This window comes from Nitratireductor basaltis (assembly GCF_000733725.1).
Taxonomy (GTDB): domain Bacteria; phylum Pseudomonadota; class Alphaproteobacteria; order Rhizobiales; family Rhizobiaceae; genus Chelativorans; species Chelativorans basaltis.
The window spans coordinates 1,250,036-1,307,290 of record NZ_JMQM01000001.1; the positions used below are offsets into that span (position 1 = coordinate 1,250,036).

Sequence of the window (57,255 nt, forward strand, 5' to 3'; positions counted from 1 at the left end):
GGAACTTGGCGTTGTCGATGGTCATGAAATAAACCACCGATGGCTGTTCGTCGCCTGCACTCTTGATGCAAATCGCGCCAGCCGTCTGAGCCATGGCTTCAACAATCAACACGCCGGGCATGACAGGCTGTCCGGGAAAATGTCCCATGAAGTGCGGCTCGTTGAAAGTAACGTTCTTGATGCCGACGGCTGAGTTGTCGGCGTCGATATTCTCGATCCGGTCGACCAGAAGGAAAGGATAGCGGTGCGGAAGCGCCTCAAGAAGTCCCAGGATATCGAGGCTGTTAAGCTTTTCACTCGCGTCAGTCATTGCGCTTCTTTCCCTTGTTCTTTTCCTCAACAAGACCGCGTAACGCGGCGATCTCACGGAATGCCTGGCGCATGGGCTGTGCAGGCGAACCTGCCCAGCGCTCGCCGGCTGGAATATCGTTCATCACACCGCTGGAAGCGGCCAGCTGGACGCGGTCGCCAATCGTGATGTGATCAGCAATGCCGACGCGGCCGCCCAGCATCACATAATCGCCGATCACGACCGAGCCGGACAGACCGCAATGGCCGGCGATCACGCATCCCCGACCGATGCGCACATTATGCGCGACCTGCACGAGATTATCGATCTTGGTACCCTCGCCGATGATCGTATCGGACAAGGCACCGCGATCAACCGTCGTATTGGCACCGATCTCGACATCATCCTGGATGACAACGCGCCCGATCTGCGGGTTCTTCTCGAGGCCTTTCGGTCCGGGCAAAAAGCCGAACCCGTCCTGGCCGACCTGCACGCCGCCATGGAGTATGACGCGATCCCCCAGAAGTGCGTGCTGCACACTCGTATTGGGTCCGATGAAACAGTCGCGTCCGATGCGTGTGCCGGGACCGACGACGGCGTTCGGCGCAACCACCGTGCCAGAACCGATCTGCACATTCGCACCGAGGACTGCGCCGGCTTCGACCGTTGCGCCCTGCTCCACGACCGCGGAATCGGCAATGACGGCGCGGGGCGAGATGCCGATCTCACCAGTCATGGGATGCGGACGGACCGCTTGCGGATAGAGAAGACGCCCAACAGCGGCGAATACCATCTGCGGCTTGTCGGTGACGAGCACGGCAACGCCACTGGGTACGGACGCCACATGCTGCTGGCTGCACAGGATTGCTGCCGCATTCAGGGACTGGAGGTCGGGGTTCTTGCGCTTCGGATCGATGAAAACCAACGCGCCCTCGCCGCCTTCAGCGACAGGTGCGAGATGCGTGATCACGTTTGGCGCAGAGCGATCATCTGCGAGTTGCGCGCCCGTAAGCGCTGCAATTTCGCCCGCCTGATAGTGGCGGGCGGGGCTGAAAAACACCGGATCGTTCATAAATGCCTTTCGCCCGGGCGCTTCTCGCCCCCGGGCTTGGACTTGTTTCGCGCGACTAGAACCGGGTGGAGATACCGAAGTTCCAGTTCTGAATACGGTCGGTGTCTTCCTTGACCACCGGCTCGGCATAATCCACGCGCAGCGGACCGAATGGCGAAGCCCAGATCAAGCTGGCACCGACGGAAGCACGCCATGCCATGTCCGTTCCACCAACATCCGCGCTGGTGTAGTCGCTGCCGTAAAGCGTTGCCGCATCAGCAAATACCGCACCACGCAGACCGAAGCTTTCAGGAATGATCGGCATCGGGAACTGCGCTTCCACCGTACCGTGGAAATAGGTGGTGCCGCCGAGATAGTCACGGCCGCCGCTGGATGTCGTCTCGTATGGACCGATACCGTTGTATTTGAAGCCACGGATCATGCGGTCATTGCTGTTGAACTGGTCGAAGATGCGTAGTTTCTCGTCCCCGATCGCTGCGATGTGACCACCACCAACGGTAACGAGACCGACCAGATCGAGCTCGTCGGAGAGCATCTGGTAGTAGTTGGCGCGACCGGTAACCTTCACAAATTTCGCGTCACCGCCAAGGCCCGCAACTTCTGTCGTGATATTGGCATAAATGCCTTCACGCGGGCTCTGCAGATTGTCGATCGTGTTGTAGACGAGCGAACCGCTGACGGAAGACTTCTTCCAGGTACCCTGCCCGATGGCTTGATCTACGGCGGTGGAAACATCCGCGCTGTCGTAGTCATCGCCACGCGTATACTCTTCCTGAGAGTAGTTGTATGCGAGCTGTGCGGTCAGCGCCTCGGTGATCGGGAGGCCGAAGCGAACCGTCGCACCGGTGGTCTCGCGATCATAGATGTCCTGATCCGACGAGTTGGAGAAGGTCCGCGTGTTGCGGAATACATCGAAACCAGCGGCAATCCGGCGACCGAGGAAATAAGGCTCGGTGAAGGAGAAGCTGTAGTCGCGAGAATCCTCGCCACCCGAAGCCGAGAGCTTGATGAACTGGCCGCGGCCTAGGAAGTTGCGCTCGGTGACCGAACCCTGCAGCGAGAACCCGCCGCCGGAAGAATCACCGGTGGTGTAGCCTGCACCGATTGAGAATTCACCGGTGGACTTCTCGACAACATCGACCACCAGAACAACCTGGTCAGGCTGGGAGCCCGGAACGGTCGCGATATTGACAACCTGGAAGTAGTTCAGGCGCTCGAGACGCTTCTTGGCGCGCTGCACGAGAACCTGGTTGAAGGCATCACCTTCCGACAGGTCGAACTCGCGGCGGATAACGTAGTCGCGCGTGCGGTTGTTGCCGCGGATCTCGATGCGCTCGATATAGGCGCGCGTGCCTTCGTCCACGGAATAGACAACCGAGATCGTCCGATTCTCGAAGTCGCGGCTGCCGCGGGGCGTCACTTCCGCGAAGGCATAGCCAAGGCCGGCCACTTCTTCGGTAAGTGCGATAATGCTGTTCTCCACATCCTCGGCACTGTAGGTGCCGCCGGCACGCGTCTGGATCACGCGCTGAAGGGTCTGGGTGTCAACACCGGGAATCGTCGTCTCGATCGCGACGTCGGAGAAGGTGTAACGCTGCCCTTCCTCGATCGTGAAGGTAACGTTGTACTCGTTGTCGGCACCGAGATTGCCCGAGGAGGAGATGATGCGGAAATCCGCATAGCCGCGATTGTAATAGAAGCGGCGCAGAGCTTCCTCATCCGCGCGCAGACGGTTCTCGTCATAGATATCGTCGCGCATCAGGAACGAAAGGAAGTTGGACTGCTTGGTCGAAACCACGTCACGCAGACGGCGATCGCTGAAGGCATTGTTGCCAACAAAGCTGATCGAACCGATCTTGGTGCGGCCGCCTTCCTGAACCTCATAGACCACATTGACGCGGCCATCAGCCAGTTCCTGGACGCGCGGCGTCACAGTCGCCTCATCGCGGCCAATCTTGCTGTAGGCATCGCGGATCGCCTGGGCATCGGCTTCCATGGCCGTGTTCGAGAAGGCAGCGCGCGGACGCAGCTGAACGGCCTGCTCGAGGTTGCGGTCCTTGATCTTCTTGTTGCCCTGGAACAGCACCTGGTTGACGATGGCGTATTCATCAACGGTCACGACAAGCGTGGAGCCCTGCTGCGTCACGGAGACGTCAGCAAAAAGGCCGGTGTTGAAAAGCTGCTTCACAGCCTCGCTCAGATCAGCCTGGGTGAAGGACTGTCCGGGCGTGATGCCTACGTAGTTGCGAATGGTCTCGGCATCGACGCGCCGATTCCCGCGCACCTCGATCCGGCTTACTGTTGCGGCGTCCGCAACGGATACCGCCGCAAGCTGCACAGCAACCGCGCCAGACATGACCATTCCGGCCGAGAGCGCTACCGCCGATACGGCGCACATGAAACTGGAAGCTGCCTTCATTGGGCCTTAAAACCTTCTATTCTCGTTATCCCCGGGCGAGAAATCCGGACAAGCGGGCAATGTGCCTACGGTAATAGCCGGATTTTCCATACACGCAAGGGATCTGGTTAATTTGCGTTTACGAAACTCAGCTTCGTGACCGTAGAGCCACGCTAATCTCCCGCCTTGGTAAACACTCTCACAACAATCACAACCCTGGAGCAAGCTAGGCCTGCCTGATTCCCGCAGCAACATACTCGCTTGGCTCTAGCAACCAAAGAGGTCGTTCCAGAAAACAAACCCCATAAATGCGAGCACGACCAGCATGCCAACGCGATAAAACTGCTCCATGACCTGCTCCGACACCGGTCGGCGCATCACGGCCTCCAAGCCGTAGAACATCAGGTGCCCGCCATCAAGCGGTGGAATGGGCAAAAGATTGAGAATGCCGATACCAACGGACAGCAGCGCGACCAACTGTATCAGCCATTCGAAGCCGAGCGTCGCAGCCTTGCCAGCCATGTCAGCAATCTTGACCGGCCCTCCCAGCTGGCAGCGGTCCTCGCGCCCCGTCACAAGGCGTTTCATGAACTGACCGGTGCGCAACATGATGAAACCGGTTTCCGCGACGCCTTCCTTCAGCGCCTCGAGGGGGCCGAATTCCACGCGGCGGAACTGTCCCAGCTCCTCATTGTTGACGACGCCGATCACGCCGATCTTGACCGTGTTGCCAAGCGCGTCCTTCTGCTCAACGATTTCCGGCGTTGCAGTAACCTCTACCTCTTCGCCCTCACGCACCAGCGTTATGCGCAACGGATCACCTGCCCTGCCCGAGACGAGCCGCTGCACATCGGAAAATGTTTCGACGCGTGTCCCCTCCACTGCGAAGAAGCGATCGCCAGGCTGGATGCCGGCTTCAGCTGCAGGACTGTCGGGGCGCACTTCGGCCACCATGGGTTCGGAAACGAATTTCCCGAACATGGCAAACATCACGGTGAAGACGGCAATCGTCAGGAGGAAATTGAATAAAGGACCGGCGAAAACCGTTGCCGCGCGTTTCCAGACAGGTTGCGTATGGAAGGCGACCTTGCGCTCTTCCTCGCTCAGATTGTCGTCTGCCGCATCGGGACGGCTTGTCACTGACATGTCGCCCGCAAACTTCACGTATCCGCCCAGCGGGATAGCCGAGAGCTTCCATCGCGTGCCGCGACGATCATTGAAGCCGAAAAGTTCCGGCCCGAAACCAATGGAGAAAGCCCGCACGCCGATACCGCACCAGCGCCCCACAAGATAGTGACCCATCTCGTGGACGAAGACGACTATGGTCAGCACGAAAAGAAATGGCAGGATCGTGCCAAGCATGAAGTTCATCAACCACATGAGTGAAGCGGTAATTTCGGCCAAACCAGTTTCCTGTCACCAACTCGATTTTCAGAACCGGCTCCTGAGTCGAGCCGGGAGGGGTACCACCTACTGACCCAACAGGCCGTCGGGCAGCGTACCCGCGAAGCCTGCCAGCGCCAGTGCCGCGTAGAGCAGCAAGGCAGCAGCAATCAATCCATCAACACGATCCATCACGCCACCATGACCGGGAATCAGCCTTCCTGAATCCTTGACGCCGGTGCGCCGCTTCAGAGCCGATTCGAACAGGTCGCCGGCCTGTGACATGATGGAAAGCGCCACCGCCAGTATTGCTGCGAATATCAGAGCGGAACCGGATATGCCCATTACCTGAATGAGCGCCACGCCTGCCACCGCAGCTCCAACGGTTCCACCCACCGCCCCGCTCCAGGTCTTTCCGGGCGAGATGCTTGGTGCAAGCTTCGGTCCGCCAATCGCACGCCCGACGAAATAGGCCACGATGTCCGTCGCCCAGACCACGGCGTAAAGATAAAGCACGATGATGAGGCCATCCATCGTGTCATTGCGCAGTGTCGCGATTGCCAGCGCAGGCAAGGCCGCATAGGCAACCCCATAGGCGTTCCAGAACCGGACATTGCTGCCCATGGCGTGCAACCCAACCAGAAGGCTTGCAAGTGCAATGCCGATCACGACCACCCAGTCAGGCAGGCCGATCACCAGTGGTGCCAGGGAAGCCACCAGTGCACCCCAGCCGATCAGTCGGTTGTCACGTGGCAATGTCGGCTTCATGCCCGTCCATTCATAGTAGACAAGCAGTGCCAACAGCACAGCGAACAGCCGGTAAGTCACACCACCCAGGAAGGTTGCAAACAGCACAATCACTGCCATGACCAGCGCGGAAAGGGCTCTCACGCGCAGATCGCTCTTCGGTTTCGCCATAGGTTGGGCGGCCGGCTCACTGGTCATAATGCTGCTTCCTGTACCCCGACACCGCCGTAACGGCGGTCACGGCCGGCATAGATCTCCAATGCATCTGCCAGATGGTCGTGGCCGAAATCCGGCCAGTTCACCGGCAGGAACACGAATTCCGAATAGGCCGCCTGCCAAAGCAGGAAGTTTGAAAGACGCTGCTCGCCGCTCGTGCGCAAGATCAGGTCCGGGTCAGGAATATCTGCAGTATCAAGCGCGCCCGCCATGCGTTCGGGGGTTATATCGCTCGGGTCCAGTTCGCCCCTGGCAACCTGGCGGGCAAGCTTCTCGGCCGCGCGCGCCAGTTCGTCACGGGACCCGTAATTGAACGCGACGACCAGCGTCATGTTGGTGTTGTCGACCGTCAGGCTTTCGGCCTCCTCAAGAAGGCGCAGGATATCCGGTGCCAGCCCCTCGCGGCGCCCGAGAATGCGGACGCGAACACCGTTTCTGTGGAGATCCGCCAGATCGCGGCGAATGAAATGCTTCAGGAGTCCCATCAGGTCATTGATCTCGGCCTTGGGACGAGACCAGTTTTCAGACGAAAACGCGTAGACCGTCAAATAGGTGATGCCCAAATCACCCGCCGCACGAACGGTGCGGCGCAGCGCTTCGACGCCCGCGCGATGGCCGGCGGAACGGGGCAAACCACGCGCCTTCGCCCAGCGTCCGTTACCGTCCATTATGATTGCCACATGCGCAGGCGTCATGAATGCTCCCTGTATGGTGCGAGTTGCCGCGCCTGCGGCACTACACCTGCATGATTTCCGCTTCCTTGGTCGTCAGCAGCTTGTCGATTTCCTTTATGCGGTCATCGACCATTTTCTGCACGCGGTCGGACTGCTGGCGATGTTCATCCTCACTGATGTCACCATCCTTCTCGGCCTTCTTGAGCTGCTCCATTCCGTCGCGGCGCACATGGCGGGCTGCGACGCGGGCATTCTCGGCATATTGATGTGCAATCTTCACCAGTTCCTTGCGGCGCTCTTCGTTGAGCTCCGGCAAAGGAATACGCAGCGTGTTGCCATCGACAATCGGGTTGAAGCCCAGATTGGACTCGCGGATTGCCTTGTCCACGGCCTGCACCATGGACTGATCCCAAATCGACACCGAAATCATCCGCGGTTCCGGGACGGAGACGGTTCCCACCTGGCTGATCGGCATGGAGGAACCATAGGCCTCGACATGGATCGGGTCGAGCAGATTGGCGGATGCGCGCCCCGTGCGCAGCGATGCCAGATCATGCTTGAATGCATTCACCGCGCCATCCATGCGGCGCGACAAGTCGTTGAAATCTATACCATCAGGCATGTTACTCTCCCCTTAGGCCTTAATGCGGGTCAGCTTGCGCGGCATCTTCTACCACGGTGCAGTGCCCGCCGCCTTTCAGAATGGCTCCGAACCCGCCTTCTTCGTGAATCGAGAAAACGATTATCGGAATGTGGTTCTCGCGTGCAAGGGCGATTGCCGCGGTGTCCATGACTGCAAGACCATCGGCCATCACCTGCTGGTGGCTGATGCGCTCGTAGCGGGTTGCAGCCGGGTCCTTTTTCGGATCAGCCGAATAGACGCCATCCACCTGCGTGCCCTTGAACAAGGCGTCGGCACCGATTTCTGCAGCGCGCAATGCGGCGGCCGAATCGGTGGTGAAGAACGGGTTGCCCGTCCCGCCGGCGAAGATGACGACCTTGCCCTGGTTCATATAGGTGGTTGCCTGGCGCTGTGAAAAGCTTTCGCAAAGCTCTGGCATTGCAATGGCTGACAAGACCACAGCCTCGACGCCGATCTTCACCAGGGAGGTGCGCAGTGCGAGCGAATTGATGACCGTTGCCAACATACCCATATGGTCGCCGGTCACGCGATCGCCGCCCTTGGAGGCAACTGCCACACCCCGGAAAATGTTGCCGCCGCCGATGACGACACCGACTTCCACGCCAAGCGAGCGTGCTTCGGCGATGTCTCTTGCGATGCGGTCGACGACCGAAACGTCAATACCGAAGCCCTGGCTTCCCATCAGCGCCTCGCCCGAGGCTTTCAGTACAACGCGGCGATAGCGTGTGGTCACGATCTGCTCCCTGTCCGGCACGACCCGGCACGAATTGCGCGAACCGGGCTATCATTTCCTTGTCGCCTACACGAAGGGCACCGCGTTGTCACGCGATGCCCTTTGTTTAACTCAGCAATGAGTTGCTTACTTCTTTACGGCCGCAGCCACTTCTGCCGCGAAATCCGATTCTTCCTTCTCGACACCCTCACCGAGAGCGAAGCGAACGAAGCTGACGATCTTTGCCGGAGCGCCGATCTCCTTCTCGGCTTCGGCAAGCGCCTGCTCGACGGTCTGGTCAGGATTGACGACGAAAGCCTGCTTCATGAGCACAACTTCCTCGAAGAACTTGCGCATGCGGCCTTCCACCATCTTCTCGATGATGTTTTCCGGCTTGCCGGACTGGCGTGCCTGGTCGGAGAAGATCTCCTTCTCGCGAGCAACGGCTGCCGGATCGACTTCAGCCTCGGAAAGAGCCAGAGGGTTGATTGCAGCTACATGCATCGCAACCTGACGACCGAATGCGCGAGCAGCATCCGCATTGCCTTCGGTCTCGATGGCAACGAGAACGCCGATCTTGCCAAGGCCGTCTGCAGCAGCGTTGTGGATGTAGCTGGCAACAGCACCCTTCTCCACGGAAAGCTTGGCCGAGCGGCGCAGGGACATGTTCTCACCGATCGTGGCGATTGCGTCCTTGATGGTATCCGAAACGGACTTGCCGGAAGCCGGATAGTCGGCGGCGGCTACCGCATCAACCGAACCATCGGTAGAGAGCGCAACCTGTGCGACGTTCTTCACCAGTTCCTGGAAGGCGTCGTTGCGAGCAACGAAGTCGGTCTCGGAGTTGATCTCGACGACCACGGCGCTGTTGTCATCGGCTGCAACGCCGATCAGGCCTTCAGCTGCCGTACGGCCAGCCTTCTTGTCAGCCTTGGAGATACCCTTCTTGCGCAGCCAGTCGACAGCTGCTTCCAGGTCGCCGCCCGTTTCCGCCAGTGCCGTCTTGCAGTCCATCATGCCTGCGCCAGTCATCTCGCGCAGTTCTTTGACCTGTGCCGCTGAAATGCTCATTGTCGCCTCTTCAATATCAAATTGCGTGAACGGCCGGGCATTGGATGCACCGGCCGCTTGATGAACGGGGGCAATCGAGCCCCCGCACTACCATTTGTGTGAACCTCAAGAGAGGCCCACTATCAGCCGTTTTTCGCCTCTTCGGCAGCCGGAGCTTCTTCAAGAGCAGCTTCGGCCGGAGCCTCTTCCATGGCGCCCATATCCATGCCGAGCGCGCCCTGCTGGCGCTCGATGCCATCGATGGCAGCCTTGGCGATGAGGTCGCAATACAGAGCAATTGCACGCGATGCGTCGTCATTGCCCGGAATCGGGTAGTCGACAATGTCGGGATCGCAGTTGGAGTCGGTGATGGCGACAACCGGGATACCAAGGCGGCGTGCTTCCTGAATGGCAATCGCTTCCTTGTTGGTGTCGATCACGAACATCATGTCGGGCGTGGAGCCCATGTCGCGGATACCGCCGAGAGCACGCTCGAGCTTGTCGCGCTCGCGCTCGAGGTTCAGACGCTCTTTCTTGGTGAAGCCGGAAGCATCGCCTGCCAGCAGTTCGTCAAGACGACGCAGGCGCTGGATGGAGTGCGAAATCGTCTTCCAGTTCGTCATCATGCCGCCAAGCCAGCGGGAGTTGACGTAGTACTGGGCGGAACGACGTGCGGAATCTGCAACGATCTCGGAAGCCTGACGCTTGGTGCCGACGAACAGAACGCGGCCACCCTTGGCGACGGTGTCGGAAACAGCCTTCAGCGCCTGATGCAGCAGCGGAACGGTCTGGCTGAGATCGAGAATGTGAATATTGTTGCGGGCACCAAAGATGTAAGGGCCCATTTTCGGGTTCCAGCGGTGAGTCTGGTGGCCGAAGTGAACGCCGGCCTCGAGGAGCTGGCGCATGCTGAAATCAGGCAATGCCATTTTCTTTTTCCTTTCCGGTTAGCCTCCGCGGATCATCAGGCGGTATTACCGCCACCGGGGGTGTCTGCCGGATTTCTCCCGACAGCTACCAAAATCCGCGTGTGGAATGGGCGCGCATATAGACCGATAAAGGCGCCGATGCAAGCACGCCCGGCATTTTGAGGCTATTTCGCCTCGACTTCGCACTCCCGATCCTCATCGAAGAGCTCGATATCAACGAGGTCGGCTTTCATGGAATAATCGGTGTAGCGGATGAGAAGATCGCGCTGGATGCCGTTCTCATGAAGCTTGAAGCTGACATTGTAATCGCTGACCTGCTCGCCGACGCTGTCATTGTCGAAATAGGCAGCGGTGACGGGGAAGAACTCATCTTCAGCCAGTTTCCCCAGCGCTTTGCGCTCGTCGTCGTCTTCGCCTACCGGGCGGGGCTTGCCAAGCACGACGGTTACATCGACTGCCTCTTCAACATATTCAGTCCCGTCAAAGACCCGGGTCTGATAGAAATTCTCTCCTTCAGCCGCTTTCGCCAGCAACTCCTTCAATTGCGCGATCGGGAAAAGGGCGGGCGCGAATTCGTGCTGCGCCTTCTGGGGGCCGGTATAGTCCACGACGGTCTTGCCCTCGCTCAGCCTGGCGGTGCCTTCAACCACATTCTCGTCATCCTGGTCGATGAAAGATTTCGTCACGAAACGGAAAGTCTCGCCCCTGGCATCCTCGAAGCTGGTAATGCGCTGGTCGATCATACGGGGCCCGTCGGTCATGGCGAAATGCATGACAATTCTCGATTTGACGGTGTAACCGACACACTCGGAGCCCGAAAATTCGAAGACCCACCTCCCCTTCAATGATTCGATATCCGCATCGTCGTTGCTTTCGGAAAGCCTCAGATCGTAGACGGCGCGGTGCGGCTGCAGCGCCTGGCTCGCGGCCGGGGCCGTCCCTGCGAACACAAGCACAAGGCCACCAACAGTCAGAGCTTCAAGGTGCATGCGGCGCATCAGCGGCCTCCCGTAACAAACCAGTTTATGTTATCGCGCTGACACACGCTTCTTCCCCTGTCATGGCAAAACAGAGGCGAAGCCGCAAATGCCGCGAAAGGAAAATTTATGGGCAACGAAATCGACAAGAGGCTGCTTGAACTTGGTGTGGAACTTCCAGAACCAGCTGCTCCTGCCGCGAATTATCTGCCTTTTTGCCAGTCAGGCAAGCTTCTCATCACATCCGGCCAGCTTCCCATGAAGGACGGAAAACTGATGGCAATGGGCCTTATCGGCCAGGAACTGGGGGTCGAAGCCGGCAAGCTTGCGGCGAAATGGTGTGCAGTGAACATTCTCGCCCAGGCGCGGGCCGCACTGGGCTCTCTCGAGAAGATTGAGCGGATCGTCAAGATCACCGTCTTCGTGGCCTCCACCCCCGATTTCACCGAACAGCACCTGATCGCAAATGGCGCGTCGGATTTCTTCGCAGCCGCCCTTGGCGAAAAAGGACGGCATGCGCGCTCGGCAGTTGGCGTTGCCTCACTGCCGCTGAACGCGCCGGTAGAGATCGAAGCCATAATCGAAACGGCCTGATCCGATGGTCCACTCATTGTCATGGTTGACGGAACTGCCCATTGCCCATCGTGGTCTTCATGATGGCAACCGGGAATGTTGGGAGAACAGCCTTGCAGCCTTTCGGGCTGCCATCGCCAACAACTACGCCATCGAATGCGATGTCAGGCTGAGTGCCGACAAGGTGCCTGTCGTTTTCCATGACAGTGATCTGAAGCGGCTTACAGGGGCCTCGGGGAAGCTATCATCGCTCGCTGCCAAGGAGGTGAAAGAGCTGACCCTTGGCGAAACGGACGAGAAAGTGCCCGGCGTTCGCGAACTCCTGGACCTTGTTTGCGGGCGCGTGCCGCTGATCATCGAGCTCAAAGGCGAGCGCGGCAGCGACAACGGCCTTGTTGAAGCAATGGTCGAACTGCTCAGCGACTATGACGGCCCTGCCGCTCTCATGAGCTTCGATCACTGGCTCATCCGAGACATGCAGCGTTATTGCGGTGACATCCCCTTTGGCCTCACCGCAGAAGGCACGAGCGAAGAAGCGTTCGCAGCACATCGCCAGATGCTTGAGACGGGTATCAGCTTCGTCTCGTACAATGTGAACCATCTGCCCAACGAATTCGTTCAGGATATACGCGACAGGCTTGGGCTGCCTGTCATCACCTGGACCGTACGCGACAAGGATGCAGCAGATCTGACATATGCGCATGCGGACCAGATCACCTTCGAGGGATTTCGCCCCTGACCCTAACCCTTCAAGCTGGAGCCGTTTGAAGACATGAAAGATGTCGAATCGGATGCAACCGGCCAGCCGGTGCTGCGGGTCACCGAGGGGATCAAGGGTTTCGCTCCGGCTGACTGGGCGAAACTGTTCTCAACGGCGAAGGCAGGCACCGGGGGTCAATACAATCCATTTGTCAGCCATGCTTTCCTGAGTGCCCTCGAAGACAGTGGCTGTGTCGGTGAGACTTCCGGCTGGATTCCACGTTTTCTTCGGCTCGAGGATGGCGCAGGCGAGCTTCTCGGCGCGACGCCTTCCTACATCAAGTTTCACAGCCAGGGTGAATATGTGTTCGACCACGGTTGGGCGGATGCATTCGAGCGTGCCGGGGGTCAGTATTACCCAAAGCTGCAGGTGAGCATTCCCTTCACACCCGCAACCGGGCCACGTCTGCTGGTCAGGATTGGGGAGCGCGAGCAGGCTGCACGGGCGGCTCTTGCGGAAGGACTGAAGAGCTTCACCGACAGACTCGGCCTGTCCTCCACGCATGCAACCTTCATCACCGCCGAAGAAGCGAAGTTGCTGCAGGCGCATGGCTACCTGTTGCGCCACGATCAGCAGTTTCATTTCTTTTCCCAGGGCTTTCGCGACTATGCAGACTTCCTGGACAGTCTTGCTTCACGAAAGCGCAAGGCATTGAGGAAGGAGCGCCGACAGGCACTCGAGAATGGAATCACAATTCACTGGCTGACGGGATCCGATCTCACCGAGAAGGTATGGGACGACTTCTTTGCCTTCTACCTGGATACCGGAAGCCGGAAGTGGGGACGACCCTATCTCAACCGCGACTTCTTTTCACTGATCGGCCAGCGAATGGCGGACGACGTCCTGCTGGTCATGGCCAGACGCGGAGATCGCTACATTGCCGGCGCACTCAATTTCATCGGGACCGATGCCCTTTATGGTCGAAACTGGGGCTGCATCGAAGATCATCCCTTCCTGCATTTTGAGGTCTGCTACCATCAGGCGATCGACTTCGCGCTGGAGCGTGGCCTCAAACGGGTGGAGGCCGGCGCGCAGGGCCAGCACAAGCTGGCGCGCGGGTATGAGCCCGTCACGACATATTCGGCCCACCATATAGCGCATCCCGGTCTGCGGCAGGCAGTGGCGGGCTATCTGGAACATGAGCGCGATGAAGTGGAAGAGATCAGGGATCTGCTGAAGGCACATACCCCGTTCCGCCGCGGCGCGCGGGAATAGCGTCGCGGCCCCTTGACCGCGCGCGATCCGCGAACCAAACATTCCGCACCACGAAACTGGGGGTGATCATGTCTGCAAGCGCCTATGACGACAGCAATGTCTTCGCAAAGATCCTGCGCGGCGAAATGCCGGCACACAAGATCTATGAGGACGACGAAACCTTCGCCTTCATGGACATCATGCCCCGCGGCGATGGCCACTGCCTCGTCATTCCGAAGGCCCCTGCCCGCAACCTTCTTGACGCGTCGACGGACAGCCTTGCCGCAGTAATGCGCACCACGCAGAAAGTTGCACGCGCTGCCAAGGAGGCCTTCTCGGCCGACGGTCTCACGATCCAGCAGTTCAACGAACCCGCCGGCGGACAAGTCGTCTTTCACCTCCATGTCCACATCATTCCCCGTTTCGAAGGCGTACCGCTGAAGCCCCATACGGGCGAGATGGCAGACCAGGAACTGCTCGCCGAGCAGGCCGAAAAGATCAGGGCGTGTTTGGCATGAGTGAGCCAGTTGGCTGGCGTGAAAATATGGCCAGCGCATTCAGCTATCCCACCATAAACCGGTTCTTCACTTTCGCGCTGTGGTCTACTCCGCCCCTGCTAGGCTCGGTTGCCAGTTTCGTCTGGCACGGCGGCGCTTTGTGGTGCGTCAAGGAAATTGCTGCCGGGCGAAAATCGTTTGCGACAACACGCGCTTTCCGCATCACATCCATACTGCTTCTATTTTACGGCCTGATGCTGGTCGTTTCGTTTCTTGCAAATTCGCCAAGCTTGGAGACAGCCCCAAGGCTTCTTCCAGCAGCAACACCGTTGCTATTCCCCTTCTCATACAGCATTTGGGCAATTTGCGATCGCGATCGCATTGCGCATGCAATATCCATTGCTTCATGCATTGCATGTTTAGGTGCGTTTTCTCTCGCAATTGTCGAGTTTTTCGTATGGCAGACGCGGCCAGAAGGCGGTGCTGGCAATTCGTTGGTGTTTGCTGTTGTCACTGGTGCTGCCGCTTGTGCGTGCCTCGGCTCTCTCGTGACGTTGCATCGGCGTTACAACAGGGTCGTCAACGCGATCATTGCATTCGCGGCGACATGCGGATTTGGCGCGGTCGTCCTTTCTGAATCTCGCTCCCTCTGGGTGGCCTGTCTACTAGCCATCTTGGGGTTGGTCTTACCTTACGTTCGTTTGCTGCCTCGCATTCCGTTGAAGTTCACCATCGGCGCTATCGCACTCCTCGCCGCACTTGGTACCCTTTCGATAGAACCTGTATCGCAACGATTTGGGGCACTGGCTGAGAATTTTCACGCGCTTGAAGTGGACGAAAACTACGATACATCGCTAGGCTTGCGCGTGGCGCTCTTTGACATTGGGATGCAGAAAGTTGCGGGGGCCCCGCTCCTTGGAAGCGGCATCCAGAATACCCGCGACATCATAGCTGCGGAGATGTGGGCACAATACGAGCTCGATCGAGGATTCACACACTTTCACAACGGATTTCTTACGGCGGCCGTTGAAGCGGGTACATTCGGCGCTACCGCCTTGCTCCTGCTTCTTCTCTTCGTTGGAATTGCAGGAATGAAAACACTGTGGGTTCATGGTGAAGGTCCACGGGCTTTAGGCGGCGCGATCCTGGTCTCCATGTTCTGCATCTACGCCTTGGGCGGCTCGTTCAACATGATCCTTGGACAGGACCTCTATGACACGATGTTCATGATCATGCTGATTTCCGGGTGTATTCTTGCTTTTCCCGAACCCAAATCTGTCCCCGACGCATCAAAATCATGAGGTCACGGCCATCATTCCCGCAACCAGAACCGCTTCAGCCACCAAGATCCCCACGATCACGCGTTTGCCCGCGAGGATATAACTCAGGAATCCCGCCACACCGGCCCCTATGCGCAAGAACAGCGGTGTGTTGGCCAGTGCTCCTGTCGGGAAAACAACCAGATTGGCGATGACCGCTGCCACGAGCGCGGTGGCGATGCAGCGGACCATGACGAGCATCTGGGAATCTTCGGAAAGCTTTCCGCCCAGGAACACGCCAAGGTAGCGCCAGGCATCGGTGGCCAGCCAGCCGCCGATGAGGATGAAAAGGAAAGGCCACCACCAGGTCTCGTATGAGTGGAATGTCATGTGCTCCTGCCCTTCCTTCCCAAGAGAAGGTGGATGGCGAAAGCCGCAAGTCCCGCCACCAGGCCGGAAGCGAGCAGGTCAAACCCGGGAACCCAGATATGGAAGACCGGCCCCACCGCCAATCCGAGGATCATCGCATATTTCGAGGCCGCTTCACGTGCCGATCCCCACAGTGATGTCAGGAAATACATCGGCGTAAGGAAAAACAGTGCTGCGGAAACTGCAGGCGGCAGCCTGCCCGCAAGCACGAACACCACACCGACGACCACCATGTTCGTCAATACGAGACTTCCGCCCAGACCGCCGTAGAATGCGGTGCGTCGCTCGCGTGGCACATAGCGGAACTTTTCCATCGCCAGCACCCAGGAGGTGACGGCCACGAAATGCGACAAGAGATAAAGCACCCATTTTCGCGTTCGCGGCGCGCGCATCTCCGGAATGATCGCAACGACCATCGGCGCCAGGCGCACCGAGGAGAGCGCCACGGCGAAGGCGGCGGCGGGCAGGCTGTTGTTGGCGATCACCGCGCCGACCAAGACCACTTTTGCCGGAAGGGCCCAGACCACTCCGGTCATGAACACCGTCTGCGCAAGCGTGAGCCCGGCATCGCGCGCCAGGCCTGCGAAGCCTACGAATGCGCTTGCAAGGATCAAAGCGGGAATCGAAATGGCAGCGCGCGCGCCACGCATCATCCAGAAGGCAGCAGAACGGGATTGATCGAGATTTGCAGTGTTTGGCGAGTCCATTGCCACGGCAAATATCACGTCACGCGGGTGGATGCGACCTGCATATGTCACAGCGCGTTAGCTCAATCGGGCAAACCCCATGAGCCAATCCGCAAAGAAAATGGCGCAGGAGAAATATCCCGCGCCATTCTGGTTTCCATATCGCTCAACGCGCCGGTCTAGCCCTTTCGGGGAAGCTGCGGGACAAGGCTTCTTTTCGGCGGATCCTTCGGTGCAGGCTTGGCGGAAGCCTTGGAGGCCTTCGCTTTCTTGGCCTGCGGCTTGCGTTTCGGCTTGGCGGCACCGGTTTCCCGCTTCGGCTTGACCGGTGCATCGTCCGGGATCGTCTCCAGCTTCAAGGCAGGCAGGCCGGCGTCATCCTCTCCGAGCGCCACGCGCACCGTGCCGCCCTGCTTCAGCTTGCCGAATAGCACTTCTTCCGCCAGCGGCTTCTTGATGTGCTCCTGAATGACACGACCGAGCGGACGGGCGCCCATCTGCTCGTCATAGCCCTTGTCGGCAAGCCATTTGACGGCCTCGTCGGTAAGCTCGAAGGTCACGCGGCGCTCGGCCAGTTGCGCTTCAAGCTGCATGACGAATTTGTGCACGACCTGATGAACGACCGGGATCGGAAGCGCACCGAAGGGTATGACGGCATCCAGACGATTGCGGAACTCGGGCGTGAAGAGGCGGTTGATCGCCTCCATGTCGTCCCCTTCCCGCTTCGACGAACCGAAGCCGATTGCAGGCTTCGCCATGTCGGCAGCACCCGCATTGGTCGTCATGATCAGGATGACATTGCGGAAATCGATGCTCTTGCCGTTGTGATCCGTCAGCTTGCCGTGATCCATGACCTGCAACAGGATGTTGAACAGGTCCGGGTGCGCCTTCTCGATCTCGTCGAGCAGCAACACGCAATGAGGGTGCTGGTCCACGCCATCGGTCAGAAGTCCACCCTGGTCGAAACCGACATAGCCGGGAGGCGCGCCGATGAGCCGGCTGACCGTGTGGCGCTCCATATATTCCGACATGTCGAAACGCAGGAGTTCGACTCCGAGCGAGGCGGCAAGCTGTTTGGCAACTTCCGTCTTGCCGACGCCAGTGGGGCCGGAAAACAGATAGGAGCCAATCGGCTTGTCCGGCTCGCGCAGGCCAGCCCGCGCCAGCTTGATCGAGGAAGCGAGAGCAGAGATCGCATTGTCCTGTCCGTAGACGACGCGCTTGAGCTCTTCCTCAAGCCCGGCCAGAACCTTCTCGTCGTCCGCCGATACGGTTTTCGGCGGGATGCGAGCCATGGTGGCGATGGTGTTCTCGATCTCCTTCACGCTGATCGTCTTGCGACGCTTGGCTTCAGGCAGAAGCTTCTGCGAAGCACCGGTCTCGTCGATCACGTCGATTGCCTTGTCGGGCAATTTGCGGTCGCTGATATAGCGTGCAGAGAGCTCGACTGCGGCCTTCACTGCCTCATTGGTGTATTTCACCTTGTGGAAATCCTCGAAGTAAGGCTTCAGCCCCTTCATGATCTCCACCGCATCTTCAACCGTCGGCTCGTTCACGTCGATTTTCTGGAAGCGGCGCACCAGCGCACGGTCTTTCTCGAAGAACTGGCGGAACTCCTTGTAGGTCGTCGAGCCGATGCAGCGGATCGCACCGGAGGATAGTGCGGGCTTCAACAGGTTGGAGGCATCCATCGCGCCGCCGGATGTCGCGCCAGCGCCGATGACAGTATGGATCTCGTCGATGAAGAGTACCGCGCCCGGATAGTCTTCCAGTTCCTTGACAACCTGCTTCAACCGCTCCTCGAAATCGCCGCGATAGCGGGTTCCGGCCAAAAGCGTGCCCATGTCGAGCGCAAATATGGTGGCGTCGGCCAATACATCGGGGACGTCGCCTTCGACGATGCGTTTGGCAAGCCCTTCCGCGATCGCGGTCTTGCCCACGCCAGGATCACCCACATAAAGCGGATTGTTCTTGGAGCGGCGGCAAAGCACCTGGATCGTGCGGTTGATCTCGCTTTCGCGGCCGATCAGCGGGTCGATGCGGCCCGACCGCGCCTTGTCGTTCAGATTGACGCAATAGGCTGTCAGCGCATCCTGCTGCTTTTTCTTGCCCGTCTCTTCGCCTTCCGTGCCCGGAGCTCCTGTGCCTTCTTCCTCCGCACCGCGCGGTGCGCGGGTTTCGGCGCTGCCGGGCCGCTTGGCGATGCCGTGGCTAATGTAGTTGACCGCATCGTAGCGGGTCATCTGCTGTTCCTGCAGGAAGTAGGCTGCGTGGCTTTCGCGCTCAGCAAAAATTGCCACGAGCACATTGGCTCCCGAAACTTCCTCGCGCCCGGACGACTGGACATGAATGACCGCGCGCTGGATGACGCGCTGGAAGCCCGCGGTCGGCTTTGAGTCCTCATCATAGCCGGTAACGAGATTGTCGAGTTCGCTGTCTATGTATTCGAGAACGGTTCGGCGCAACTCATCAAGGTCCACGTTGCAGGCGCGCATGACGGCCGCCGCGTCAGCGTCCTCGATCAACGCCAGAAGCAGGTGCTCCAGCGTTGCATATTCGTGATGACGCTCATTGGCATAGGTCAATGCCTGATGAAGCGCTCGTTCTAGCCCTTGCGAGAATGCCGGCATTCTAACCTCATTTCTTCTCCATCACGCATTGCAGCGGATGCTGATGCTGACGGGCAAAATCCATGACCTGAGCCACTTTGGTTTCGGCCACTTCGAATGTGAAGACGCCGCACTCGCCTACACCGTGATTGTGGACATGCAGCATAATGCGCGTGGCTGCTTCCCGGTCCTTTTGGAAAAAACGCTCCAGAACATGAATGACGAACTCCATCGGCGTGTAGTCATCATTCAGCAGCAAAACTCTATATAGGCTCGGCTTTTTCGTTTTCGACCGAGTCCGGGTGATTACCGCCGTACCGCGGCCGGCTTTGTCGCCTTCGTCGTCGCTACCGCTCATCCGCACAGCGTCGCCTGGCATGTTCTTCTCGCCGATCGTAACTCTTCCCATAATTCCCGCCACTGCTGATACCGGCAGTGACATGTAAGTAGTCATCATCAGATTTTAAGGCCTTCCTGCGCGCTGACAATATGCATTCGCCTCACCTCCTGCTCAATTTTTTGAAGGAGGCCATCGCATATTGGCCAATTACATCCGTGGGAATTCACCTGCTCCGCCCACAAACCGCCCGAATATTCTGATGTGAGCCTGTTGCGTCAAATAATGATCCAAAGCGGACAAAATTTTTGGCGAATCCCGTTCTCCCTTTGAAGAATTAGATAACCATAAACGGATTGGTAAGAAGCCGTGCCCTACCGTCAGGAGAAATGGGTTCCGGCGTCAGAGAGGGAGGCGTCGGGATCGGGCCAATGTAAATGGGTGCGGTAGTGCGTCGAGCAATTGCAAATTTCACCGAGAAGGTGCGTTCTCTCACAAGGTCAGCCTTGATCGCGGCGATGGCAGGTACTTTGGTGGTCGCTGCGGCCGGTCAGGCCAGTGCCAATCCGAAATATGCCGGTCTTGTCATTGATGCGAAGACGGGTGAGACCCTCTATCAGGACAGCGCGGACGAGCTTCGTTACCCCGCGTCACTGACCAAGATGATGACGATCTACATGGCTTTCGAGGCCATGAAGTCCGGTCGCATCAACAAGAACAGCCGCGTTCCGGTATCGAAAAATGCTGCTGCAGAGCCGCAGACGAATATCGGCCTGCGCGCTGGTTCGGCCATAACCGTGGACCAGGCCATCAGGGCTCTCGTCACGCGCTCCGCAAATGACGCGGCGACGGCGCTTGGCGAGTTCCTTGGCGGTTCGGAAGACGGGTTTGCCCGTATGATGACGGCCAAGGCCCGTCAGCTCGGCATGAAGTCGACGACATTCAAGAATGCCCACGGATTGCCGAATTCCGGTCAGCGCACCACAGCGCGAGACATGGCGCGCCTGGGTATCGCGCTGCGCGAGCATTTCCCACAATATTACGATTACTTCTCCACGCGCAGCTTCACCTATAACGGTCGCCGCTACGGCAATCACAACAACCTTCTTGGCAGCGTTCGCGGTGTGGACGGCATCAAGACCGGTTATATCCGCGCTTCCGGGTTCAATCTCGTGTCTTCGGTCAATACGGATGGTCGCAGCATTGTCGCCGTCGTAATGGGTGGCCGCACCGCGCGGACCCGTGATGCTCACATGCGCGACCTTATTGCCCGCTATCTGCCAAAGGCATCGCGTGGTCGTGACCGTGACCTTATCGCCAAAGGTCCCGCAACACAGGTTGTGGCCTCAGCCATGCTGCCGGGTTCTGCTGTGCCTGTTCCTTCCGACCGTCCGGACGCGGTTCCAGTGATCGCCTATGCGCAGGAGCCGAAGCCGGTCGCTGCTTCAGCATTTGCTTCGGCTGTTGCCAACAAGGCAGAGATCGATCCGGTTTCCACGGCTTCGACCAAGGCCAGCGGATGGGTAATCCAGATTGCTTCCATGCCGACGCATGAAGGCGCCATGCGCCGGCTGGAGGAAACCAAGTCGGCCGCCTCTTCGATCCTGGCGCAAGCAAAGCCATTCACGGAAGTGTTCGAGATGAAGGGCAAGACCTATTATCGCGCGCGCTTCGCAGGCTTTGACGACAAGTCTGCGGCGTGGGGAGCCTGCGAGTCGCTCAAGCGGCAGAAGGTTGCCTGCTACGCGGTCCAGAACTGATCCATCAGTGTCAACGAGTGTTTTGTAAAGCGTAACGGAGTATCGTCAGTGTCTGCCCAGGAGAAAGTCTCGAGCTTCATTGATACGCGCGGCAAGAAAGGGCGAACCGCCCATGTCGGGATGAACGCGCTGCATCAGGCGGCGGTGGGCCTTTCTGATGTCCGCCGTGGAGGCTCCTGGTTCAAGACCAAGGATCTCGTAAGCCTCCTGCTCGGTCATGGGTCCCGCGCCATGCGCGCCTCCCTCCCCGTCGCGGTCGTCCGCGTGAAAGCGTTCGCGCCAGACGGGAAAACGGCCGTCAAGATAAGTCTCTAATAGCTGGAGGCTCTCCTGTTTATTCAGGAGGGCCTCTCTCAATTGCAGCAACTCATCCTCTGTCAGTTCCGACAGGTTTCTGCCTTCAAATTCTCCGGCCAGTACACTGCCTTCCAGATCGCCGGTGTCATGATCCAGCTCCATTTCCAGCCAGCTTGTACGCACGGAAGATTTCTGACCTTGTGAAGGCTTGGCGGCGGCCTGTCTTCTTTGGACGCCGTACCAGGCCAAGGCTCCTGACAAAGCCATTCCTCCCAGACCCGCCCGTCCGGTGAACAGCATCACCACCCCGACAATGCCCAGAAGAATCGGCCCGACAAGGCGGATGGCCCCGGAAATCCTGGCGGGACTTGCCTTCAGGAACAGCATGCCGAACAGCGCCGTGACGAGGAGTGCGCCGAAGAGGTAGAAGGGTACGATCATCCCGGCTTGCGCCCCAAATGTTCAAGCATGAGCCTGTCTTCAGGCTTGTTGCGAGCCTCCAGGGCCCGCAATCCTCCGCTGGCATAGACAGCCACCGAAGAGAGAAGCTTTGCAAGTTCGCCTGCAGCATTGCGATCGAAGCGGAACCAGGCCCCCTTGGAAAGGCGTGCGAATTCCTTGAATGCCGTGGTAACCGCACCATCGTGCCCTTCCTGGAAGATGAAGAGCGGAACGCCTTTCAGCCCCAACTCACCGGCCTTTTGTGCCAACAGGTCCACGTTTTCCTCCATCGCATCTCCGATGAAAACCACCGCGTTGACCTTTGCGCGCGCATGCTCGCGCAGCGCGTGGGCGAAGACCTTGCCGATCTGGGTCTGACCACCCCTGCAGTCGATCCGCGTCATCAGGTTCTTCAGCGTGTTGGTATCGGAGACGAATTTGGAGGATCGGCATTCACCGAAGCCGCGGTAATAGACAAGCTGCACGTTGAGGGCATCCTTCCTGCCCACTGCATCGAACATCTCGGCCTGTATCGAACAGGCCAGATCCCACGTCGCCTGACGGCTCATCGTCGCGTCCAGCGCAAGTATCAGGCGCCCGGCGCTCTTGCCCGCAGCTTTGGGAGCGAGCGCACGCGCCTGCCGCACGAAGGCTTCCACCGCCGAGGCACGTGTATCGCCGGCCGATGTCATCGGCTTGTTTTTCAGATCAGGCGGCAGCTTCTTGTCACGCATAAAGGAAACATGTGCCTCGCATGCGTGCAACGCAAGACCCTGCGGGTCTCAAAGCAGACCCAGATCGTGAAGCTCACGCTTCAAATCATCGGGAAGAGTGTCGTCCCCGCCTGCCTCGTCGGCATCCGGCGGTGCATCTTCGGGCTTGAGATAGCGCCAGCCCTGAAATGGTCTGCGCGGCTGCCACTCGGTGCGGATCAGCTTCGGCTCCAGCACCAGATGACAGCGGCCTATGCCTTCGGCATCTGTAAACGGCCTGACCTCAAGAAGGCGCTGTCGGGCGCGAACCATGCCCTTGATGACCCAGTAGAGGGAACCGCCGGAAAGCTCTTCCATGCGGCGTGGAACCATGCGTGTGGTATGGATTTGCTCTACAGGGTCGCCAAGCTGGCGCCGCAGCGCTAGGCGGTCTTCGATCCAGCCTTCGAGCTGTTCAGGGCTCTCGCAGCCCACGCAGAGTTTGATCAGATGCAATGCCATGGCTGCTTAGTCGCGCCTGAAATGCGCAAGGTCAATCACCTCGCGCATCACTTTCCACCAAGGCTTCAGCATTCCACGACATTCACGGCAAGACCGCCCTGGCTTGTTTCTTTGTAGCGTTCGCTCATATCGTGGCCCGTCTGCCGCATGGTTTCGATGGCCACGTCAAGGGATACGAAGTGCTTTCCGTCACCCTTGACCGCCAGCGAGGCCGCGGTGACCGCCTTTACCGCGCCAAGCGCATTGCGCTCGATGCAAGGCACCTGAACAAGGCCTGCGACCGGGTCGCAGGTCATGCCAAGATGGTGCTCCAGCGCGATCTCGGCGGCATTTTCGATCTGCTCGGGCGTACCGCCCATGACGGCGGCCAGTCCGGCTGCGGCCATGGCGGAGGCGGAGCCCACCTCCCCCTGACAGCCGACTTCGGCGCCGGAAATGGACGCGTTGGTCTTCACGATACCGCCGATCGCGGCTGCCGTGAGCAGAAAATCGCGGGTGCCTTCCACGTCGGCATCGACATGAAACTTCTTCCAGTAGCGCATCACGGCAGGCACGACACCGGCAGCGCCATTGGTCGGCGCGGTTACGACGCGTCCGCCCGACGCGTTCTCTTCATTGACGGCCATCGCGAAGACGGAAAGCCAGTCATTGGCCATCAGCGGATTCGGTTTGTTCTGCTGCCAATCTTCCTCCAGGCGCGCATGAAGCTGTTTTGCACGGCGCCGCACCTTGAGGCCACCCGGCATGATGCCCTCTTGGGAAAGCCCGCGTTCGATGCAGGACTCCATCGCGTCCCAAATGCGGTCGAGCCCCTCATCAAGTTCCGCTCTGCTTCTGAACACTTCCTCATTGGCCCGCTTCATCTCGGCGATGGTGAGCCCCGATTCCTCGGCCATGGCGAGCATCTGCTTCGCATTGGCGAAGGGATATGGCACTTCGGGCCCGGATGGCGGACGCTCGGCAGCCTGCTTCTGCCGCTGCAACTCCTCCTCGGTGACCACGAAACCTCCGCCGACGGAATAGTAGACGCGGCGCAGCAGAACGCGCTCGTCAGCATCGAGAGCCTGAAAGACCATGCCATTGGCGTGGCCGGGAAGCGGTTGCTTGCGGTCGAATACGACATCGTTTTCAGGATTGAAGTCATAGGCCGGATGACCGTCGGGGCGTAGCTTGTGCTCCTCATGGATCTGCGCCAGCAGCGTTTCGCTCTGGTCCGGATCCACGGTTTCCGGGCGCTCTCCGGCAAGTCCCAGAATGACGGCGCGATCAGTCGCGTGGCCGATCCCGGTAAAGGCCAGCGAACCATGCAGGCTGACCGAAAGTCTCGAAATTCGTGCGCCTTGAGGCCGCGGCCATTTGTCTTCGGCTATCTCGTCCAGAAATCGTGCGGCAGCCGTCATCGGCCCCATCGTGTGGGAGCTCGACGGTCCAATGCCGATCTTGAACAGATCGAATACGGATAAAAACAAGCTTTCTCCTCCAGCTCATCAGAGCGCGGTGCGGGTCTCTCCCCGCTACATGCCTCACATCTAACATGGTCGCGGCAAGCCTTGCATCCAATAGCGGCTGGTCCAGAACCGTGAGCGCTCAAAACGGCCATGCGGGGCCGGAAGGCCGAAATGCAACGAGGCGCGATCCGATCCGGAGCGCGCCTCGAAGAAACTCACATCTATTTGGTGCTGTTACCGCTGAGCGATCATCGCTGCAGATTCGCTACCAATGACAAGCCATGCAAGCAGAATTACGCCAGCAAGCCCAATCACTGCCTTGGCGGTTACGCCCCAGCAGGATTTCTGAACGGTTTCGTCCATCAATTTCCCGTGTGTTGTTGTCAATGCGAAGAGCACCATCCCCCGGCCCCATCGCGTATTGGCTCAGATACTCCTCCCTTGTGTGCGTTGCAACACCAAAAGCGGCGCAATGGAGGCATCAACCTCGGAAAATTAACAATTCACCATATCGCCATGAACAAAAACAATGACTTAAAGCGATTGTAATATTTATCAATTGTAAATGGATGAGGCGCAATTGGGGCCAATTGAGGCCAGTACGACAGCCGGCTTATGCATCCGGCAGGAGAGTCGGCGTGCGTCCGGTCAGTCGGTAGGTGGCGAGGCCTATCCATTCGCGCAGACCCGTGGTGGTGTTCGCCAGACTGTCGAGCACATTGTCGTGGCTCAGGCCGATGCCTTCCTCACCTGTGGTGCGGTAATCTGCAGGCCATGGGACCACGTGAAATCCTTGCGCGCGGAACAGGGCCACGGATCGCGGCATGTGGAATGCGGAGGTGACCAGGAGCCATTTCTGGTTCTGCTGGGGCTGCAGCAGTTCCCGTGTGTAGCGCGCATTTTCGAATGTATCGCGTGAGCGCCCTTCGAGAAGAATACGCTCTCTGGCTATGCCTAGGCCCGTCAGCAGACGTGGCGCGGTGTCGGCATCCCCCTCGCCCTGCAGGAAGACCGAACCCGATCCACCGGATACAATGATGGGCAAGTTTGGATAGCGGTGAGCGAGGACGGCTGCCTCAACGAAACGATCTGCCGAGGCGTTGAGCTCGTATCCGCCGCGGGCCAGGTTGATAGCGCCCTCGAACCCGCCTCCGAGAACGATGATGCCGGCGATATTATCCGGGATCTGCTCAGGACGTTCGAAACGCCCTTCCAGTGGCTGCAGGAGCAGCGCACCCAGCGTAGTCCAACCCGAAAGGAAAAGCACAAGAAAGGCGGTTAGCGCCGAAAGAGCGCCAAGCCTGCGCCAACGGAACAAGGTAAGCGCAGCGCCGGTCAAGGCCAGGAGCATGGAGAGGTTAAAGGGCTGCACCAAGCCCCAGAAGTTTGCTGAAGCTAGGTGAAACATTCAATTGTGCTCCAAGCGCTTGAGCCTCAGATTACCACCAACGTTTCGGCTCGAAACGTCCGGCCGCCTGTTCGATGACGTGAGCGGTGCGGAACAGCGTTTCCTCATCGAACGGCTTGCCGATGAGCTGCAATCCGAGCGGAAGCCCTTGGGCGTTGAGGCCGGCAGGCACGGAGATACCAGGCAGGCCGGCCATGTTCACGGTCACGGTGAAGATGTCGTTGAGATACATCTTCACCGGGTCGGATGCCATTTCCTTGTCAGCAATGCCGAAGGGTGCCGACGGCGTTGCCGGTGTCAGGATCGCATCAACGCCCGCGTCGAAAGCCTGGGTAAAGTCCTGCTTGATGAGGGTGCGCACCTTCTGTGCACGCAGGTAATAGGCGTCGTAATAGCCGGCGGACAACACATAGGTGCCGATCATCACGCGGCGCTTGACCTCTTCGCCGAAGCCTGCAGCGCGGGTCTTTTCATACATGTCGGCAATGTCCTTGCCGGGCACGCGCAGACCGTAGCGTACGCCGTCATAGCGCGCGAGGTTCGAGGATGCCTCTGCGGGTGCAACGATGTAATAGGCCGGAAGTGCGTATTTCGTGTGCGGCAGCGAGATGTCGACGATCTCGGCACCGGCATCGCGCATCCAGTCGATGCCCTTCTGCCACAACGCTTCCACCTCGTCGGGCATGCCGTCGACGCGGTACTCCTTCGGAATGCCGATCTTCAGGCCCTTCACGGATTGGCCTATGGCCGCCTCATAGTCCGGCACGGGCAGATCGACCGAGGTCGTGTCCTTCGGGTCAACGGATGCCATGGAGCGCAGCAGGATCGCCGCATCGCGCACGTCGCGCGCAATGGGTCCGGCCTGATCGAGCGATGAGGCGAAGGCCACCGTGCCCCAGCGCGAGCAACGGCCATAGGTGGGCTTGATGCCGACAGTGGCCGTGAAGGCCGCAGGCTGGCGTATGGAGCCGCCGGTATCGGTTGCCGTCGCACCGGCGCAAAGCGCTGCGGCAACGGCAGCCGCCGAACCACCTGACGAGCCACCCGGCACAAGCTTTTCGTCGCTGCCTTCGGCACGCCACGGATTGACCACCGGACCGTAATAGGAAGTCTCGTTGGATGAGCCCATCGCGAACTCGTCCATGTTGAGCTTGCCCAGCATGACCGCGCCATCGGCCCAGAGATTGGCGGTGACGGTGGATTCGTAACGAGGCTCGAAACCGTCGAGAATATGGCTGCAGGCCTGGGTGTGCACGCCTTCAGTGGCGAACAGGTCCTTTACACCGAGCGGAATGCCCTCAAGCGCGCCACCATTGCCAGCCGCGATCTTTTCATCCGACTTCGCCGCCATTTCCCGTGCCTTGTCCTCGGTCACACGAACATAGGCATTCAGCTTCTCATTCGCGCCATTGATCGCGCCAAGATAAGCGTCGGTGAGCTCGACTGCAGTGAACTCGCGCGCGACGAGCTTGTCGCGGGCTTCGGCAATGGTCAGCTTGGTCAGGTCGGTCATGAAATCTCGTCCGCTTGGGAACAGCCAGAATAGCTAGATGGAATGGGGCGCCTGCGCCTACTCGACAACCTTCGGCACCACGAAGAAATTGTCTTCCGATGCCGGTGCATTGGCCACCACATCGTCGGCCTTATTGCCGTCCGTCACCTCGTCGGAGCGAAGGCGCATGGTGGTCGGAATAGCGGAGGTCATCGGCTCCACGCCATCCACATTCACTTCGCTCAACTGCTCGACAAAGCCGAGAATCTGATTGAGTTCACCCATCATGCGCTCTGCATCGGCATCCTGCACTTCAATGCGAGCAAGATGGGCGACGCGCTTGACGGTATCGATATCTACGGACATTTCGCTGTTTCCTCAGCCCAGGCACTGGATGGCACGGGCTATAGTCGCGCCGGCCATCCCATGCAACTGCCTCACCACAAAAAGCTAGAGCGTGAAGGGCTTGCCCTTCTCCGGAAGCAGCACCTTCGATTGCGCGTCTTCCATGGCATCCACGAATTTCTGCGCATCCTGGTCGATGATCGGGAATGAACCGAAATGGCAGGGAATGACCGTCTCGAAGGTGAAATAGCGCTGGCAGGCGAGAGCCGCGACGGCGCCACCCATGGTGAAGCGGTCCCCCACCGGAACGAGGCCGATCTGCGGCTGGTGCAGTTCCTGAATAAGTGCCATGTCGCCGAATATGTCAGTATCGCCCATATGGTAGAGCGACTTGTCGTCGGGGAAATGCAGGACCAGACCGGCCGGATTGCCGAGATAGACCGCGGGCCCATCGCCGCTGGAATAGGATGAGGAGTGAAGCGCGTTCACGAAAGTGGTGGTGAAGCCGCCGCAATCCACCGTGCCACCGTGATTGCCGGGATTGATTTTGTCTTCGGCCACGCCCTGGGAAACGAGGTAGCTGCAGAGCTCGAAATTTGCCACCAGCATCGCGCCGGTCTTCTTCAAAATCTCCACCGCGTCGCCGACGTGATCATTATGCCCGTGTGTCAGAAGCACATGGGTCACGCCCTCTGCCGCTTCCTCCCAGCCGCCATCCCAGGCGGGATTGCCGGTGAGAAACGGATCGATGAGGATCTTCGCGTTGCCTGTCTCTATGCGGAAGGCAGAATGTCCATACCAGGTGACTTGCATAATAAAGCTCCTCGATTGTTCGTGCGCGCAAGGATAGAAGCGCCGTTATAGGTGTCAAAGGCCATGAATGGTGATTGCAGTTGGAAATCGTGACTCTTGAAGAACTGACCGAGCGGCTGCCTGCAACAGGTGCACTGATGGGCCTTGATCTGGGAACGAAGACCATAGGCGTTGCTGTCTCCGATCTTGGCCGTCGCTTTGCCTCGCCCCGGGCCGTCATCATGCGCAAGAAGTTCACGCAGGATGCCGAGCAACTGCTCAAACAGATGGGTCAGGAAAAGGTGGTTGCGGTAGTCATCGGTCTGCCCCGCAACATGGACGGGACCGAGGGGCCCCGCGCGCAGTCGACACGCGCCTTCATTCGCAACCTGTCGCCAAAATGTGATCTGCCAATCGTGTTCTGGGATGAGCGGCTTTCCACGGTTGCCGCCGAACGCGCGCTTCTGGAGATGGACGTGTCAAGGGCCAAACGCAGTGAACGCATCGATTCGGCTGCGGCGTCCTTCATCCTGCAGGGCGCGCTTGACCGGCTTCAGGCGCTCGGCGCTGCAGGCTGAATATATTTTTTCTCAGCCAGCCAGGCCCTGATCTTTTTCCGGCGACGGAATGCGATGATGGCCAAGAGGATTGAGCCGTCCACCAGGCAGGCACGCGCCACCATTGGTGCGATCGTATCGGGATCGATGCCCAGGATCTGACCATAAATTCCAAACACATGGTCATGCGCCTGGCGGGTGAAGATCGGCGTACCCAGTCCAACATCGTGATAGGCCAGCAGATACCAGCCCCAGAACAGGCTCATCGGGATCACAAAGAACAGGAAAAAGTAGCGCATCAGTCGCCTCCCCGCCCGTTTGGAACAGTGGGTGTCGCCAGGCGGTCCACCATGGTGCCATGCGCGGCTTTCAAGGCGAGGACCCTGGCTGCGCGTTCCCTGTCTTGCGTTTCAGCCAATTCAACGGGATCGTTCTGAACCGAAAACCATCGGACCGCGAGATAGGATGCCATGAGCGCTGCCATCGCCGAAAGCGCTGCAGCAGCGACATCCATGGCATCTGTTGCGGTAACCGCGCCAGCCAGGATTGAAACCATCAGCGCCAGAACGCCGACACCGAAAGCAAGGTCGGTGACCTGCGGCAGCGCAAGTGCATCTTCCAACGTGGAGAGAGTCGTGAAGAGCAGCCATGCAAAAAGCGCGGCAGCGAGTGCCGGAACGAGCGCGAGAACGGCCTGCAGCACACCTGCCGAGACCCCGTCCCCCTCGAACAAGAGGTTGTGGGCGGAAAGCAGGCGTGTGGATGCTCCGATGGCGAAGAACGCCATCCAGAACAGGGACACGCTGATTTGGATGCTGCGCGACATGATCGACTCCGGTTGAAGCCAAAGTGGCGCGCTGGGGTTGCAACTTCAATGATAACCTTTTGTTAACCTTAACTGCAGCCCGTTTTGCTCAACCCTCCGCCGGGTAAAGCATCTCGAGAATGGTGCCGGCATCATGGCGCGCGTCGAGCATGCCGTAGGTCCCGCGCCACTGTCCCGCAAGCCGCGTCTCTATGAAGGCATCTGCTACCTGCCCCGCTCCCATACGCCGCAATTCTGCAGCAGCTGCGGCGAGTGCGAGCTGTTCGGTAAGGATCCGGGCAGTACCTGTGTCGCTCTGACACACGCTTATGGCCGCCTTCAGCACCTCTACGGTGCCCTTGCTCTTCGGCCCGAGATCTTGATGGATCGCGGCCAGAACTTCATCGAACAGGGAAGCATTGCGGTCGATCACGCGCAGCACGTCCAGCGCCATCACATTGCCGGACCCTTCCCAGATCGCGTTTACCGGTGCCTCGCGATAGTGGCGGGCAAGTGGCGTTTCCTCCACATATCCGGTGCCGCCCAGGCACTCCATCGCTTCATATGTAACGGCAGGCGCAATCTTGCAGACCCAGTATTTCACGACCGGGGTCATGGCCCGGGCGAATGCCGCTTCGGCCTTGTTGTTGGCGGCTTCATCGAAGGAGCGTGCCAGCCGGAACGACAAGGCGGTTGCCGCAGCTACATCAAGTGCCAGATCGGCAAGCACGCGCTGCATCAGGGGCTGATCGAAGAGCTTGTCGCCAAAGACCGTGCGATGGCGCGTGTGGTGAACGGCTTCGGCGAGGCTTGCACGCATCAGACCCGAGGAGCCGAGCGCACAATCGAGACGTGTCAGCGTTACCATGTCCATGATGGTGCGGATGCCGGCACCTTCGTCACCGACGCGATATGCAAGCGTGTTGTGAAACTCGACCTCGGAAGACGCATTTGAGCGATTGCCGAGCTTGTCCTTCAGACGCTGGAAACGAAAACCGTTGCTCGCACTGTCGTCGGTGACACGGGGCGCGAGAAAGCAGGTGAGACCCTCCCTTGCCTGAGCAAGCACGAGAAACGCATCGCTCATGGGCGCGGACATGAACCATTTATGGCCGTTGATCCGGTAGAGATTGCTTCCGGCCGGTTCCGCAGTGGTGGTGTTGGCGCGCACATCCGTGCCGCCCTGCTTCTCGGTCATGCCCATGCCGATGGTAACACCCTGCTTCTGGCTGGCGGGGCGGTGGGAGTGGTCATATTTGCGGGCAATGACGCGCGGACCCCATGCGCGGAAGAGATCCGGCGCCGACATGAGTGCTGCAAGCGAAGCATTGGTCATGGTCAGCGGGCAAAGATGTCCCGATTCGAGCTGCCCGGTAAGGAAGAAACGTGCAGCGCGCACCTGGTGGCGCTGGCCCTTCTCCCCGGCACTGTCTTCCCAGACGGAAGAGTGCAGTCCCGCCTGAACGGAGCGGCGCATCAATGCGTGGTAAGCCGGGTGAAACTCGACAATGTCAGCCCGCTTGCCATAGCGGTCATGCGTTTTCAGAACCGGCGGATTCTCATTGGCAAGCCGCGCAAGATCCAGCGCTTCCGGCGTGCGAACGAAGCGGCCGAGCACCTCCAGTTCCTTGCGCACTTCTTCGGAAAATTTCTCGCCAGCCTGCAGTGCCAGCGGATCCGTGCGCCAGGCATTTGTTCCGCTGAGCGGCGGCGGCTGGTTCGTAACCTCGTGATTCACGCTTCAGGTCCTTCGGCTTTGAATATGCGCGCGGAGAATCCGCATCTTGTAGCACAAGCCTAGTGCATGTTTCTTTCCGCAATGAAAACAGGGGGAAATCATCGTGCACCACATGCAACAGCTTGCCCACTCGCGCTCGCGCGCATATAGCAACGGCTTGAGATGACACAGCCAAGCCCCCTCCCCCTTTACCCGCACCGACACCTGCTCGGCATCAAGGGGCTGTCGCCCCTCGACATTGAGCTCCTGCTTGATCGTGCGGACGCCGCGGTCGCCCTCTCACGCCAGTCGGAGAAGAAATCTTCGGTTCTGCGCGGGCGCACCCAGATCAACCTCTTCTACGAAGCCTCGACGCGCACGCAGTCGTCCTTCGAGCTGGCCGGAAAACGGCTTGGCGCGGATGTGATGAACATGTCGGTGGCAAGCTCATCGGCCAAGAAGGGCGAGACCCTTCTTGATACAGCGGTCACGCTCAACGCGATGCGCCCCGACATACTTGTCATCCGCCATGCGGCTGCCGGTGCTGCGGCACTTCTTGCGCAGAAAGTCGGTTGCTCCGTGGTCAATGCCGGTGACGGTGCCCACGAGCATCCGACCCAGGCCCTGCTTGATGCGCTGACTATCCGTCGCGCAAGGGGCCGCATCCACGGGCTCACGGTGGCGATCTGCGGCGACATCCTTCACTCGCGCGTCGCACGCTCCAACATCATCCTGCTCAATGCAATGGGTGCACGTGTACGTGTCGTGGCGCCATCGACGCTTCTGCCCTCCGGCATAGCGCAGATGGGTGTTGAGCCCTTCACGCGCCTTGAAGAAGGCATTGCCGGTGCGGATGTCGTCATGATGCTGCGCCTGCAGCGCGAGCGAATGGCCGGCACCTTCGTGCCTTCGACCCGCGAATATTTCCGATATTTCGGACTGGACGCCAAGAAGCTCAAGGCAGCCGCGCCCGATGCGCTTGTCATGCATCCAGGCCCCATGAATCGTGGTGTGGAGATCGCTTCGGAGGTTGCCGATGGTCCACAAAGCATGATCCAGGAGCAGGTGGAAATGGGTGTGGCCGTGCGCATGGCCGTGATGGAAGCGCTTCTCGACCCCAGACGTGACGCGGAGGGAGCGAAGCCATGAGCGCGACCCTTTTCAAGAATGCACGCATCGTCGATCCATCACAGAAGATGGAAGAAGATGGCGCCGTACTCGTGCAGGACGGCAAGGTCGTGGCCTCAGGCGCTGATGCAATGAACCAGGGCGCGCCCGAAGGTGCAAAGGTCATCGACTGCCGCGGCGCGACCATCATTCCCGGCCTCGTGGATGCACGGGTCTTCGTGGGCGAACCGGGTGCGGAGCATCGCGAGACCATCGCCTCCGCGAGCAATGCAGCGGCAGCTGGCGGTGTGACCTCCATCATCCTGATGCCCGACACGGATCCGGTCATTGACGATGTAGCGCTGGTGGAGTTCGTGCTGCGTACCGCGCGCGAGACGGCCAGCGTTCATGTCCATCCCTCAGCTGCCATTACCAAGGGCTTGCGCGGCGAGGAACTGAGCGAGTTCGGTCTGCTTCACGATGCAGGTGCTGTTGCCGTCACCGAAGGCCGCAAGACGCTTTGCAGCGCGCAGACCATGCGGCGTGCGCTCACCTATGCTCGCGACATGGATATCGTGGTCTCCCACAGCACGCAGGATGCGGATCTCGGTGCATCCGGTGTAATGAATGAAGGTCTTCTTGCAAGCTGGCTCGGCCTGCCCGGCATTCCGCGCGAGGCCGAGGCCATCCCGCTGCAGCGCGATCTCATGCTCGCTGCCTTGACGAAGGGGCGCTATCACGCTGCGGAAATTTCAACAGCGATGTCGGCTGCGGCCATACGGCAGGCAAAAGATCGCGGAAGCCGTGTCACCGCGGGCATCAGCATCAATCACTTGAGCCTGAACGAGAATGATATCGGAGAGTACCGGACATTCTTCCGCCTTTCGCCGCCGTTGCGCTCAGAAGATGACCGTCAGGCGATGATCGCGGCACTCAAGGACGGCACGATAGACATTATCGTCTCCTCCCACGATCCACAGGATGTGGACACCAAGCGCCTGCCCTTCGCGGAAGCGGCATCCGGGGCTATCGGGCTGGAGACACTTCTGTCGGCGGCATTGCGGCTCTACCACAATGGCGAAGTACCGCTCTCGCGCCTGATCGAAGCGCTGTCGACCGCACCTGCGCGGCTGTTCGGCCTTCCCGGTGGCACACTGAGGCCCGGTGCGCCGGCAGACCTGGCCGTGCTCGATGTCGATGCGCCATGGCTTGTGCAGGAAGCCAATATTCGTTCATTGTCGAAGAATACGAGCTTCGAGAATGCACGCATGCAGGGCAAGGTCTTGCAAACTGTGGTTGCAGGCCGCACAGTATACACGGCCTGACCCGATGGTCGGGCCAGTTTGAGGGGGAGCGGAAGATGGAGATGATGACGGGAGGCGGCGTGCTTGCGACAATCGCGGCTCTGGCTTTCGGCTATCTGCTCGGCTCCATACCCTTCGGCCTCGTTCTGACGAAGATGGCTGGCCTCGGCGATATCCGCTCCATCGGCTCAGGCAATATCGGCGCGACCAATGTGCTGCGCACCGGCAACAAGAAGCTGGCCGCGCTGACACTTGCCCTTGATGCCCTCAAGGGTGCCGTCGCAGTGCTTGTTGCTGGCATGATCGATCCCATGGCAGCACTTTTTGCCGGCTTCGGTGCCTTTCTGGGTCATCTCTATCCAGCCTGGCTTGGCTTCAAGGGCGGCAAGGGTGTTGCCACCTATCTGGGCATTCTCATCGTGGTCACGTGGAAAGGGGCGCTTGTCTTCGCCATTGTCTGGCTCGGGACTGCCTTTGCGACACGTTACTCTTCGCTTGCAGCGCTTCTTGCGGCCATTGCCGTGCCGCTGGCTCTCTTCATTCTGGGCATGAACGCTCCCGCAATCCTGTTCCTGCTGATGAGCCTACTGGTCTTCATCAAGCACAGGCAGAACATCTCCCGCCTGATGAACGGGAGTGAGTCCAAGATCGGAGCCAAGGGATGAGCGGCAGCCGCGCGCGCCGCCTGTCCGAAAGACAGCGTCTCGCGTGGCTTCGCCTGATCCGGACCGACAATGTCGGACCTGCGACCTTTCGCGACCTGATCAACCGGTTCGGTTCAGCCGAAGAGGCATTGGGCGCATTGCCCGAACTTGCAAAACGCGGCGGTGCCCGCAAATTGCGCATCGCGAGCGAGGACGACGTCCTGCAGGAGCTTGAACAGGCCGATAAACTCGGCGCGAGCTTCATCGCCATCGGAGAACCGGAATATCCGCCCCTGCTGGCTGGCATGACCATCCGCCGCCCCTGTTTGCCGCCCGCGGGCGGCTTGAACTGCTCCGCGAGCCGGCTGTTGCCATTGTCGGCGCACGCAATGCCTCTCTTGCTGCAACCAAACTCGCACAGCGATTTTCAGCCGAACTTGGCCGCGAAGGCCTCGTGCTCGTTTCGGGCCTGGCACGCGGCATCGATGCCGCCGTTCATCAGGCAAGCCTTGGTACCGGTACGGTCGGCGTTCTGGCCGGTGGGCTGGATCGACCCTATCCGCCGGAAAACGACGCTCTTCATGCCGCGCTTTGTGACAAAGGTGCGGTCATCAGCGAGATGCCCTTTGGCTGGGCGCCGCGCTCGCGTGATTTCCCAAGACGCAACCGCATCGTGGCAGGGTGTTCCTATGGCCTTCTGGTCGTGGAAGCGGCGATACGCTCGGGATCCCTGATCAGCGCGCGGCTGGCAAACGAGATGGGGCGGCTGGTTTTCGCAATACCGGGATCACCGCTGGATCCGAGAGCTGCGGGAACCAATGGCTTGATCAAACAGGGTGCCAGCCTCGTGACAGAAGCGCGGGACATACTAGAAGCGTTGGCTCCATTGATCGGCAAACTGCCGCCGAGCTACCACACCGCAGAAGAACCTCCCGATCTCGCAGGTGCGCCTGCACCCGAAGAGACGGATCGGATGCTGGTCCTGAATGCATTGACGGTTGCGCCTGTCGAGGTGGATGAGCTGATCCGCTTTACCGGACTGATGCCGGCGCAGATCGCGCTCATCCTTCTCGAACTTGATCTCGCCGGGCGGATCGAACGCCATCCCGGCGGGAAAGTTTCATTGTTGATGCAAGGGGACTAAAGCGCTTCCGCCCGGACGCTCCTGCCGGATCGTGTCGCTGCACTCGATGTAGGCCATCTCAATGAAGTAGGCGAGCGTTTCGCACCTCTCGGCTCTTGCCATGGTCAAGAGCTGACCGAGCATTGCCTGAAGATATTCGAGCGTTTCAGCCTTGTTCCGTGAGCCTGCTTCCATCGCAGCCACACTCCCCTGCCTATAGACAGCCGAAGCTGTCTCAAGCCCCCTCAACATCAACATATCTACCCCGTTCGCATGCCCTTTTCTCTTTGGGACCCAGCCTAGTGACAGGCATGGTTTATATACTAATAAATGTAATTTTAACGCAATACTCGTTTTGATTGCATAAGCGTTCATTCGCGACGTTTTTGGCCGCCTGCTCTTGACCACGAGGAAAAGCGCAGCCATGTCACGCGGAACAATTTGCGTATCTGCCAACGAGATTTGGCTGGAATTCAGGCCCCGCGAGGTATTGCCAGCGCATGGAAGTCGTCATTGTCGAGTCGCCGGCCAAGGCGAAAACCATCAATAAATATCTGGGCAAGAACTATAAGGTTCTGGCCTCCTACGGCCATGTCCGCGACCTACCGGCTAAAGACGGTTCGGTACTGCCTGACCAGGATTTCGAAATGTCGTGGAGCGTGGACAGCCAGTCCAACAAGCGACTGAGCGACATCACAAAAGCGGTCAAAGAGGCCGACGGCGTCATTCTCGCAACTGACCCGGATCGCGAAGGTGAAGCGATTTCGTGGCATGTTCTCGAAGTACTGCGCCAGAAGCGGGCCTTGAAGGACAAGCCGGTCAAGCGCGTGGTCTTTAACGCCATCACCAAGAAGGCGATCCTCGACGCCATGGCAGAGCCGCGCGAGGTGGATGCTCCGCTGGTGGAAGCCTATCTGGCGCGCCGCGCACTGGATTATCTCGTAGGCTTCACGCTCTCGCCCGTCCTCTGGCGCAAGCTGCCCGGTGCGCGTTCGGCCGGTCGCGTCCAGTCGGTCGCGCTGCGGCTCGTCTGCGACCGCGAATCCGAGATCGAGCGATTCATCCGCGAGGATTATTGGCAGCTTGCAGCCCAGCTCAAGACGCCGCGTGGCGACGAATTCGAGGCTCGCCTGACCGAGCTAGATGGCAAGAAGCTGCAGAAGCTTTCCATCAAGAGCCAGGAACAGGCCGACGAGATCGAGGCCCTTCTAAGGAGTGCGTCCTACAAGGTACTCTCGGTCGAGGCGAAGCCGACCAGGCGCAATCCGGCCCCGCCCTTCACAACATCCACGCTGCAGCAGGCTGCGTCCTCGCGCCTCAGCTTCTCCGCCTCGCGCACCATGCAGGTCGCGCAGCGCCTTTACGAAGGTGTCGATATTGGCGGCGAGACCACCGGTCTCATCACCTATATGCGTACCGATGGCGTGCAGATGGCACCCGAAGCGCTCGACCAGGCGCGCCAAGCCGTCGCCAATACCTTTGGCGAACGCTATCTGCCCGAAAAGCCGCGTTACTATTCGGTCAAGGCCAAGAATGCGCAGGAAGCGCACGAAGCCATCCGGCCGACAGATTTTTCGCGAACGCCAGACCAGGTGCGCAAATATCTCGATGCCGATCAGGCGCGTCTCTACGAAATCATCTGGAAACGTGCGATCGCCTCTCAAATGGAAGCGGCTCAGATCGAGCGTACCACGGTGGAGATCATGGCCGATGGCGGCAGCCGCAAGGCCGGTCTTCGTGCCGTTGGCTCGGTCATTCGCTTCGAAGGCTTCCTCGCCGCCTATTCCATCGACAAGGAAGACGGCGACGATGACGAGAACTCCAACCGACTGCCCGAGATCAACCGGGACGAGGATCTGGAGCGTCAGGAGATCAAGGTCTCCAAGCACACGACAGAACCGCCGCCGCGCTATTCGGAAGCTTCGCTCATCAAGAAGATGGAAGAGCTCGGTATCGGCCGCCCGTCCACCTATGCCGCGACGCTGAAGACGCTGGAAGATCGCGACTACGTCACCATAGACAAGCGCCGCCTCGTGCCGCAGGCCAAGGGCCGCATCGTCATCGGCTTCCTGGAAAACTTCTTCCGGCGCTATGTCGAATATGACTTCACGGCAGCCCTTGAAGAACAGCTCGACAAGATTTCCGACGGCCAGCTCGACTGGAAGCAGGTCTTGCGCGACTTCTGGAAGGACTTTTCCGGTTCGGTTGAAGACATCAAGGAGCTGCGCGTCACCGAGGTCCTGAATGTCCTCAACGAAGAGCTTGCACCATTGGTCTTCCCCGAGCGGGAAGACGGCAGCAATCCGCGCATCTGCCCGAAATGCGGTACCGGAAATCTCTCGCTGAAGCTTGGACGCTATGGCGCATTTGTCGGCTGCTCCAACTATCCCGAATGCGGCTTCACCCGCCAGCTTGGCATGGAAGGTGAAGGCGGCGATGGTGCAGGCGTAGACGGCGACAAGGTTCTCGGCAACGATCCCGAGACCGGCGAGGAAATCACTCTGCGCACCGGTCGCTTCGGCCCCTATGTTCAGCGCGGCGAAGGCAAGGAAGCCAAGCGATCAAGCCTGCCGCGCGGCTGGCAGGCTGCCGCCATGGACCTGGAAAAGGCGCTGTCGCTTCTTTCGCTGCCGCGTGAGGTTGGACTGCATCCCGAAACGGGCAAGCCGATCTCTGCAGGCATCGGCCGCTATGGCCCCTTCCTTCTCCATGACGGCGCCTATGCAAATCTGGAATCGGTGGAAGATGTCTTTACCGTCGGCCTCAATCGCGCGGTCACCGTCATTGCCGAAAAGCAGGCAAAGGGCGGAGGACGCGGCCGCGCAAAGGCTGCAGCGCTGAAGGAACTGGGCGAGCATCCGGATGGTGGCGCGATCACTATCCGCGACGGGCGCTATGGTCCATATGTGAATCATGGCAAGGTCAATGCCACGCTGCCCAAAGGCAAGGACCCGCAAGAGGTCACGCTTGAAGAGGCGCTGGAACTGATCGCGGCCAAAAGCGGTAAGAGTGCGAAGGCGAAAAAGAAGCCTGCTGCAAAAAAGACCGCTACGAAGAAAACGGCTACAAAGCCCAAGGCCACCAAGAAGGCCAAGACGGAGTAACAGGATTGGCGCGCAAGATATCTGGCTCGAAGAAGAAGAAATCAGAGCCGACGGGCGGATCGAGATCCGAAGCTCATCTGCCCTCCCGCGATGAAGTCTTGCGCTACATCACCGAAAACCCCGACCGGTCCGGCAAGCGCGAGATCGCCAAGGCCTTCAATCTGAAGGCAGGCGACCGCGTCTGGCTGAAAGACCTGCTGCGCGAGTTGCAGGACGAAGGCCACATCAAGAAGCGCCGCAAGAAGCTGATGCGTCCGGGTGCCCTGCCCCATGTCGTCGTACTCGACATCTTCTCGCGTGACAGTGAAGGTACGCTCCTCGCCCGGCCGGCCGAGATGGATGATGACGCGGACATTCCGCCGCCAATCGTGGCGATCCGCAGCCAGAAGCGTTCTGCCGCCGGCGTAGGCGACCGGGTACTGGCGCGCGTCTTCCCCGCTGATGATAGCGATGGCCCGCCCTATTCGGGCAAGGTCATGAAGGTCTTCGAGAAGAAGAAGCGCTCCGTGCTTGGTGTTCTCGCCCGCACGAAGTCGGGCGAATGGCGTCTGGAACCGGTGGAGCGCAAGCAGCCTGAACTCGAGATCGACGCAGACCAGCTTCAGGGCGCCAAGGAAGGCGATCTGATCGAGGCGGAGCCTCTGACCCGCAATAAATACGGTTTGCCCAAGGGCCGCGTCACGGAAGTCGTGGGTTCGCTGAAATCCGAAAAGGCGGTTTCGCTCATTGCGATCCACGCCCACGAAATTCCGCATGTATTCCCGCAATCGGTTCTAAATGAAGCGGAAAATGCGGAAGAAGCCAGCCTTTCCGGTCGCGAGGACTGGCGCAAGATACCGCTCATCACCATCGATCCGGCGGACGCCAAGGATCATGACGATGCCGTCTATGCGGAAGCGGACACGGATGAGAACAACAAGGGGGGCGTGATCGTCACTGTCGCCATCGCGGATGTTGCAGCCTATGTGCGCTCGGGCTCAGCCCTTGATCGCGAAGCGCTGCGTCGCGGAAATTCGGTTTACTTCCCGGACAGGGTCGTGCCCATGCTGCCCGAGCGCATATCCAACGATCTGTGCTCGCTGCGTGAAGGCGAAGCGCGGCCTGCAATGGCGGTGCGCATGCGCTTCAATGCACAAGGCCGCAAGGTGGATCACAGCTTTCATCGCGTGCTTATGCGCTCTGCCGCCAAGCTTTCCTACCAGCAGGCGCAGGCAGCCATTGACGGCGAGCCGGATGAGAAGACCGGTCCACTCCTCGATACTATCTTGAAGCCGCTCTGGGAGGCCTATGGCATTCTCAGGCGCGGACGCGCGGCGCGTGAGCCGCTGGAGCTTGACCTGCCGGAGCGCAAGATCGTGCTGAAGGAAGACGGCACGGTGGACCGGGTATACGTGCCCCCTCGGCTCGATGCGCACAAGCTGATCGAAGAGTTCATGATCCAGGCCAATGTGGCCGCAGCGGAGACGCTGGAGAATGCGCGCAAGCCGGTCGTCTACCGCGTTCATGATGCACCTTCGCTTGCCAAGCAGGAATCGCTTCGCGAATTTCTGGGCACCCTGGAAATCTCTCTGGCACGCGGCGCCTCGCTGAAGCCCGCGCAATTCAACCAGATACTCGACCGGGTGCGCGAGACCGAGCAGGAGCAGCTCGTCAACGAGGTGGTGCTACGATCGCAAAGCCAGGCTGTCTATGCGACGGAGAATCTCGGCCATTTCGGTCTCAATCTGCGCCGCTACGCGCATTTCACCTCACCTATCCGGCGCTATGCCGACCTGCTCGTCCACCGCTCGCTGATAACCGCTCTTGGCCTCGGCAAGGATGGCTTGCGCGAACAGGACGAGGCGCAGCTTGCCGAATATGCCGCACTCATCTCCACGACGGAGCGGCGCGCCATGGCGGCGGAACGCGAGACCGTGGACCGGCTGATTGCCGAACATCTGGCCACACGCAGAGGCGAAGAGTTCCAGGCACGCATCTCCGGCATGGCGGGAGCCGGCATTTTCGTCCAGCTGCCACATTTTGGCGCAGATGGCTTTGTGCCCATATCAACTTTGGGCAATGACTATTATATCTACGACGAAACGCGCCACGCCATGATCGGCGAGCGCAGCGGGCTAGGCTATCAGCTAGGTGACATGGTCGATGTGCGCCTGGTCGAGATAGCACCGCTGCAGGGGGCAATGCGTTTCGAGATGTTGAGCAAGCCGACAAAACTGCCGGGCTCGACGAAGTCTTTTCACAAGGCCCGCCGCGGTCGCGATGCAAGCGCGCGGCGCAGGGGCAGAGCCTCGACACGAGGCAGGAGGTAGTGATGGAGCAGCAGGTATTCGGCGGCGACAAGGCAAAGCGTCCGCAGCGCCCGCTTTATGAAGCCATGCGCCGCGGTTTCTTCGGCAAATGCCCCCATTGCGGCGAAGGCAAGCTGTTCCGCAGCTTCCTCAAGACCGTGGACCACTGCCATGCGTGCGGTGAGGAGATGTCTCACCATCGCGCAGACGATCTGCCAGCCTATCTCGTCATCTTCATAGTCGGCCACGTTGTGGTTGGTGCGTTCATGGGCGTTGAAGCCATGACGAATTGGGGGCTGTGGGCCCATCTGGCGCTATGGGTGCCTGTTACCACCGTGATGTCTCTCGCCCTGATCGAGCCGATCAAGGGCTCGGTGGTGGGCCTGCAATGGGCTTATTACATGCATGGCTTTGGCGGCGAGGATGACGGGCCGTCTGCGCATGGATGAAGGCAGAACTGCATCGCCGGAGACGATGGGCGGCCTTTCACGCGCACAGCTAGACAAGGCGGAATCCAGGGATTTCGCTTTGGGTGCAGGTCCGTTGCGCCCCAAAGATGCAGCAACGCTCATTCTGCTGGACCGAAGTGCCTCTGTTCCACGCGTCCTGATGGGGCGCAGGCACCAACGCCACACATTCATGCCCGGACGCTATGTATTCCCCGGTGGCAGGACTGATCCGGGAGATGGCCGCATTCGCCTCGCAGCAACCCTCCATCCGGACGAAGCATCGAAGTTGCGGGCACGGGCGGGGCGTCTTTCGGACACTCGCGCGCGTGCCATCGCAATGTCCGCCATCCGCGAAACCTACGAGGAAGCCGGTCTTCTGCTCGGGCGTCGTGGAGATTTTCGCACACGTAGCCCTCAATGGCAGGCCTTCGTCGAGGCGGGAATCGAACCCTGCCTTGATCGGCTGCGCCTGATCGCACGCGCAATCACGCCTCCGGGACGCGTTCGCCGTTACGACACACGGTTTCTGGCAACGTTTCGCGATGATGTTGCGGTGGAACTTCCGCAAGGCGGTCCGACGGAAGAACTGGAAGAGCTATTGTGGTTGCCCATTGCGGAGGCCATGGAGCATGAAATCCCCATGATCACCCGCACGGTGCTCAAGGATCTGCAGGACCGGTTGACGCAAGACCCCGACTTGAAGCCGGGTGGCGCAGTTCCCTTCTACGCCATGAGAGGAAAAACTTTTAAGCGGGAACTTCTCTGATTGAAGGAATCAGCCTCCGTCCGCGCTTGGAGACGGCGACGGATGTCATGGGCGGATTGGTGTCCTTTCATACGGCATTCTGCTTTTCTCCCGGCATTCCCCACGGATCTCGGGTCTGTATCGAAGGGTAAGGCTTGACATTTCTGGCCTTCCCTTTATGTCTCGCGCCGAGATTTCACGCGAACCTTTTCACAAGGGTGTCGCGTTCCACCCCTAGAGAAATGGATTTGTGACATGGCCAAGGCCACGACCATCAAGATCAAACTCCTGTCGACGGCCGACACTGGCTTCTTTTACGTTGCGAAGAAGAACAGCCGTACCATGACCGAGAAGATGACCATGCGTAAGTACGACCCGGTCGTACGCAAGCACGTCGAATTCAAGGAAACGAAGATCAAGTAATTCCTGCACGAATTACCGACTTCTGCAGACGGCGCCGCAAGGCGCCGTTTTTTGTTTCGGCAGATTTTCGCCCAGGATTTTCTCCTGCAGGAAGAACGGAACCATCGTCAAACGGGGAAAGAAAGGGGGCCGGCCAGCAACTGGCAGCGGTACGAGGAGGCCACTGTTACGCCAGCGCTGACCGGCCAACCCCACGGACCCAGGAGATGCGGCGGACCTGAGCATCATGGGGTATCTCGACTGGTGTAGGGAAATCTAACGCATAAACACCAGTGATTTCGAGTGGACACTCGCGCAATAAGCACGCAAAATCAACACTTACTTAACCAAATGGCAGATGCGCGTTTAATTAAGGTAAACCTGTAACCATAGTTTTGGCGCTGCGCGCTTCAGGCTGCAGGTGCGACCACTCGGTTACGGCCGGAACGCTTGGCTTCGTAAAGCGCTTCATCAGCCCTCTTCACCAGGTCATCCAGGCTGTCTTCATCCATGGAACGTGATGAGGCCACGCCGAGACTTGCAGTGACGCTGATAGCCGGCTTGCCGTCACCGGTTCTGAAACCCTCACCGGCGATCTCGCCACGCACGCGCTCGGCGACCCGTTCTGCCACGGCCAGTTCCGTATCCGGCATGACCACGACAAACTCTTCGCCGCCATAGCGGCAGACGAGATCGATGGCGCGCAGCGTCTTGCGCAGTCGCGCTGCAAATTCCCGCAGGACTGCGTCACCGCCATCATGACCCCAGGTGTCATTGATGAGCTTGAAGCGGTCAATATCGGCGAACATGATCGACAGCGGCTTGTTGCGGGCGCGTGCGCGGTCGAACAGGGTCTGCAGATGACTGTCGAGATAGCGACGGTTATGGAGGCCTGTCAGCGGATCCGTGACGGCCATTTCCACCGTACGCGCAAAGCTCGAGCGCAGGCCGTCATTGTAGCGTTTGCGGCGGATCTGCGTGCGCAGACGTGCAACAAGTTCCTGCTTCTCGATCGGCTTGACCAGATAATCGTTGATGCCCAGTTCAAGCCCGCGCACCACGGTATCCTCTTCCTCGCCATCGGCCAGAAGAACGATAGGAATGGAGCGGGTGCCCTCCAGCGCTCGAAGATGTGCGCACAGACGCAGCGGATCGTGGCTGCCGAGCCGCGTCGACACCATGATGCATTCCACGTTCCGCTCAACTGCGCCGAAAGCGAATTTCTGGGGATCAGACACTGTCTTCAAGTCAAACAGCCCGCGCAGCATGCGTGGTATACGATCTGCGGATGCGCCCTCCTCTTCAACGAGTAGCACCACGGGTGGCGCGCCGTCGTCGAGGCGGTTGGCCTTGAGCATTTGCTCAATTTCGATGTTGCGAGTGGTTTCCGCGCGCAGCCTCAGTTCGTCGGTCAGTGCCTTCAGGCGCGCCAGGCTTTTGACGCGGGTCACAAGCTGCAGATCATTGACCGGCTTGGTGAGAAAGTCGTCCGCACCGGCTTCAAGGCCGCGAATACGCTCCTGCGTTCCGTCCAGCGCCGTCACGATGACGACGGGAATATGCGCTGTCGAAGGGTCGGATTTCAGCCTCTCACAGACCTCGAAGCCGTCCATGCCCGGCATCATGATATCCAGTAGAACGACGTCGACGCGGCTGCTCTCGCAAATCTCCAGTGCATCCTGTCCGCTGCGGGCGGTGACCACGTCGTAATATTCGGCCGTCAGCCGCGCTTCGAGAAGCCGCAGATTCGCCGGCACGTCATCTACAACTAGTATCCTGGCGGTCATGTCGGCTCTCGCTCCGTTCCGTGCCTGAATGCTGTCAGGCGTCTCCCAGATAGGACTTGATGGTCTCGATAAAGCTGGGAACGGAGATCGGCTTGGATATGTAGGCCTCGCAGCCGCCCTGACGGATGCGCTCCTCATCGCCCTTCATGGCGAAGGCCGTGACCGCGATCACTGGAATGTCGTGCAGTTCGTCATCCTCTTTCAGCCACTTGGTGACTTCCAGGCCGGAGACCTCCGGCAGCTGGATATCCATGAGGATGAGGTCAGGGCGATGTTCTCGGGCAAGATCGAGCGCGTGAAGCCCGTTGCGCGTGCGCACGGTGTCATATCCGCTGGCCTCGATGAGGTCACGGAAGAGCTTCATGTTGAGCTCGTTGTCCTCGACTATCATTACCTTCTTAGGCATCGGACCCCCGACCTGTGAACGCTCCCTTGCGGGAAACATTCATGGTGCTCCCGCTGCCTTAATGCCATCAATAGTTTTACGAAATGGTAATTGCTGTGATTTTCCGGCATCTTTCGCTTGGCGGGCTCGTTGTTCTGGTTGCACCCGGCCAACGCGTGTGCACCTTATCCAGACAAGCCAAGCACCGCAATCATTGCATAACCACCAGCCGAGAGCCTTCACCATGCAGCAGGATCAGGCCGAAGCACTTGCCGTCCAGGCGCTCGCCTTCATAGCATCCGACCCGGAACTGCTCCCACGTTTCCTGTCACTGACCGGGATCGAGGCGGACCAGATCAGGCAGGCAGCGCGCGAGCCAGGATTCCTGGCCGGGGTGCTGCAGTTCATTCTGGCGCACGAACCAACGCTCATCCGCTTCAGCGAGGAGACGCAGACGGACCCTGCCCTTGTTTCGCGCGCCCTCAACGCCCTACCCTTCGGCGATAACAGATACGAACAATCGATCTGAGCCGAGCTTCTTGTCGTGGGCAGTGGCTGAGGCTAAATTGCTTGTTCCATTTTCGTTCCGGCGATTGAACGCATGACCTCGCCCCAGCCCAAGGCTACCATCTGCCGTGACTGCCTGACCCTGGAACCGGGAAAGGACAAGCGGTGTCGTGCCTGCGGCAGTCCGCGTGTTCTCCGTCACGAAGAGCTTGGATCGCTCTCCATTGCGCATATCGACTGTGACGCGTTCTACGCATCGGTGGAGAAGCGCGACAATCCGGATCTGCGCAACAAGCCGGTGATCATAGGTGGCGGAAAGCGCGGTGTGGTTTCAACGGCTTGCTATATCGCGCGGATCAACGGCGTGCGCTCGGCCATGCCGATGTTCAAGGCGCTGGAAGCCTGTCCGGAAGCAATCGTCATCAAGCCAAATATGGAGAAATACGCCGCTGTCGGTCGCCGGATCCGGCAGATGATGGAAGACCTCACGCCGCTGGTGGAGCCGCTTTCGATCGACGAAGCCTTTCTCGATTTGTCCGGCACGGAAAAACTGCATCATGCGCCACCGGCGGTCGTTCTGGCGCGATTTGCCTCACAGGTGCAAAGCGAAGTCGGCATCACCGTGTCGGTTGGCCTCTCCTACTGCAAGTTCCTCGCCAAGGTCGCCTCGGATCTGGAGAAGCCACGCGGGTTTTCCGTCATCGGCCAAGAGGAAGCGGTGGCGTTCCTCGCGGAAAAGCCGGTCACGACCATCTGGGGTGTTGGAAAGGCTTTCGCAGCCACGCTTGAGAGTGACGGCATCCGAACAATCGGCCAGCTTCAGTCGATGGAAAAGAACGATCTGCTGCGCCGCTATGGCAGCATGGGAAGCAGGCTCTATCATCTGGCACGCGGCGAGGATGACCGCGGCGTCAGCCCGCGCGGCGAAGCGAAAAGCGTATCATCCGAAACCACCTTCAATCACGATATTGCGGCGTTGGACGAACTCGTCCCTGTTCTGCGCGGGCTGTCGGAACGAGTTTCAGAGCGCCTGAAGGCGAAGGAGATCGCCGGCCGCACCATCGTCCTGAAGCTCAAGACCGGTGATTTTCGCCTGCGCACCCGCAACCGCCAGCTTTCCGACCCAACGCGCCTGGCCGACCGCATCTTCAATACGGGGCTGGAACTGCTCAAGCGCGAAGCGGATGGCACACGCTTTCGCCTGATCGGCGTCGGTGTCGCCGACCTCACCGACGCCTCGCGCGCCGACCCGCCCGATCTCGTTGACACGCTCTCCCACAAGCGCGCGCTTGCCGAAGGTGCCATGGATGCATTGCGGGCCAAGTTCGGTCGCGAGGCGCTGGAGACGGGTTATACCTTTGGCAGGCGGCGCAAACCGATCGAGAAGAGCGAACCGCAGTAGCAACCCGCAGTTGCCATTCGAGCCTGCCCTGCCTAACCTGCCACCATCGGGGTCCGGAGGGTTGGGAAGATGAGAATTTTACTCGCAGCGGCGATCACGCTTGCCTTTTCGGCAGCAGCATTTGCGCAAGGCTATCAGACACGTCAGTCACCGCATTTCGGCTACAGCACGTTGAAGCTGGCAGATGACTTCCATCTGACGACCCTTTGCACAGTCTCCGGTGGCACCGTGCAGGAGCGCGCACAGGATTTCCTCGCATTCGCGCCCGTCATCGGATCCGAACTCGCACGCAAGGTCGAAGCGGTGACACTTGCGGATGGCGAGGCAGCCTGCGGCTTGAAGCACCATCGCGGGACATCCATCATCAGCCGCAATGCACGGACAAAGGGCTTCACGCTGAACATCAAGACCTGGGCAGATGGCAGCGAGATCGGAGGCGGCAAGCCTTGGGCGGCGTGCAATCGGCGGGCGGTCAACTTCTTCGGTCTTTGCTATGAACGCATCGAGCTTGTGAACAACGACGCGCGCAAGAAAGCCGATGGGGTCAGCGCATGCATCGAGACCGAGCTTCCGGAAACCGACAAGGTGGTGTCGCTGATCGCTTATGCCGGAGCGGTGCCGGATGCGATCAAGGCTGCTGCGGGCGATGAGGCTGCAGCACTCAGCAACACGCCTTGCGCCAGCCGTGACTACTGATCCCGGCCTTCAGCCAGCACAAGGCTAGACAAGCTCGACATCCACAACACCGTCGACGGCGCGCATGGCGGCTGCCAGCTGCGGTGAGACGCGGTAGCGCTCGGGTAGCCCCACCTCGATCTCGCCGGCACCATCCGGCTTGATGACGATGAGGCTCACCTGTGTCTCGCCGCGCTGGTGGAGATGCGGCGTGATCGCCGGCAGAGGCTGCGGATCGCGCACATAGATGCGCAGCGCCTTCTGCATGCGGCTTGCCTCTTCCTCCAGCGACTGAACACCTTGCACGCGCAGTGATACACCTTCTGGCCGATTTTCCGCGCCAACCATGATCACCACCGACTTGCCGGGCTGCAGAAGCTCACGAAAGGCGTGAACGGTTTCGGAGAACATGACGGCCTCGAACTGGCCGGTCGCGTCCGAGAGCTGGACGATGCCCATCTTGTTGCCGGTGCGCGTCTTGCGTTCCTGATAGGTGTTCACCGTTCCGGCAAGACGGCCCGCGGACGCGCCCTTCTTCACCGCAAGCTGGAACTCCGCCCAGTTCTGCACACGCATCTTCTCCAGAACGCCCTGATATTGGTCGAGCGGATGCGCGGAGAGATAACAGCCGACCATCTGGAATTCGCGGTGCAGCTTCTCTGCCGGAAGCCAGGGTGCGGTCTGGGGCAGATGCAGCTTTTGCGGCTCCAGCGCGGCGGAGCCGAAAATGTCGCCCTGCCCCATGGCGGCATCCTGCGCGGCGCGCTGGGCCATGCCCATCAACCGGTCGACGCCTGCGAAAAGTGCCGCGCGGTCGTGGCCGAAACAGTCGAAGGCGCCAGCCTGGATCAGACATTCGAAGACACGTTTGCCGACAATCTTTGGGTCCACGCGCGCGCAGAAATCCTCAAGGCTTTCGAACGGCTTCTCGTTGCGCTTCTCGACGATGTGCTCGACAGCCGCATCGCCAACGCCCTTGATGGCAGCCAGCGCGTAATAGATCCTGTTCTCGCCCACCTCGAACGCTCGATAAGAAGTCTGAACCGACGGCAACACGACTTCGATGCCAAGCCGCATCGCGTCGCGACGGAAGTCGTTCAGCTTGTCGGTGTTGGCCATGTCATAGGTCATGGATGCGGCGAGGAATTCGACCGGATAATGCGCCTTCAGATAGGCCGTCTGGTAGGAAACGATGGCATAGGCTGCTGCGTGCGACTTGTTGAAGCCGTAGTCGGCGAATTTGGCCAGAAGGTCGAAGATGAAGTCGGCCTGCTGCTTGGTGACGCCACGTTCGGTGGCGCCCTTCACGAAGATGCCGCGCTGCTTTTCCATTTCCGCGCGGATCTTCTTGCCCATGGCGCGGCGGAGCAGGTCTGCCTGTCCGAGCGTGTAGCCGGCCAGCTCCTGCGCGATCTGCATCACCTGCTCCTGGTAGACGATAACGCCCTGCGTCTCCTTCACCAGGTGGTCGATCTTGGGGTGGATCGAGGCGATTTCCTCTTCGCCATGCTTGCGCGCATTGTAGGTCGGAATGTTCTCCATTGGACCGGGACGATAAAGCGCCACCAGCGCGATGATGTCCTCGATGCGGTCGGGCTTCATGCCGATCAGCGCCTTGCGCATGCCGACCGATTCCACCTGGAACACGCCGACCGTCTCACCGCGCGAAAGCATCTCATAGGTCTTGGGATCATCGAGCGGGATCTTCGACAGATCGATCTCGATGCCGCGGCGGCGAATGAGCTTCACCGCCGTCTCAAGGACGGTCAGCGTTTTCAGGCCCAGAAAGTCGAATTTGACGAGGCCCGCATCCTCGACCTTCTTCATGTTGAACTGGGTGACCGGCATGTCCGAGCGCGGATCGCGATACATCGGCACGAGTTCATAAAGCGGACGGTCACCGATAACGATACCGGCGGCGTGGGTGGAGGCGTGGCGATAAAGGCCTTCAAGCTTCTGCGCGATATCCAGAAGCTGGCCGACAATCGGCTCCTTCTCCACTTCCTCGGCAAAGCGCGGCTCGTCCTCGATGGCCTTGGGCAGTGGCGTGGGATTGGCCGGGTTCGACGGCACCATCTTGCACAGACGGTCCACCTGCCCGTAGGGCATCTGCAGCACGCGACCAACGTCACGCAGCACCGCGCGCGCCTGAAGCGTTCCGAAGGTTATGATCTGGCCGACCTGCTCGCGCCCGTATTTCTGCTGCACATAACGGATCACCTCCTCGCGGCGGTCCTGGCAGAAGTCGATATCGAAGTCGGGCATCGACACGCGGTCGGGATTGAGGAAGCGCTCGAAGAGCAGCGAGAAGCGCAGCGGGTCAACGTCGGTGATGGTCAGCGCATAGGCAACCAGCGAGCCCGCACCCGAACCACGGCCCGGCCCCACCGGAATGTCATGAGCCTTGGCCCATTTGATGAAGTCCGAAACGATGAGGAAGTAGCCGGGAAACTTCATCCGTTCGATGATGCCGAGTTCGTAATCCAGCCGCTCGACATATTCCTCGCGCGTATGGCCTTCGGCAAGGCCCTGCGCCTCGATCCTGCGCTCAAGACCCTCATGGGCCTGACGGCGAAGCTCCTCGGCCTCCGCCTTCTCGGCGGCTTCCGGGTCGTCGATATTGGCACCTGCAAAGCGCGGCAGGATCGGCGCACGGTTCTTCGGGTAGTAGGAGCAGCGCAGCGCGATCTCGACCGTGTTGTCGATGGCTTCGGGAAGATCGGCGAAGATCTCGCCCATCTCCTTCTGGCTCTTCAGGAAGTTGTCGGGCGTGAGCCGGCGACGATCATCCATCGCGATGACGGCACCTTCGGCGATGGCGATCAGCGCATCATGCGCCTCGAAATCCTCGCGCTTGGGGAAGAACGCCTCATTGGTGGCAACCAGCGGTAGCTCATGCCTGTAGGCAAGCTTGATCGTGGCCGCCTCAATGGCGCGGTCGTAGTTCTCGAGCCGCTCAAGTTCGACATAAAGCCGGTCGCCGAAAACCTTTTTCAGGAACAGAAGGCGCTCTTCCGCGATGTCCGGCTTGTCCTCGCGCAAGGCGACGCCGATAGGGCCGCGCGGGCCGCCCGTCAGGCAGATGATGCCTGCATTATGCGCTTCGACCCATTCCTTGCCGATATGGGTGGCTGCCCCCGGTTCATTGTCCAGATAGGCCCGGCTGACCAGCCTCACGAGGTTGGAATAACCCTCCTCGGTGGCCGCGAGCAGAACCAGGGGTTCATAATGCTCCACCTGCTTGTGTCGGTTGCCGCGGCGAATTTCCGACAATGCATCATTGAAGGCAAAGTCGAGCTGGCAGCCGATGATCGGCTGGATGCCGTCCTTCGAAGCCTTCTGCGCAAATTCCAGCGCGCCGAACAGGTTGTTCGTGTCAGTAATTGCAATCGCAGGCGCTTCGTCCTTTACCGCGTGGCCGATCACCTTGCCGGTCGGCAGCGCCCCTTCAAGAAGCGAGAAAGCTGAATGCACGCGCAGATGAATGAATGGCCGCTCAGGGCGCGAGGCCTCCCATTCCGCCTGTTTGCGGGCAGCCTCTGCTGCCGCACGGATGGGATCGCGCGATTGCCTGTCACTGGCCATGCTGTCTTGCCACCACTTCGATTTCCGGATTCGTTGGAACCGGATTATGCGCGAATGCAGGTTCGGGATAAAGGCGCGCCTGTGTTTGCCCACCGCTAATGCGCAAGGGTTCGAACCCACGGCTCGCAGCGCGGAGACGATCGAACGAGATGCCGTGTCCACGTCGAGCCGAATATTAACAATGACTTAACACGGATACTGCGCCGGCTTAATATATCAGAGATATATTAAGCCGTTTCCCGAGTGGCTCGAGGCAGTGAGCCGCGCTCCCGGGTTCAAACAGCCAGCAAGGCACCGACAGCTGATGGCAATTCAGCCGGCTTTTCGACGATCATGTCGGCTCCGGCTTGCTCCAGTTCCTCGCGAGCGCCAAAGCCCCAAAGAACGCCGATGGAGCAAACATCGTTGGCTTTCGCGCCGATGATGTCGTGCTTGCGGTCGCCGATCATGACGGTTCGCGAGGCCGAAAGGTTCTCTGCCTCCAGAATATGCGCCAGAAGATCCGGCTTGTGGGCGTTCGTGCCGTCGTGCTGCGAGCCATGAACCGTGCGGAAGAAGCGGCGCAGGTCGAAATGGTCGATGATGTGTTCGGAATAGCGCTCCAGCTTCGAGGTGGCCACGAAGAAGGGCAGTTCCTGCTCTCCGGCAATCGCTTCCAGGGCTTCCGGCACGCCTTCGATCAGTTCATTTTCGAACTTGCCGACTTCGCCATAGCGCTCACGGTAGATGGCGACAGCATCGTTCACCCTGCCCTCGTCCGGATGAGACAGGAGGACGCGAAAACTGTCCCAGATCGGTGGACCTATGCACCAATCGAGCGTCGCTGGATCAGGAACGGCTTCGCCCATCCGCTCCAGCGCATATGCTATGCTGTTGGTGATACCGGCAAACGGATTTGTCAGCGTTCCATCGAGATCGAAAAGGACGGCGCCCTGGCCGCTTGAAGCGTTCATTCAAACTCCATGATAACTGCATCGACAGCGAGACTGTCGCCGGGCTTTGCGTTGATCTTCGTCACCTTGCAGTCACGCTCGGCGCGAAGCACGTTTTCCATCTTCATCGCTTCCACGATGGCCAGGGTTTCACCTGCCTTGACCTCCTGCTCTTCGGCCACATTGATTGTGACCACTAGCCCGGGCATCGGGCAAAGCAGCATCTTCGACGTATCGGGTGCCTGCTTGACCGGCATGAGGCGGTCGAGCTCTGCAGTGCGCGGCGTGAAGACACGCGCTTCGGCTCGGATGCCCTGCCACGACAAGGCATGACCATTCAGGACGGGGCGCAACTGGACTGCCACTTCCCGCCCGTTCAGCTTTCCGATCCAAACGGCGTCACCGGGCCGCCAATTCGAGGTGACGGTGAACTTCCTGCCGGCAACCTCAAGATCAAGCTCGGTCGGCACGGAAATCATGCCGTCGGTAATCGTCACCGGCAGATAATCCTCATCAAGCTTCACGACCCATTCACGGCGATAGTCGCCGCTATGCGGGCGCAGACGACCAGGCAGCCGGTCAAGACGGTCGCGCCGCAGCAGCTCCATTGCCAGAGCGACCGCAGCAAGCACCTGTGCCTGTTCGCCGTCGGGCGCGGGTATTGAGAAGCCGTCCGGATACTCCTCCGCGATGAAGCCTGTCGTCAGCCGTCCTTCGCGCCAGCGTTCATGACGCATGAGTGCGGCAAGGAACGGGATATTGTGCTCGATGCCATCGATCACGAAACGGTCGAGCGCTTCGGACATGGCGTCAATGGCAGTCAGGCGATCGGGTGCCCAGCTGCACAACTTGGCGATCATGGGATCGTAGAACATCGAGATTTCCGAGCCTTCGGCCACCCCGGTGTCGTTGCGGATGACGATGTCGCCTTCGCTCCCCTCTTCCGGCGGACGGTAGCGGGTCAGGCGGCCTATGGATGGCAGGAAATTTCGCACCGGGTCTTCGGCATAGATGCGGCTTTCGATCGCCCAGCCATTGAGCTTCACGTCATTCTGCGCAAGCTCCAGCTTCTGGCCCGCGGCAACCTTGATCATCTGCTCGACCAGATCCACACCGGTGACGAGTTCCGTCACCGGATGCTCCACCTGAAGGCGGGTGTTCATTTCGAGGAAGTAGAAATTGCGGTTGCGGTCGACGATGAACTCGACCGTGCCCGCGCTCTGATAATCGACCGCCTTTGCCAGCGCCACGGCCTGCTCGCCCATGGCCTTGCGTGTTTCCTCGTCAAGAAACGGCGACGGCGCTTCCTCGACGACCTTCTGGTTGCGACGCTGGATCGAACATTCGCGTTCGCCAAGATAGATACAGTTGCCGTGGGCGTCAGCCAGCACCTGGATTTCGATATGGCGCGGCTCTTCGACGAACTTCTCGATGAAGATGCGGTCATCGCCGAATGAGGATGCGGCCTCGGACTTCGAGCGTTCGAAACCTTCGCGCGCTTCCGCCTCGTTCCAGGCAATGCGCATGCCCTTGCCGCCACCACCGGCAGACGCCTTGATCATGACGGGGAAGCCGATTTCGGCGGCGATCTTCACTGCATGATCGGCATCATCGATCAGTCCCATGAAGCCGGGCACGGTCGAGACACCGGCTTCGGCAGCAAGCTTCTTGGATGTGATCTTGTCGCCCATGGCCTGGATGGCCTTGGGCTTCGGCCCGATGAAGGTGATGCCTTCCTTTTCCAGCCGTTCGCAGAAGGAAGCATTTTCGGAAAGGAATCCATAGCCCGGATGCACCGCTTCCGCTCCGGTCTGCTTGCAGGCTTCAATGATCTTGTCGGCGACGAGATAAGACTGGTTGGCGGGTGCCGGACCGATTGCCACGGCCTCATCAGCCATTTCCACATGCACCGCATCAGCATCGGCTTCCGAGTGGACCGCAACGGTGGCAATGCCCATCTTTCGCGCGGACTTGATGACCCTGCAGGCGATTTCACCGCGATTGGCAATCAGTATCTTCTTGAACATCTAGGATATTCTCCCCCGCAGTTTATGACGCTGCTCCTCAAGTGTAGGAATACAATTCCGAATCGCTCGCGTCATACCTTTTTCATGCGTACCGGCTTTGCCATTGATCGCAAACGGGGTGGCATCACTGGAGAACGACACATGACTGCCGATCACACAGCACCAGCCGGACCGGTCATCTATGTCGATGCCGATGCCTGCCCGGTGAAGGCCGAGGCGGTGAAGGTCGGCGAGCGGCACGAAATGCTGGTGGTCTTTGTCTCCAATGGGGGCCTGCGCCCTTCCCGCGATCCGCTTGTACGCCACGTGGTCGTGCCGGGAACGCCAGATGCAGCCGACGACTGGATTGTGGAAGAGGCAAACGCCAACGACATTGCCATAACCGCCGATGTCCCCCTGGCTGCCCGCCTGGTGGAGAAGGGGCTGCATGTTCTGGGACCCACCGGGCGGCCCTTCACGCCTGAAACCATCGGCATGGCAGTTGCCATGCGCGATCTGAAACAGGATCTGCGCGAGAGCGGGGCAATCAAGGGATATAATCCCGGTTTCACCGCCCGCGACCGCTCCGCATTCCTGCAGGCGCTCGACCGCACCGTGCGCCTCGCCCTCCGGCTGAAAGACTGAGATGTGTACTGCGCAAAGATTCAGCACGGATGAAACATAAAGCAGCGTGACAATCCCGCGCGGCTTCGCTAGTTTCCGGCCTGTCCTGGGCCTTGAAAGCCCATACCGTTTGCGGGAGAGAGCAGCGACTTGCTGCCGCCGAAGGGGAAATCGCCCGAAATCTCTCAGGCAAATGAACCGTAAGCGGGACGGACGCTCTGGAAAGTCGGGACATTGCTCCCGCGCCGAAGGTGTAAGCGGGTTCTTCTGGAACTTCCGCGAGTCTCTCAGGCTTCCGACAGAGGGGCACGAACAGCCGCCGTCGCGGCTGCGTGCAGCTTTGAGGGAACCATGAGTGACCAGAAATCCCTGATTCATTTGCCGCTGGAAGCGGTTCACGAGGAAGCCGGCGCGCGTTTCGGCGCTTTTGCCGGCTGGCGCATGCCGCTGACCTATCCCGCAGGCGTGATGAAGGAACATCAGCACACCCGCGAGGAAGCGGGGCTGTTCGACATTTCGCATATGCGCATATTCGAGGTGAAGGGCGCAGGTGCCGTCGATTTCCTCAACCGCGCCTGCCCGCTTGACGCCGCTGCGCTCGAGACAGGCCAGTCGAAATACACGCTGCTTCTCAACGACCGGGCAGGCATCATCGACGATCTGATCGTCACCCGCCTTGGCGCGGATCGCTTCTACATCGTTGCCAATGCGGGCAATGCGCAGAAGGACGAGGCGCAGTTCAAGTCCATTGCCAAGGACTTCGATGTCACATTCGAGAAGGTCGAGCGCGTCCTGCTTGCGCTGCAGGGTCCGGCTGCCGAGGATGTACTGGTCAATGCGGGGCTTGACCTCTCCGACCTCACTTTCATGACCGCCGTCGAGCCGCGTGAGAACTGGTTTGCCGCACGTTCGGGCTATACCGGTGAAGACGGTTTCGAGATCGCGCTTCCGGCGGATGAGGCCCAGCGTTTCGTCTCCTCCATTCTGGCTGACGAGCGTGCCATGTGGATCGGCCTTGCCGCCCGCGACAGCCTGCGCCTCGAGGCTGGTCTATGCCTGCATGGTCAGGATCTGGATGAAGGCACAGACCCTGTCAGCGCGGCTCTTCTCTGGGCGATCCCGAAAAGCGTGCGCGAAGATAGTAATTTCGTCGGTGCGGAAGCATTCCGTCGCATCCGTGCGGAAGGTGCGAAGGAAAAGCGCGTTGGCCTGAAGCCGGACAGCCGCCAGCCCGTCCGCTCCGGCGCGCCGCTCATGGATGAAGACGGCAATTCCATCGGACGCGTGACCTCCGGTGGCTTCGGACCATCTGTCGGCCATCCAGTGTCGATGGGTTATGTCGCAAAGCCGCTTGCCGAGATCGGCAACAAGGTTTTCGCCGAGGTTCGCGGCAATCGTATTCCAATGGAGATCGTTTCTCCCATTTTCTCACCACATCGCTATCGCAAAGGATAAGGACTGATGAGCAAGACCTATTTCACTGAAGATCACGAATGGCTCAAGGTCGAGGGTGAGACCGCAACAATCGGCATTACCGATTATGCCCAGGAGCAGCTTGGCGATCTGGTGTTCGTCGAGCTTCCCGAGACGGGCAAGGCGCTTTCCAAGGGTGACACTTGCGTCGTTGTCGAGTCCGTGAAGGCAGCTTCGGATGTCTATGCACCGGCTGATGGCGAAGTGACCGAAGTCAACAATGCCGTCGAGAGCGATCCCGCGCTCGTCAATTCGGCTCCCACCGGCGAAGGCTGGCTGTGGAAGATGAAATTGTCCGATACCTCGCAGCTTGAGGGTCTGATGGACGAAGAGGCCTACAAGGCCCATATTGCTTAAGGAATATGGCTGAGATGACCGCGAATTTTGCCGCCCGCCATATCGGCCCGCGCGCTGATGAAACCAAGGCCATGCTCGCAGCACTGGGCGTGCCTTCTCTTGAAACGCTGATCACGCAGGCCGTGCCGAAAAAGATCCGGCTCGACCGCGCGCTCGACCTGCCGCCCGCAGTGGGTGAAGCCGAAGCGCTTGCCGCGCTTGGCGCGATCATGAGCGAGAACCGCGTTCTCAAGAGCTTCATCGGTGCAGGCTATCACGGCGTGAAGGTACCGCCGGTCATCCAGCGCAACATGTTCGAAAACCCCGCCTGGTACACGGCCTATACGCCTTACCAGTCGGAGATCAGCCAGGGCCGTCTGGAGATGCTTTTCCATTTCCAGACGCTGGTCACGGAACTGACCGGCCTGCCGGTCGCTTCCGCGTCGCTTCTCGATGAAGGCACGGCCGTCGCCGAAGCTGTCGGCATCGCCTGGCGTCATCACCGCTCCAGCCGCAACCGCGTGGTTCTGGCGGGCCAGCTTCACCCGCAGACGCGCGACGTTGTCGAAACCCGTGCCGAGCCACTGGGCATGGAGATCATCGAAGGCGAAGCCGACGACAACACCTGCGCGCTGATCGTGCCATGGGCGGATACGCTCGGTGTCTA

General features: G+C 59.7%; 52 protein-coding genes, 2 pseudogenes and 1 riboswitch (2 of these 55 only partly in view). Of the genes and pseudogenes, 23 read left to right on the forward strand and 31 right to left on the reverse strand.

The annotated features are described in order from the left end of the window. The 11 genes and pseudogenes from fabZ to EL18_RS06000 form a co-directional block, all read right to left on the reverse strand. A protein-coding gene (gene fabZ / locus EL18_RS05950; protein WP_036480788.1) for a 3-hydroxyacyl-ACP dehydratase FabZ crosses the window boundary here: on the reverse strand, window positions 1–310 show its 5' portion. The gene continues 152 nt to the left of window position 1, outside the view; the window shows 310 of its 462 coding nt (coding positions 1–310); the start codon lies at window positions 308–310; its stop codon lies beyond the left edge, outside the window. After that, window positions 303–1,361 (reverse strand): UDP-3-O-(3-hydroxymyristoyl)glucosamine N-acyltransferase, encoded by a 1,059-nt coding sequence (gene lpxD, locus EL18_RS05955; RefSeq protein ID WP_036480791.1) that lies wholly within the window; start codon window positions 1,359–1,361, stop codon window positions 303–305. The genes fabZ and lpxD overlap by 8 nt, the downstream gene beginning before the upstream one ends. 55 nt (window positions 1,362–1,416) lie before the next feature. Then, the gene (gene bamA, locus EL18_RS05960) at window positions 1,417–3,780 is read right to left on the reverse strand and encodes an outer membrane protein assembly factor BamA (RefSeq protein WP_036480793.1); all 2,364 of its coding nucleotides are present in this window, start codon (window positions 3,778–3,780) and stop codon (window positions 1,417–1,419) included. Between the two features lie 246 nt (window positions 3,781–4,026). Further along, window positions 4,027–5,139 carry an RIP metalloprotease RseP gene (gene rseP / locus EL18_RS05965; protein WP_036480795.1) on the reverse strand — a complete coding sequence of 371 codons (1,113 nt, stop codon included), beginning with the start codon at window positions 5,137–5,139 and terminating at the stop codon, window positions 4,027–4,029. Window positions 5,140–5,229: 90 nt separating this feature from the next. Then, window positions 5,230–6,087 (reverse strand): phosphatidate cytidylyltransferase, encoded by an 858-nt coding sequence (locus EL18_RS05970; RefSeq protein ID WP_244444523.1) that lies wholly within the window; start codon window positions 6,085–6,087, stop codon window positions 5,230–5,232. Next, window positions 6,084–6,842 (reverse strand): annotated as a pseudogene (locus EL18_RS05975) (isoprenyl transferase); the annotation flags it as partial. The pseudogene EL18_RS05975 and the gene EL18_RS05970, both read right to left, overlap by 4 nt. Continuing rightward, window positions 6,841–7,401: a ribosome recycling factor gene (frr, locus tag EL18_RS05980; protein WP_036480800.1), complete on the reverse strand. Its 561-nt coding sequence runs from the start codon at window positions 7,399–7,401 to the stop codon at window positions 6,841–6,843. The pseudogene EL18_RS05975 and the gene frr, both read right to left, overlap by 2 nt. Window positions 7,402–7,420: 19 nt before the next feature. Beyond that, window positions 7,421–8,155, reverse strand: coding sequence for a UMP kinase (gene pyrH, locus EL18_RS05985; protein WP_081871207.1), 735 nt, complete (start codon window positions 8,153–8,155; stop codon window positions 7,421–7,423). A 126-nt stretch (window positions 8,156–8,281) separates the two neighbouring features. Next, window positions 8,282–9,205, reverse strand: a complete 924-nt coding sequence (gene tsf, locus EL18_RS05990) for a translation elongation factor Ts (RefSeq protein WP_036480804.1) — start codon at window positions 9,203–9,205, stop codon at window positions 8,282–8,284. 122 nt (window positions 9,206–9,327) lie between these two features. Continuing rightward, window positions 9,328–10,113, reverse strand: a complete 786-nt coding sequence (rpsB, locus tag EL18_RS05995) for a 30S ribosomal protein S2 (protein ID WP_036480806.1) — start codon at window positions 10,111–10,113, stop codon at window positions 9,328–9,330. A 164-nt stretch (window positions 10,114–10,277) separates the two neighbouring features. Continuing rightward, a complete protein-coding gene (locus EL18_RS06000) occupies window positions 10,278–11,111 on the reverse strand; it encodes a cell envelope integrity EipB family protein (protein WP_036480808.1) in 834 nt (277 codons plus the stop codon). Between the two features lie 108 nt (window positions 11,112–11,219). Between EL18_RS06000 and EL18_RS06005 the strand changes: the two genes are divergently transcribed. The 5 genes from EL18_RS06005 (at window position 11,220) to EL18_RS06025 (ending at window position 15,415) form a co-directional block, all read left to right on the forward strand. Next, window positions 11,220–11,684: a RidA family protein gene (locus tag EL18_RS06005; protein ID WP_036480810.1), complete on the forward strand. Its 465-nt coding sequence runs from the start codon at window positions 11,220–11,222 to the stop codon at window positions 11,682–11,684. Window positions 11,685–11,688: 4 nt separating this feature from the next. Next, window positions 11,689–12,402: a glycerophosphodiester phosphodiesterase gene (locus tag EL18_RS06010; protein WP_036480812.1), complete on the forward strand. Its 714-nt coding sequence runs from the start codon at window positions 11,689–11,691 to the stop codon at window positions 12,400–12,402. 33 nt (window positions 12,403–12,435) lie between these two features. Beyond that, window positions 12,436–13,638, forward strand: a complete 1,203-nt coding sequence (locus EL18_RS06015) for a GNAT family N-acetyltransferase (RefSeq protein ID WP_036480815.1) — start codon at window positions 12,436–12,438, stop codon at window positions 13,636–13,638. A 68-nt stretch (window positions 13,639–13,706) separates the two neighbouring features. Beyond that, window positions 13,707–14,135, forward strand: a complete 429-nt coding sequence (locus EL18_RS06020; protein WP_036480817.1) for an HIT family protein — start codon at window positions 13,707–13,709, stop codon at window positions 14,133–14,135. After that, window positions 14,132–15,415, forward strand: a complete 1,284-nt coding sequence (locus tag EL18_RS06025; RefSeq protein WP_081871101.1) for an O-antigen ligase family protein — start codon at window positions 14,132–14,134, stop codon at window positions 15,413–15,415. Before EL18_RS06020 ends, EL18_RS06025 begins: the two co-directional genes overlap by 4 nt. On the opposite strand, the gene EL18_RS06030 is transcribed toward EL18_RS06025, so the two are convergent. The 4 genes from EL18_RS06030 to clpS form a co-directional block, all read right to left on the reverse strand. After that, window positions 15,410–15,763: an AzlD domain-containing protein gene (locus EL18_RS06030; RefSeq protein ID WP_036480819.1), complete on the reverse strand. Its 354-nt coding sequence runs from the start codon at window positions 15,761–15,763 to the stop codon at window positions 15,410–15,412. The genes EL18_RS06025 and EL18_RS06030 overlap by 6 nt on opposite strands. Then, the gene (locus EL18_RS06035) at window positions 15,760–16,509 is read right to left on the reverse strand and encodes an AzlC family ABC transporter permease (RefSeq protein ID WP_036484124.1); all 750 of its coding nucleotides are present in this window, start codon (window positions 16,507–16,509) and stop codon (window positions 15,760–15,762) included. Before EL18_RS06035 ends, EL18_RS06030 begins: the two co-directional genes overlap by 4 nt. A 158-nt stretch (window positions 16,510–16,667) precedes the next feature. Continuing rightward, window positions 16,668–19,118 carry an ATP-dependent Clp protease ATP-binding subunit ClpA gene (gene clpA, locus EL18_RS06040; RefSeq protein WP_036480821.1) on the reverse strand — a complete coding sequence of 817 codons (2,451 nt, stop codon included), beginning with the start codon at window positions 19,116–19,118 and terminating at the stop codon, window positions 16,668–16,670. 7 nt (window positions 19,119–19,125) lie between these two features. Then, a complete protein-coding gene (gene clpS / locus EL18_RS06045) occupies window positions 19,126–19,455 on the reverse strand; it encodes an ATP-dependent Clp protease adapter ClpS (RefSeq protein ID WP_036484126.1) in 330 nt (109 codons plus the stop codon). 416 nt (window positions 19,456–19,871) lie between these two features. On the opposite strand from clpS, the gene EL18_RS06050 reads away from it, so the two are divergent. Then, complete coding sequence (locus EL18_RS06050) at window positions 19,872–21,194, forward strand: D-alanyl-D-alanine carboxypeptidase (protein ID WP_081871102.1); 1,323 nt, start codon at window positions 19,872–19,874, stop codon at window positions 21,192–21,194. Window positions 21,195–21,239: 45 nt separating this feature from the next. On the opposite strand, the gene EL18_RS06055 is transcribed toward EL18_RS06050, so the two are convergent. The 8 genes from EL18_RS06055 to EL18_RS06090 all read right to left on the reverse strand — a co-directional run bounded on the left by EL18_RS06055 (window position 21,240) and on the right by EL18_RS06090 (window position 28,652). Next, window positions 21,240–21,878 carry a DnaJ domain-containing protein gene (locus EL18_RS06055; RefSeq protein WP_244444524.1) on the reverse strand — a complete coding sequence of 213 codons (639 nt, stop codon included), beginning with the start codon at window positions 21,876–21,878 and terminating at the stop codon, window positions 21,240–21,242. Between the two features lie 50 nt (window positions 21,879–21,928). Then, window positions 21,929–22,666 carry a hypothetical protein gene (locus EL18_RS06060; RefSeq protein WP_036480825.1) on the reverse strand — a complete coding sequence of 246 codons (738 nt, stop codon included), beginning with the start codon at window positions 22,664–22,666 and terminating at the stop codon, window positions 21,929–21,931. A gap of 48 nt (window positions 22,667–22,714) precedes the next feature. Beyond that, the gene (locus EL18_RS06065) at window positions 22,715–23,146 is read right to left on the reverse strand and encodes a DUF1489 family protein (RefSeq protein WP_036480827.1); all 432 of its coding nucleotides are present in this window, start codon (window positions 23,144–23,146) and stop codon (window positions 22,715–22,717) included. Between the two features lie 65 nt (window positions 23,147–23,211). After that, complete coding sequence (locus EL18_RS06070; RefSeq protein WP_036480829.1) at window positions 23,212–24,615, reverse strand: L-serine ammonia-lyase; 1,404 nt, start codon at window positions 24,613–24,615, stop codon at window positions 23,212–23,214. Between the two features lie 592 nt (window positions 24,616–25,207). Then, window positions 25,208–26,002, reverse strand: a complete 795-nt coding sequence (locus tag EL18_RS06075; RefSeq protein ID WP_036480831.1) for a YdcF family protein — start codon at window positions 26,000–26,002, stop codon at window positions 25,208–25,210. 31 nt (window positions 26,003–26,033) lie between these two features. After that, a complete protein-coding gene (gene gatA / locus EL18_RS06080; protein ID WP_036480833.1) occupies window positions 26,034–27,515 on the reverse strand; it encodes an Asp-tRNA(Asn)/Glu-tRNA(Gln) amidotransferase subunit GatA in 1,482 nt (493 codons plus the stop codon). Window positions 27,516–27,572: 57 nt separating this feature from the next. Next, a complete protein-coding gene (gene gatC / locus EL18_RS06085) occupies window positions 27,573–27,860 on the reverse strand; it encodes an Asp-tRNA(Asn)/Glu-tRNA(Gln) amidotransferase subunit GatC (protein WP_036480835.1) in 288 nt (95 codons plus the stop codon). 84 nt (window positions 27,861–27,944) lie between these two features. After that, on the reverse strand, window positions 27,945–28,652 hold the full coding sequence (locus EL18_RS06090) for a metal-dependent hydrolase (RefSeq protein WP_036480838.1): 708 nt from the start codon (window positions 28,650–28,652) through the stop codon (window positions 27,945–27,947). 80 nt (window positions 28,653–28,732) lie between these two features. Here EL18_RS06090 and ruvX point away from each other — a divergent pair, with 80 nt between their 5' ends. Then, entirely contained in the window at window positions 28,733–29,209 is a 477-nt protein-coding gene (ruvX, locus tag EL18_RS06095; protein ID WP_036480840.1) for a Holliday junction resolvase RuvX, read from the forward strand. Here the strand turns inward: ruvX and EL18_RS06100 are convergent. The 3 genes from EL18_RS06100 to EL18_RS06110 all read right to left on the reverse strand — a co-directional run bounded on the left by EL18_RS06100 (window position 29,185) and on the right by EL18_RS06110 (window position 31,731). Beyond that, complete coding sequence (locus EL18_RS06100) at window positions 29,185–29,487, reverse strand: DUF6105 family protein (RefSeq protein ID WP_036480842.1); 303 nt, start codon at window positions 29,485–29,487, stop codon at window positions 29,185–29,187. The two genes, ruvX and EL18_RS06100, sit on opposite strands and share 25 nt — an antisense overlap. Then, entirely contained in the window at window positions 29,487–30,014 is a 528-nt protein-coding gene (locus EL18_RS06105) for a hypothetical protein (RefSeq protein WP_036480844.1), read from the reverse strand. The genes EL18_RS06100 and EL18_RS06105 overlap by 1 nt, the downstream gene beginning before the upstream one ends. An 88-nt stretch (window positions 30,015–30,102) precedes the next feature. Beyond that, window positions 30,103–31,731: an acyl-CoA dehydrogenase family protein gene (locus EL18_RS06110; RefSeq protein WP_036480846.1), complete on the reverse strand. Its 1,629-nt coding sequence runs from the start codon at window positions 31,729–31,731 to the stop codon at window positions 30,103–30,105. A 162-nt stretch (window positions 31,732–31,893) separates the two neighbouring features. Between EL18_RS06110 and EL18_RS06115 the strand changes: the two genes are divergently transcribed. From EL18_RS06115 to rpmG, 9 genes and pseudogenes are all read left to right on the forward strand, one after another. Beyond that, window positions 31,894–32,859, forward strand: a complete 966-nt coding sequence (locus tag EL18_RS06115) for an aspartate carbamoyltransferase catalytic subunit (protein WP_036480847.1) — start codon at window positions 31,894–31,896, stop codon at window positions 32,857–32,859. Beyond that, window positions 32,856–34,142, forward strand: coding sequence for a dihydroorotase (locus EL18_RS06120; RefSeq protein ID WP_036480848.1), 1,287 nt, complete (start codon window positions 32,856–32,858; stop codon window positions 34,140–34,142). The genes EL18_RS06115 and EL18_RS06120 overlap by 4 nt, the downstream gene beginning before the upstream one ends. 44 nt (window positions 34,143–34,186) lie before the next feature. Then, window positions 34,187–34,786 (forward strand): glycerol-3-phosphate 1-O-acyltransferase PlsY, encoded by a 600-nt coding sequence (plsY, locus tag EL18_RS06125; RefSeq protein ID WP_036484131.1) that lies wholly within the window; start codon window positions 34,187–34,189, stop codon window positions 34,784–34,786. Then, window positions 34,783–35,909, forward strand: a pseudogene (dprA, locus tag EL18_RS06130) (DNA-processing protein DprA). Before plsY ends, dprA begins: the two are co-directional and overlap by 4 nt. A 479-nt stretch (window positions 35,910–36,388) precedes the next feature. Then, window positions 36,389–38,992 carry a type I DNA topoisomerase gene (topA, locus tag EL18_RS06140; RefSeq protein WP_036480850.1) on the forward strand — a complete coding sequence of 868 codons (2,604 nt, stop codon included), beginning with the start codon at window positions 36,389–36,391 and terminating at the stop codon, window positions 38,990–38,992. Between the two features lie 5 nt (window positions 38,993–38,997). Further along, entirely contained in the window at window positions 38,998–41,301 is a 2,304-nt protein-coding gene (gene rnr, locus EL18_RS06145; RefSeq protein WP_036480851.1) for a ribonuclease R, read from the forward strand. A gap of 2 nt (window positions 41,302–41,303) precedes the next feature. Further along, window positions 41,304–41,729: a DUF983 domain-containing protein gene (locus EL18_RS06150; protein WP_036480852.1), complete on the forward strand. Its 426-nt coding sequence runs from the start codon at window positions 41,304–41,306 to the stop codon at window positions 41,727–41,729. Between the two features lie 25 nt (window positions 41,730–41,754). Further along, entirely contained in the window at window positions 41,755–42,495 is a 741-nt protein-coding gene (locus tag EL18_RS06155) for an NUDIX hydrolase (protein ID WP_036484134.1), read from the forward strand. Window positions 42,496–42,729: 234 nt separating this feature from the next. Next, window positions 42,730–42,897 (forward strand): 50S ribosomal protein L33, encoded by a 168-nt coding sequence (gene rpmG, locus EL18_RS06160; RefSeq protein WP_036480853.1) that lies wholly within the window; start codon window positions 42,730–42,732, stop codon window positions 42,895–42,897. A 389-nt stretch (window positions 42,898–43,286) separates the two neighbouring features. Here rpmG and EL18_RS06165 read toward each other — a convergent pair whose 3' ends face one another. Continuing rightward, window positions 43,287–44,663: a PleD family two-component system response regulator gene (locus EL18_RS06165; protein ID WP_036480855.1), complete on the reverse strand. Its 1,377-nt coding sequence runs from the start codon at window positions 44,661–44,663 to the stop codon at window positions 43,287–43,289. A gap of 34 nt (window positions 44,664–44,697) precedes the next feature. Continuing rightward, window positions 44,698–45,069 (reverse strand): response regulator, encoded by a 372-nt coding sequence (locus EL18_RS06170; RefSeq protein WP_036484135.1) that lies wholly within the window; start codon window positions 45,067–45,069, stop codon window positions 44,698–44,700. Between the two features lie 223 nt (window positions 45,070–45,292). On the opposite strand from EL18_RS06170, the gene EL18_RS06175 reads away from it, so the two are divergent. The 3 genes from EL18_RS06175 to EL18_RS06185 all read left to right on the forward strand — a co-directional run bounded on the left by EL18_RS06175 (window position 45,293) and on the right by EL18_RS06185 (window position 47,653). Continuing rightward, complete coding sequence (locus EL18_RS06175; protein WP_036480865.1) at window positions 45,293–45,577, forward strand: DUF3572 domain-containing protein; 285 nt, start codon at window positions 45,293–45,295, stop codon at window positions 45,575–45,577. A gap of 72 nt (window positions 45,578–45,649) precedes the next feature. After that, window positions 45,650–46,957 (forward strand): DNA polymerase IV, encoded by a 1,308-nt coding sequence (locus EL18_RS06180; RefSeq protein WP_036480866.1) that lies wholly within the window; start codon window positions 45,650–45,652, stop codon window positions 46,955–46,957. A 69-nt stretch (window positions 46,958–47,026) separates the two neighbouring features. Then, window positions 47,027–47,653, forward strand: coding sequence for a hypothetical protein (locus EL18_RS06185; RefSeq protein ID WP_036480868.1), 627 nt, complete (start codon window positions 47,027–47,029; stop codon window positions 47,651–47,653). 24 nt (window positions 47,654–47,677) lie between these two features. Here EL18_RS06185 and dnaE read toward each other — a convergent pair whose 3' ends face one another. The 3 genes from dnaE to EL18_RS06200 form a co-directional block, all read right to left on the reverse strand. Continuing rightward, window positions 47,678–51,217, reverse strand: coding sequence for a DNA polymerase III subunit alpha (dnaE, locus tag EL18_RS06190; RefSeq protein WP_036480870.1), 3,540 nt, complete (start codon window positions 51,215–51,217; stop codon window positions 47,678–47,680). Between the two features lie 275 nt (window positions 51,218–51,492). Next, window positions 51,493–52,170 carry an HAD-IA family hydrolase gene (locus tag EL18_RS06195; RefSeq protein ID WP_036480872.1) on the reverse strand — a complete coding sequence of 226 codons (678 nt, stop codon included), beginning with the start codon at window positions 52,168–52,170 and terminating at the stop codon, window positions 51,493–51,495. Then, window positions 52,167–54,176, reverse strand: coding sequence for an acetyl-CoA carboxylase biotin carboxylase subunit (locus EL18_RS06200; protein WP_036480874.1), 2,010 nt, complete (start codon window positions 54,174–54,176; stop codon window positions 52,167–52,169). Before EL18_RS06200 ends, EL18_RS06195 begins: the two co-directional genes overlap by 4 nt. Before the next feature lie 141 nt (window positions 54,177–54,317). Between EL18_RS06200 and EL18_RS06205 the strand changes: the two genes are divergently transcribed. The 4 genes from EL18_RS06205 to gcvP all read left to right on the forward strand — a co-directional run. Further along, window positions 54,318–54,800 carry a YaiI/YqxD family protein gene (locus EL18_RS06205; protein WP_036480876.1) on the forward strand — a complete coding sequence of 161 codons (483 nt, stop codon included), beginning with the start codon at window positions 54,318–54,320 and terminating at the stop codon, window positions 54,798–54,800. Window positions 54,801–54,902: 102 nt separating this feature from the next. Next, a riboswitch (glycine riboswitch) is annotated at window positions 54,903–54,990 on the forward strand. Between the two features lie 140 nt (window positions 54,991–55,130). Continuing rightward, window positions 55,131–56,234, forward strand: a complete 1,104-nt coding sequence (gene gcvT, locus EL18_RS06210) for a glycine cleavage system aminomethyltransferase GcvT (protein ID WP_036480878.1) — start codon at window positions 55,131–55,133, stop codon at window positions 56,232–56,234. Window positions 56,235–56,240: 6 nt separating this feature from the next. Next, complete coding sequence (gcvH, locus tag EL18_RS06215; protein ID WP_036480880.1) at window positions 56,241–56,609, forward strand: glycine cleavage system protein GcvH; 369 nt, start codon at window positions 56,241–56,243, stop codon at window positions 56,607–56,609. A 14-nt stretch (window positions 56,610–56,623) separates the two neighbouring features. After that, window positions 56,624–57,255, forward strand: the 5' portion of a protein-coding gene (gene gcvP, locus EL18_RS06220; protein ID WP_036480882.1) for an aminomethyl-transferring glycine dehydrogenase. 2,161 nt of this gene lie beyond the right edge of the window; 632 of the gene's 2,793 nt are visible here — the first part of the coding sequence; it begins with the start codon at window positions 56,624–56,626; its stop codon lies beyond the right edge, outside the window.

Bases quoted from the DNA above. Each gene is read 5' to 3' on its own strand.
- EL18_RS06060 (WP_036480825.1), bottom strand. From the start codon at position 22,666: ATGCGTGACAAGAAGCTGCCGCCTGATCTGAAAAACAAGCCGATGACA.
- EL18_RS06030 (WP_036480819.1), bottom strand. From the start codon at position 15,763: ATGACATTCCACTCATACGAGACCTGGTGGTGGCCTTTCCTTTTCATC.
- EL18_RS06005 (WP_036480810.1), top strand. From the start codon at position 11,220: ATGGGCAACGAAATCGACAAGAGGCTGCTTGAACTTGGTGTGGAACTT.
- EL18_RS06165 (WP_036480855.1), bottom strand. From the start codon at position 44,663: ATGACCGCCAGGATACTAGTTGTAGATGACGTGCCGGCGAATCTGCGG.
- gatA (WP_036480833.1), bottom strand. From the start codon at position 27,515: ATGACCGACCTGACCAAGCTGACCATTGCCGAAGCCCGCGACAAGCTC.
- rpsB (WP_036480806.1), bottom strand. From the start codon at position 10,113: ATGGCATTGCCTGATTTCAGCATGCGCCAGCTCCTCGAGGCCGGCGTT.
- EL18_RS06185 (WP_036480868.1), top strand. From the start codon at position 47,027: ATGAGAATTTTACTCGCAGCGGCGATCACGCTTGCCTTTTCGGCAGCA.
- EL18_RS06035 (WP_036484124.1), bottom strand. From the start codon at position 16,509: ATGGACTCGCCAAACACTGCAAATCTCGATCAATCCCGTTCTGCTGCC.
- EL18_RS06015 (WP_036480815.1), top strand. From the start codon at position 12,436: ATGAAAGATGTCGAATCGGATGCAACCGGCCAGCCGGTGCTGCGGGTC.
- clpA (WP_036480821.1), bottom strand. From the start codon at position 19,118: ATGCCGGCATTCTCGCAAGGGCTAGAACGAGCGCTTCATCAGGCATTG.
- EL18_RS06175 (WP_036480865.1), top strand. From the start codon at position 45,293: ATGCAGCAGGATCAGGCCGAAGCACTTGCCGTCCAGGCGCTCGCCTTC.
- frr (WP_036480800.1), bottom strand. From the start codon at position 7,401: ATGCCTGATGGTATAGATTTCAACGACTTGTCGCGCCGCATGGATGGC.
- EL18_RS06195 (WP_036480872.1), bottom strand. From the start codon at position 52,170: ATGAACGCTTCAAGCGGCCAGGGCGCCGTCCTTTTCGATCTCGATGGA.
- EL18_RS06120 (WP_036480848.1), top strand. From the start codon at position 32,856: ATGAGCGCGACCCTTTTCAAGAATGCACGCATCGTCGATCCATCACAG.
- lpxD (WP_036480791.1), bottom strand. From the start codon at position 1,361: ATGAACGATCCGGTGTTTTTCAGCCCCGCCCGCCACTATCAGGCGGGC.
- topA (WP_036480850.1), top strand. From the start codon at position 36,389: ATGGAAGTCGTCATTGTCGAGTCGCCGGCCAAGGCGAAAACCATCAAT.
- EL18_RS06155 (WP_036484134.1), top strand. From the start codon at position 41,755: ATGGGCGGCCTTTCACGCGCACAGCTAGACAAGGCGGAATCCAGGGAT.
- bamA (WP_036480793.1), bottom strand. From the start codon at position 3,780: ATGAAGGCAGCTTCCAGTTTCATGTGCGCCGTATCGGCGGTAGCGCTC.
- dnaE (WP_036480870.1), bottom strand. From the start codon at position 51,217: ATGGCCAGTGACAGGCAATCGCGCGATCCCATCCGTGCGGCAGCAGAG.
- EL18_RS06100 (WP_036480842.1), bottom strand. From the start codon at position 29,487: ATGCGCTACTTTTTCCTGTTCTTTGTGATCCCGATGAGCCTGTTCTGG.
- EL18_RS06000 (WP_036480808.1), bottom strand. From the start codon at position 11,111: ATGCGCCGCATGCACCTTGAAGCTCTGACTGTTGGTGGCCTTGTGCTT.
- EL18_RS06115 (WP_036480847.1), top strand. From the start codon at position 31,894: ATGACACAGCCAAGCCCCCTCCCCCTTTACCCGCACCGACACCTGCTC.
- rpmG (WP_036480853.1), top strand. From the start codon at position 42,730: ATGGCCAAGGCCACGACCATCAAGATCAAACTCCTGTCGACGGCCGAC.
- EL18_RS06020 (WP_036480817.1), top strand. From the start codon at position 13,707: ATGTCTGCAAGCGCCTATGACGACAGCAATGTCTTCGCAAAGATCCTG.
- EL18_RS06010 (WP_036480812.1), top strand. From the start codon at position 11,689: ATGGTCCACTCATTGTCATGGTTGACGGAACTGCCCATTGCCCATCGT.
- EL18_RS06090 (WP_036480838.1), bottom strand. From the start codon at position 28,652: ATGCAAGTCACCTGGTATGGACATTCTGCCTTCCGCATAGAGACAGGC.
- EL18_RS05970 (WP_244444523.1), bottom strand. From the start codon at position 6,087: ATGACCAGTGAGCCGGCCGCCCAACCTATGGCGAAACCGAAGAGCGAT.
- gcvT (WP_036480878.1), top strand. From the start codon at position 55,131: ATGAGTGACCAGAAATCCCTGATTCATTTGCCGCTGGAAGCGGTTCAC.
- EL18_RS06205 (WP_036480876.1), top strand. From the start codon at position 54,318: ATGACTGCCGATCACACAGCACCAGCCGGACCGGTCATCTATGTCGAT.
- EL18_RS06075 (WP_036480831.1), bottom strand. From the start codon at position 26,002: ATGTTTCACCTAGCTTCAGCAAACTTCTGGGGCTTGGTGCAGCCCTTT.
- gatC (WP_036480835.1), bottom strand. From the start codon at position 27,860: ATGTCCGTAGATATCGATACCGTCAAGCGCGTCGCCCATCTTGCTCGC.
- tsf (WP_036480804.1), bottom strand. From the start codon at position 9,205: ATGAGCATTTCAGCGGCACAGGTCAAAGAACTGCGCGAGATGACTGGC.
- clpS (WP_036484126.1), bottom strand. From the start codon at position 19,455: ATGAGCGGTAGCGACGACGAAGGCGACAAAGCCGGCCGCGGTACGGCG.
- plsY (WP_036484131.1), top strand. From the start codon at position 34,187: ATGACGGGAGGCGGCGTGCTTGCGACAATCGCGGCTCTGGCTTTCGGC.
- EL18_RS06050 (WP_081871102.1), top strand. From the start codon at position 19,872: ATGGGTGCGGTAGTGCGTCGAGCAATTGCAAATTTCACCGAGAAGGTG.
- EL18_RS06200 (WP_036480874.1), bottom strand. From the start codon at position 54,176: ATGTTCAAGAAGATACTGATTGCCAATCGCGGTGAAATCGCCTGCAGG.
- EL18_RS06170 (WP_036484135.1), bottom strand. From the start codon at position 45,069: ATGCCTAAGAAGGTAATGATAGTCGAGGACAACGAGCTCAACATGAAG.
- EL18_RS06180 (WP_036480866.1), top strand. From the start codon at position 45,650: ATGACCTCGCCCCAGCCCAAGGCTACCATCTGCCGTGACTGCCTGACC.
- EL18_RS06065 (WP_036480827.1), bottom strand. From the start codon at position 23,146: ATGGCATTGCATCTGATCAAACTCTGCGTGGGCTGCGAGAGCCCTGAA.
- EL18_RS06150 (WP_036480852.1), top strand. From the start codon at position 41,304: ATGGAGCAGCAGGTATTCGGCGGCGACAAGGCAAAGCGTCCGCAGCGC.
- gcvH (WP_036480880.1), top strand. From the start codon at position 56,241: ATGAGCAAGACCTATTTCACTGAAGATCACGAATGGCTCAAGGTCGAG.
- EL18_RS06025 (WP_081871101.1), top strand. From the start codon at position 14,132: ATGAGTGAGCCAGTTGGCTGGCGTGAAAATATGGCCAGCGCATTCAGC.
- EL18_RS06055 (WP_244444524.1), bottom strand. From the start codon at position 21,878: ATGCTGTTCCTGAAGGCAAGTCCCGCCAGGATTTCCGGGGCCATCCGC.
- EL18_RS06105 (WP_036480844.1), bottom strand. From the start codon at position 30,014: ATGTCGCGCAGCATCCAAATCAGCGTGTCCCTGTTCTGGATGGCGTTC.
- rseP (WP_036480795.1), bottom strand. From the start codon at position 5,139: ATGTGGTTGATGAACTTCATGCTTGGCACGATCCTGCCATTTCTTTTC.